Annotated in this window: 43 protein-coding genes and 5 pseudogenes; 39 read left to right on the forward strand and 9 right to left on the reverse strand. The window is 43.3% G+C overall.

Annotation, left to right across the window (positions count from 1 at the left end; genetic code table 11):
- Nucleotides 1–268 precede the first annotated feature (268 nt).
- The 6 genes and pseudogenes from B5F53_RS17595 to B5F53_RS17620 form a co-directional block, all read right to left on the reverse strand.
- A complete protein-coding gene (locus B5F53_RS17595) occupies nt 269–511 on the reverse strand; it encodes a helix-turn-helix domain-containing protein (RefSeq protein WP_087226332.1) in 243 nt (80 codons plus the stop codon).
- A complete protein-coding gene (locus B5F53_RS17600) occupies nt 504–923 on the reverse strand; it encodes an RNA polymerase sigma factor (RefSeq protein ID WP_087226335.1) in 420 nt (139 codons plus the stop codon). Before B5F53_RS17600 ends, B5F53_RS17595 begins: the two co-directional genes overlap by 8 nt.
- Before the next feature lie 130 nt (nt 924–1053).
- Nucleotides 1054–1248 carry a helix-turn-helix transcriptional regulator gene (locus tag B5F53_RS17605; RefSeq protein ID WP_087226338.1) on the reverse strand — a complete coding sequence of 65 codons (195 nt, stop codon included), beginning with the start codon at nt 1246–1248 and terminating at the stop codon, nt 1054–1056.
- Nucleotides 1235–1606 carry a DUF3796 domain-containing protein gene (locus tag B5F53_RS17610; protein ID WP_087226341.1) on the reverse strand — a complete coding sequence of 124 codons (372 nt, stop codon included), beginning with the start codon at nt 1604–1606 and terminating at the stop codon, nt 1235–1237. Before B5F53_RS17610 ends, B5F53_RS17605 begins: the two co-directional genes overlap by 14 nt.
- 243 nt (nt 1607–1849) lie before the next feature.
- Nucleotides 1850–2200: pseudogene (locus B5F53_RS17615) on the reverse strand (replication initiator protein A); the annotation flags it as partial.
- A gap of 57 nt (nt 2201–2257) precedes the next feature.
- Nucleotides 2258–3166: pseudogene (locus tag B5F53_RS17620) on the reverse strand (recombinase family protein); the annotation flags it as partial.
- Between the two features lie 212 nt (nt 3167–3378).
- Between B5F53_RS17620 and B5F53_RS17625 the strand changes: the two are divergent.
- A complete protein-coding gene (locus B5F53_RS17625; protein ID WP_087226346.1) occupies nt 3379–4383 on the forward strand; it encodes an aldo/keto reductase in 1005 nt (334 codons plus the stop codon).
- Between the two features lie 257 nt (nt 4384–4640).
- Here B5F53_RS17625 and B5F53_RS17630 read toward each other — a convergent pair whose 3' ends face one another.
- Complete coding sequence (locus B5F53_RS17630) at nt 4641–5330, reverse strand: Crp/Fnr family transcriptional regulator (RefSeq protein ID WP_087226349.1); 690 nt, start codon at nt 5328–5330, stop codon at nt 4641–4643.
- Between the two features lie 65 nt (nt 5331–5395).
- Between B5F53_RS17630 and B5F53_RS17635 the strand changes: the two genes are divergently transcribed.
- On the forward strand, nt 5396–5737 hold the full coding sequence (locus B5F53_RS17635; RefSeq protein ID WP_087226352.1) for a TIGR04076 family protein: 342 nt from the start codon (nt 5396–5398) through the stop codon (nt 5735–5737).
- Here the strand turns inward: B5F53_RS17635 and brnQ are convergent.
- Nucleotides 5732–7090 (reverse strand): branched-chain amino acid transport system II carrier protein, encoded by a 1359-nt coding sequence (gene brnQ, locus B5F53_RS17640; protein WP_087226355.1) that lies wholly within the window; start codon nt 7088–7090, stop codon nt 5732–5734. The two genes, B5F53_RS17635 and brnQ, sit on opposite strands and share 6 nt — an antisense overlap.
- Nucleotides 7091–7203: 113 nt before the next feature.
- Here brnQ and B5F53_RS17645 point away from each other — a divergent pair, with 113 nt between their 5' ends.
- The 6 genes from B5F53_RS17645 to B5F53_RS17670 all read left to right on the forward strand — a co-directional run bounded on the left by B5F53_RS17645 (nt 7204) and on the right by B5F53_RS17670 (nt 13668).
- The gene (locus B5F53_RS17645; protein WP_087226358.1) at nt 7204–7506 is read left to right on the forward strand and encodes a phage holin family protein; all 303 of its coding nucleotides are present in this window, start codon (nt 7204–7206) and stop codon (nt 7504–7506) included.
- 169 nt (nt 7507–7675) lie between these two features.
- Nucleotides 7676–8233, forward strand: a complete 558-nt coding sequence (locus tag B5F53_RS17650; RefSeq protein ID WP_087226361.1) for a manganese efflux pump MntP — start codon at nt 7676–7678, stop codon at nt 8231–8233.
- A gap of 21 nt (nt 8234–8254) precedes the next feature.
- Complete coding sequence (locus B5F53_RS17655; RefSeq protein ID WP_087226364.1) at nt 8255–10051, forward strand: ABC-F family ATP-binding cassette domain-containing protein; 1797 nt, start codon at nt 8255–8257, stop codon at nt 10049–10051.
- A 79-nt stretch (nt 10052–10130) separates the two neighbouring features.
- A complete protein-coding gene (locus tag B5F53_RS17660; RefSeq protein ID WP_087226367.1) occupies nt 10131–10976 on the forward strand; it encodes a S8 family peptidase in 846 nt (281 codons plus the stop codon).
- 83 nt (nt 10977–11059) lie between these two features.
- The gene (locus tag B5F53_RS17665; RefSeq protein WP_087226370.1) at nt 11060–12451 is read left to right on the forward strand and encodes a 2-isopropylmalate synthase; all 1392 of its coding nucleotides are present in this window, start codon (nt 11060–11062) and stop codon (nt 12449–12451) included.
- Nucleotides 12452–12465: 14 nt separating this feature from the next.
- On the forward strand, nt 12466–13668 hold the full coding sequence (locus B5F53_RS17670; protein ID WP_087226374.1) for an NADP-dependent isocitrate dehydrogenase: 1203 nt from the start codon (nt 12466–12468) through the stop codon (nt 13666–13668).
- A 17-nt stretch (nt 13669–13685) separates the two neighbouring features.
- On the opposite strand, the gene B5F53_RS17675 is transcribed toward B5F53_RS17670, so the two are convergent.
- The gene (locus B5F53_RS17675; protein ID WP_087226377.1) at nt 13686–15593 is read right to left on the reverse strand and encodes an ABC-F family ATP-binding cassette domain-containing protein; all 1908 of its coding nucleotides are present in this window, start codon (nt 15591–15593) and stop codon (nt 13686–13688) included.
- Nucleotides 15594–15739: 146 nt separating this feature from the next.
- Here B5F53_RS17675 and B5F53_RS17680 point away from each other — a divergent pair, with 146 nt between their 5' ends.
- From B5F53_RS17680 to B5F53_RS17815, 31 genes and pseudogenes are all read left to right on the forward strand, one after another.
- Entirely contained in the window at nt 15740–16384 is a 645-nt protein-coding gene (locus tag B5F53_RS17680; protein ID WP_087226380.1) for a redox-sensing transcriptional repressor Rex, read from the forward strand.
- A gap of 72 nt (nt 16385–16456) precedes the next feature.
- Nucleotides 16457–17938, forward strand: coding sequence for an NAD(P)H-hydrate dehydratase (locus B5F53_RS17685; protein WP_087226382.1), 1482 nt, complete (start codon nt 16457–16459; stop codon nt 17936–17938).
- 81 nt (nt 17939–18019) lie between these two features.
- Nucleotides 18020–18367, forward strand: a complete 348-nt coding sequence (locus B5F53_RS17690; protein ID WP_087226451.1) for a type II toxin-antitoxin system PemK/MazF family toxin — start codon at nt 18020–18022, stop codon at nt 18365–18367.
- 92 nt (nt 18368–18459) lie between these two features.
- Entirely contained in the window at nt 18460–19806 is a 1347-nt protein-coding gene (locus tag B5F53_RS17695) for a hemolysin family protein (protein WP_087226385.1), read from the forward strand.
- A complete protein-coding gene (locus B5F53_RS17700) occupies nt 19776–20504 on the forward strand; it encodes a YebC/PmpR family DNA-binding transcriptional regulator (protein WP_087226388.1) in 729 nt (242 codons plus the stop codon). The genes B5F53_RS17695 and B5F53_RS17700 overlap by 31 nt, the downstream gene beginning before the upstream one ends.
- A 52-nt stretch (nt 20505–20556) precedes the next feature.
- Nucleotides 20557–21267 (forward strand): ClpP family protease, encoded by a 711-nt coding sequence (locus tag B5F53_RS17705; RefSeq protein WP_087226392.1) that lies wholly within the window; start codon nt 20557–20559, stop codon nt 21265–21267.
- Between the two features lie 184 nt (nt 21268–21451).
- Entirely contained in the window at nt 21452–21973 is a 522-nt protein-coding gene (gene nuoE / locus B5F53_RS17710; protein ID WP_087226395.1) for an NADH-quinone oxidoreductase subunit NuoE, read from the forward strand.
- 11 nt (nt 21974–21984) lie between these two features.
- The gene (locus B5F53_RS17715; protein WP_087226398.1) at nt 21985–23739 is read left to right on the forward strand and encodes an NADH-ubiquinone oxidoreductase-F iron-sulfur binding region domain-containing protein; all 1755 of its coding nucleotides are present in this window, start codon (nt 21985–21987) and stop codon (nt 23737–23739) included.
- A gap of 12 nt (nt 23740–23751) precedes the next feature.
- Nucleotides 23752–24270, forward strand: a pseudogene (locus B5F53_RS21015) (2Fe-2S iron-sulfur cluster-binding protein); the annotation flags it as partial.
- A 60-nt stretch (nt 24271–24330) separates the two neighbouring features.
- Nucleotides 24331–25203 (forward strand): annotated as a pseudogene (locus B5F53_RS21020) (FAD-dependent oxidoreductase); the annotation flags it as partial.
- Between the two features lie 378 nt (nt 25204–25581).
- Nucleotides 25582–27243 (forward strand): annotated as a pseudogene (locus B5F53_RS21025) (molybdopterin-dependent oxidoreductase); the annotation flags it as partial.
- A gap of 205 nt (nt 27244–27448) precedes the next feature.
- Nucleotides 27449–28324: an undecaprenyl-diphosphate phosphatase gene (locus B5F53_RS17725; protein WP_087226404.1), complete on the forward strand. Its 876-nt coding sequence runs from the start codon at nt 27449–27451 to the stop codon at nt 28322–28324.
- Between the two features lie 17 nt (nt 28325–28341).
- Nucleotides 28342–30762 carry an FtsK/SpoIIIE family DNA translocase gene (locus tag B5F53_RS17730; protein ID WP_087226407.1) on the forward strand — a complete coding sequence of 807 codons (2421 nt, stop codon included), beginning with the start codon at nt 28342–28344 and terminating at the stop codon, nt 30760–30762.
- Nucleotides 30763–30786: 24 nt separating this feature from the next.
- Nucleotides 30787–31086, forward strand: a complete 300-nt coding sequence (locus B5F53_RS17735; RefSeq protein ID WP_087226410.1) for a Dabb family protein — start codon at nt 30787–30789, stop codon at nt 31084–31086.
- 18 nt (nt 31087–31104) lie between these two features.
- A complete protein-coding gene (gene rlmH / locus B5F53_RS17740) occupies nt 31105–31584 on the forward strand; it encodes a 23S rRNA (pseudouridine(1915)-N(3))-methyltransferase RlmH (protein ID WP_087226413.1) in 480 nt (159 codons plus the stop codon).
- 155 nt (nt 31585–31739) lie between these two features.
- On the forward strand, nt 31740–32408 hold the full coding sequence (locus B5F53_RS17745; protein ID WP_087226416.1) for a class I SAM-dependent methyltransferase: 669 nt from the start codon (nt 31740–31742) through the stop codon (nt 32406–32408).
- Between the two features lie 25 nt (nt 32409–32433).
- Nucleotides 32434–32802: an ACT domain-containing protein gene (locus tag B5F53_RS17750; protein ID WP_087226454.1), complete on the forward strand. Its 369-nt coding sequence runs from the start codon at nt 32434–32436 to the stop codon at nt 32800–32802.
- Nucleotides 32803–32925: 123 nt separating this feature from the next.
- The gene (locus tag B5F53_RS17755) at nt 32926–33378 is read left to right on the forward strand and encodes a DUF3990 domain-containing protein (protein WP_087226419.1); all 453 of its coding nucleotides are present in this window, start codon (nt 32926–32928) and stop codon (nt 33376–33378) included.
- The gene (locus B5F53_RS17760; protein WP_087226422.1) at nt 33375–33845 is read left to right on the forward strand and encodes a hypothetical protein; all 471 of its coding nucleotides are present in this window, start codon (nt 33375–33377) and stop codon (nt 33843–33845) included. The genes B5F53_RS17755 and B5F53_RS17760 overlap by 4 nt, the downstream gene beginning before the upstream one ends.
- Before the next feature lie 228 nt (nt 33846–34073).
- Nucleotides 34074–34406 carry a DUF3784 domain-containing protein gene (locus B5F53_RS17765; protein ID WP_087226425.1) on the forward strand — a complete coding sequence of 111 codons (333 nt, stop codon included), beginning with the start codon at nt 34074–34076 and terminating at the stop codon, nt 34404–34406.
- 33 nt (nt 34407–34439) lie between these two features.
- Complete coding sequence (locus tag B5F53_RS17770) at nt 34440–35069, forward strand: CatA-like O-acetyltransferase (protein WP_087226428.1); 630 nt, start codon at nt 34440–34442, stop codon at nt 35067–35069.
- 33 nt (nt 35070–35102) lie between these two features.
- A complete protein-coding gene (locus B5F53_RS17775; protein WP_242970364.1) occupies nt 35103–35657 on the forward strand; it encodes a GNAT family N-acetyltransferase in 555 nt (184 codons plus the stop codon).
- 71 nt (nt 35658–35728) lie between these two features.
- Nucleotides 35729–36352, forward strand: coding sequence for a CatA-like O-acetyltransferase, family 2 (locus B5F53_RS17780; protein WP_087226460.1), 624 nt, complete (start codon nt 35729–35731; stop codon nt 36350–36352).
- 73 nt (nt 36353–36425) lie between these two features.
- Nucleotides 36426–36842: a pyridoxamine 5'-phosphate oxidase family protein gene (locus tag B5F53_RS17785; protein WP_087226431.1), complete on the forward strand. Its 417-nt coding sequence runs from the start codon at nt 36426–36428 to the stop codon at nt 36840–36842.
- A gap of 77 nt (nt 36843–36919) precedes the next feature.
- The gene (locus B5F53_RS17790; protein ID WP_140398275.1) at nt 36920–37255 is read left to right on the forward strand and encodes a hypothetical protein; all 336 of its coding nucleotides are present in this window, start codon (nt 36920–36922) and stop codon (nt 37253–37255) included.
- Nucleotides 37256–37307: 52 nt separating this feature from the next.
- Complete coding sequence (locus tag B5F53_RS19715; RefSeq protein WP_140398276.1) at nt 37308–37634, forward strand: hypothetical protein; 327 nt, start codon at nt 37308–37310, stop codon at nt 37632–37634.
- A 45-nt stretch (nt 37635–37679) separates the two neighbouring features.
- The gene (locus tag B5F53_RS17795) at nt 37680–38294 is read left to right on the forward strand and encodes a DUF6064 family protein (protein WP_087226437.1); all 615 of its coding nucleotides are present in this window, start codon (nt 37680–37682) and stop codon (nt 38292–38294) included.
- A gap of 207 nt (nt 38295–38501) precedes the next feature.
- Nucleotides 38502–39080 carry a cysteine hydrolase family protein gene (locus B5F53_RS17800; protein ID WP_087226440.1) on the forward strand — a complete coding sequence of 193 codons (579 nt, stop codon included), beginning with the start codon at nt 38502–38504 and terminating at the stop codon, nt 39078–39080.
- Nucleotides 39081–39139: 59 nt separating this feature from the next.
- Entirely contained in the window at nt 39140–39280 is a 141-nt protein-coding gene (locus B5F53_RS17805; protein ID WP_087226442.1) for a DUF4160 domain-containing protein, read from the forward strand.
- A gap of 37 nt (nt 39281–39317) precedes the next feature.
- Nucleotides 39318–39590 carry a DUF2442 domain-containing protein gene (locus B5F53_RS17810; protein ID WP_087226445.1) on the forward strand — a complete coding sequence of 91 codons (273 nt, stop codon included), beginning with the start codon at nt 39318–39320 and terminating at the stop codon, nt 39588–39590.
- Between the two features lie 150 nt (nt 39591–39740).
- Nucleotides 39741–40388 carry a flavin reductase family protein gene (locus B5F53_RS17815; RefSeq protein ID WP_087226448.1) on the forward strand — a complete coding sequence of 216 codons (648 nt, stop codon included), beginning with the start codon at nt 39741–39743 and terminating at the stop codon, nt 40386–40388.
- Nucleotides 40389–40571 lie beyond the last annotated feature (183 nt).

Raw genomic sequence — 40571 nt, forward strand, 5'->3', positions numbered from 1 at the left:
TAGTAAGCGTGTCCGGCTCAATCCAAAAGTAGTAATTTGGTAGTAAATTCGGTTCCCCTATCCCGTGATTTGCCCGGATTTACGGGCTTTTTTGAGATAATCGGAGTTGTCCTCTTAATTATCAAACTCAACCATTGGTTGGGAGAGGAATATGTTCGATAAATTCTAATTTGCTGTTCTCATTATATCACACCTCGCCTGTATTTCCTATCCCTATTCAACAAGGGCAATCAGCTTTTTTCTGACTACCCCTGTCTGTCCTGCTGTCTTATCCGATTATCTTGAAATTCTCCACGACAGCATGAATTAAGCGGCGTTCCATAAAGTCTTTTTTATCGGTGTCTATCCCGTAATGCACAAGCCCCCTTTCGTCATAAACCGTCTTGATACATTTGTTGCGGATATAGCTTTCATAGGTTTTCAGTACCGTCTGAATGGCGGCGGCTTCTCCCTGTGTGGCGGCTATGATTACCTCAACGGGCAGATAGCGGTCTTTGTATTTCCTACTCATGGCGGCGCACCTCCATTTCTGCCCGTATTTGCCGGACAGCCCTCATTTTGTGGTGGCTGATATTTCTGGCGTTACAGCCGTAGAGGGCGGCAATCTCTTTGTTCTTGAAGCCTAAGAAATAGGACAGCAAGATAATTTCCCGTCTGTACGGGGTAAGCTGTTCTATGGCGTTTCCCAACGGTTCACTCTGCACCTCGATAAGCCATTCCCTCACTTGGAAATGGTAAAGCATACAAGGATAGCTGTCTGTGGTACTGACCTCGGCTAAATCCTTTTCCAGTAGGGAAGAAAAGGACACTTCATGCGCCTTGCGGCGGCGGTTGGCATGGTAGTAGGTAATGGCGGCATACTTCAAGACTTTCGTACAGTATGCGTCAAACTGGCGTTGCAAGATTTCTATGTTTTCGCTCATTCGGTTTTCCTCCTGTCTGTTTGTGTGATAGTTACGCAAAGCAGACGGGAGAGGTGGGGAACGGCACCGATATTCTTGAACACAAAATGAAGCGTTCTTGATACTGCATATCAAAAAACGCTTCTTTCGGTTACTCCACTGTAAAGATTTCTTCGATTGTCACATTAAACACTTTAGCGATATTCCACGCTAATACCAAAGAGGGATTGTACCTGCCTTTTTCAAGGTTGCCTATCGTTTCACGGCGTACACCAACTAATCTGGCTAAATCCTCCTGTTTCATATCATATTTGGCTCGATACTCCTTTATCCTATTCTTTATCATTTTCAAGCCCCCAACCTTCTTTAAATCTGTAATATCCAATGGAAAAACCATGTACGGCAACAGACACGCCCCAACCAGAAGCAAAGCCATACAAAAGGGCGGCATTGGCGGCGTGTTGATTTACAAAGAAGCAGACCAGTGCAACAACGGCGGTTGTTACCATTCCGCAATAAAAGGCTCTTGAAGCGGATTTGTTGATATATTCTTCAAGCATTTCATCTGTCTTGATAAAGAAATATTCAAAGTCAACAACAAAGGCAAAGAAAGCTAAAAAGGCTCGTTCCTCTGTAAAAACACCGATAAATCCCAACAATGACAGCAATCCCATAAGTCCATACAGATAGTGTCTTGATTTCATAGTATCGTCCTCCTTGAATGTGGTGTATTTCTATCTTTGTGTTATAAATATACCACAAACAAAAATGGAAGTCAATACCTCTGGCTTTCGATTTCCGTAGTTCCTGAATTTCGGTTATCGAAGTGTATAAAGCTGATTATATCAATACAAGTATAACAGACTTATCTATCAATCCTATCCTTTCCTTTCCTTTCCCAAACCCTTTCCCTCCCACGCCTACCAGTCATAGAGGGAAGTATCGTCCATGAAGTTCTTGACATAGATAATGTTCGGCTTGCCTAAGCCTTGCCGAACACACTCAATCAGCCCGATACCTTTCTCGCTGTCCAGTTCGGCAAACAGCTTCACAATCTTTTCAGTGCCGCATTTCAGCCGTTCCCTTGCGTCCTCCAGTGTGAAGTAGATAAACACACGCCCGTCCTTATCCGTCCAACCGTTCTTCATGGAAAGCTCCATGCGGTCTATCAGCATACCATACAGCAGTTTTGCGTCTGTGGAGAGGGCTTCAAAGCGTTCATCAGAAAACAGCAGCTTCGGTATGCGGTAAAAGGCGTACTGTTCGGCGGCTCTGCCGTAGAAGTATGGAAAACCCATTCACTCAATCCTCCTTTCCCACTTCAAACAGCGCAGACGGAACAAACAGGGGGCAGACTTCTGCGCTAAATGCCATGTTTCCTCGTCCACAATGGCGGGGTGGGTATTCTTGAAAATCATCAGTTCGTCCGGCTCTGCCTTGCGCCGCTTCTTGGTCTTGTAGCTGACGCTGACTGTCTTTCCCAGTACCGTATGCCCCATGTATTCCTGCTTTTCAAGGATATAGGAAACGGCGGTGGCAGACCAGAGATAGGGATTTGTAAAGCCTTTGCTGTGGTCGTTTTCGGGGCAATGGATTTTTGCGTAGGCTGACGGTATCAGCACCTTTTCAGCGGTCAAAATATCCGCTATGGCGGTAACGCCTTTCCCCTCGATTACCATTTGATAAATCCGGCGCACAACGGCGGCAGGCTCTTCATCAATGATTAGCTTCTGTTTATCTTCGGGGCTTCTCAAATAGCCGTAGGGAACGCTTGGGGAAACACGCTTGCCGTCCTGCATACGGGATTTGAAAACCGCTTGTATCTTGCGGCTTGCGTCCCTTGCGTACCACTCGTTCATAATGTTTAGGAACGGGGTAAAATCGCTGTCCTGTTGGTTTGCGCTGTCTATGCCGTTGTTGATAGCGATAAACCGCACGCCCTTTTCCTTGAACATGACTTCGGTGTAAAAACCGACTTTCAGATAGTCACGCCCAAAGCGGCTCATGTCCTTTACGATAACTGCGCCCACATTTCCGGCTTCTACCTCGGCAATCATGGCTTGAAAGCCCTCACGCTCAAAAGTCGTTCCGCTTACTCCGTCATCTGTGAAGTGCCGGATAGTGGAATAGCCGTTCTTGTGGGCGTAGCTTTCAAGAAGCTGTTTCTGGTTTTTGATACTGTTGCTCTCGCCTTGTAATTCATCATCTCGGCTCAAACGCTCGTATAAAGCTGTGATTTTCTTGGCTTCTGTGGCTGTCCTCATGCTCTGCACCTCACTTTCTGCGGTTTTATTTTCTCTGTCCTTAACAGATTAACCCTTTAAGGACGGTATCTTCCTTTTTGCAGTACAGGGTCGGGCCTATCTGAGAAATGCCGAAAAGGTATCTTATGATATATGAAGCAGGTATTTCCCACAGAAACAGGAAAGATTTAGAATATAGATAAGTAAAATTTATCTGTCAGGAGGCTGAGAAAATGGAATATACAAAACTGGGAAATTCAGATGTAGAGGTTTCAAAACTGTGTGTGGGCTGTATGAGCTTTGGCCGGGCAGGAACGATGCATGACTGGACGCTGAATGAGATGCAGAGTGAAGAAGTAATCAGACATGCTCTGGAACTGGGAATCAATTTTTTTGATACGGCGAACGGATATTCCGACGGAACCAGTGAAGAGTACCTGGGACGGGCAATTAAAAGAAATGTATCCAGAGATCAGGTAGTTCTTGCTTCTAAAGTATACTTTAATGAAGGACGTCTGTCTAAAAAAGCAATTTTAAGGGAACTTGACGGAAGTCTCAGACGACTTGGAACAGATTATCTGGATTTATATATCATTCATCGGTTTGATTATGATACGCCCATAGAAGAGACGATGGAGGCGCTTCATGAGGTTGTAAAGGCAGGAAAGGTGCGGATTCTCGGCGCATCTGCAATGTATGGCTATCAGTTCTATAATATGCAGGTGGCAGCGAAAGAGAATGGATGGACGCCGTTTTCTGTAATGGAGAATCATTATAACCTGCTTTACAGGGAAGATGAACGGGAATTGATTCCCATCTGTAAACAGATGAATGTTTCTCTGATGCCTTACAGCCCTCTTGCAGCAGGACACTTAACCAGACCTGAGTGGAAATCCGATTCCCAAAGAGGGAAGACAGACAGGGTCGCAGCCGGAAAATATGATCGTATGGAGCAGCAGGATATTCTGATTGTAAAACGTGTTCAGAAACTGGCAGAGAAATATCACTGTACAATGGCGCAGATTGCTGTTGCCTGGCAGTGGGCAAAAGGGGTGACGGCGCCCATTATCGGAGCGACCAAAGCCAGATATTTAGATGACGCAGCAGGAGCGCTGAATATAAAAATCACACAGGAAGATGTGGAATATCTGGAAGAACTGTACGTTCCCCATCCGATTGTAGGAGCGATTGATAAAAACCCTGAACCGGGCGTTATGCTGCTGGATGAAAAAAAGTAAGTAATGTATAACAGCATTGGAGTTACAGGGAAACAGAGAAGTTTAGGAAGAGGAAGCAGAGGTGTTTTTGATGGAAAAGGTTAAAGTCAGTTTGGAGGAAATGGAAAAGACTTTCTACGGATGAATCTTGCCTGTCCCAGACCAATGATGGGACTGGGGCGTACGGCAATGCTGACCGTCAGTTTTTTGTTTCGTGGGACTTAATTTCGTTTTGTTCTCTGGGGAACAGAAGAAAGCTCTCTATTTGACTATACTTGTTATAGGAAAGGGGTATCGATGGTTTCCAGAGAACAGTACGCCGATAATTTGTCAAAGTCCAGGATTTCAATATGACAGCGGCGCAGTTGAATGATATGTTCCTGTCGCAGCCGGGACAGACTTTTAGTTACATGATTACGTCCCACACCAAGGGTATCTGCAATATTTTCCTGGGAGATGCTTATGGAACGACCATGGGACGAACCGTTATATGCCATTAAAAAAAGAAAGTTGCACACTTTAAGAAAGGTTGGGTTGTATCGTTGGTGAGCTGCATCATAAATGAGCATATTCACATATGCGGATTGCATTTCATAAAGCTGTGCCATAAAGAGCGGGTGCTCCAGGGAAAACTGATAGAACTCACTGCGGTCAAAAGCCGTCGCCTCAATATCCGTCAAGGCTTTTAAGAGAATGGACTTTTCAATTTTAAAATCCGCCTTCTGAATACCTGGAAATATGGTATCCGCGCCATGAAAAGACAGGTTTTTCCGGTGCCCGTCCTCATGTTCTACATAGCATTGGGCAACGCCGGAACGAAAATAAAAAATCGTTGTGATTGGTTCTCCGGATCCCCAGAGCAATTCCCCGGCGGAGCAGACAATCTCTTTGTGAGGCAGAGACAGAAGTTCGGGATAAAAGGCAGTATATTCACCGGAGAAAAAATATTTAGGAAGAATCTGACCCATGGGTTGTCCCCTTTCAAGTTTATTTCATTCTATTATATCACGAAATAGAAAAAGGAGGAATTATCATGACACACAAAGTGAAGATCACCGTACTGCGCCGGGAAATTTTTTCCGATCTGCAGGAGCAATATCTTGCCAATCCAAAATCCGGAAAATGTGAATTTTTCCGGGACGGCCAGGAATTTCTTGTGGGGCCGGAGGAATATATGAGCATGCTTAATGGAAAATTCTGCGCGGAAGCATGGGACTGCGTAAGCCGGTATATCTACTCCGCCCTTCAGGGCGGATCCATCATGGCCGGTTGGACAAATGATGAAAAAATGATGATAGCCTGCTGCAACGATGGAACAAGGCCGGTTATTTTCAAACTGGAACGTATTGATATAGATGAGGAAAATGAGTCATAAATTTTTTTCTTTCCCAACTTCAAAGAAATGCCAGATAGTCCCCAGCAGGAATCCGAAGGCAGCAGGGCAGACCCATCCGAATCCCAGTTGAGAAAAAGGGAAAAATGTGGCGGCGCCGGAAGCAAAAGTCTGCAGATGCAAAAAAGCCAGAGTTTCTGAGGGCAGTGCATTGAGAAAATCAGACAGAGAAGCCAGAGCTGTAAATCCGGTTACCAGAATCCAGACCTTTCTGTCGTTTTGGAAAAAACGTCCCAGAAGGGTCAGCAAAATCAAGGTAATAGCCAGTGGATAGAGAAACATCAGTACCGGCATGGAATAGGCCACAATGGTATCCAGTCCCAGGTTGGCAATCAGAAAAGAGAGGAGACTGAATAAAACGGCCCAGGCAGAGTAAGAAGGACCGTTTGGGAAGATCTGGCGGAAAGCTTCCCCGCAGCTTGTGATTAAGCCGATGGCTGTTTTCAGACAGGCAATGGTCACCGTCACTGCCAGAATAGCCGCGCCGGCCGGACCGAAATAATATTCTGCAATCATGGCCAGAGCCTCCCCGCCGTTGGAAGAAGCAGAGAAAGTTCCAAGACTCTGTGCGCCTGCAACGGTAACCAGCAGATAGATGGCGGCCATGAAAAGAGAGCTTAAAAGCCCGGCTTTCAAGGTATTTACGGCAACATCTTCTGCTCTTTGAATATTCAGATCCCGGATGACACTGACGATAATAATTCCGAAAGCCAGTCCGGCCAGAGCATCCATAGTATTATAACCTTCCAGAAAACCGGTGAAAAAGGCGCCGGATTCATAACCGGAAGAAGGCGGAATCTCTGAAATGCGTCCCATGGGGGAGAGAAGAGTGCGGATAATCAGGATACCGAGAAAACACAAAAAAAGCGGGTTTAAAATTTTTCCGATCCAGGTCAGGATATTTCCCGGACGGAGAGAGAAGAAAAGAACAGCACCAAAAAAGAGCAGGGAAAATCCGGCCAGAGCCCAGAATTGTCCATGGGGAGGCAGTATCCGCTCCATTCCCACAGTAAAAGATACGGTGGCGCAGCGGGGAATGGCAAAGAAGGGACCAATGGTCAGATAAAGGGCGCAGGTGAAAAAGAACCCGTACCGTCTGCCCACCTGGCTGCTGAGTTCAAACAGACCGTTCTTCTGACTCACCCCGAGAGCCGCCACGCCCAGAAGGGGAAGGCCAACTCCCGTAATGAGAAATCCGGCAGATGCCTGCCACATCTGGTTTCCGGCAAGCTGTCCCATGGAAACAGGGAAAATCAGATTCCCTGCTCCGAAAAACATTCCGAAAAGCATACTTGCAACAAAGATTAATTCCTGTAATTTTAGTTTTTTCTTCATAGTTATAATCACCCTGCTTTTAGTTTTACCAGATTTTATCATATCATGAAAAGCACGCGATTGCACCTTATTTCGCCCTCTGCATAAATTAAAAGAAAAACGGAGAAACCATCATGGAATTTATGGATTATGTGAAGCCGGAGCTGTTTGTTGTGGCTGTGGTACTTTATTTTCTGGGAGTGGCGGTAAAAAAGAGCAAAATTCTGGACTGCCGCTTTATTCCTCTGCTAAACGGAATCTGCGGAATCCTTATCTGCACCCTCTATGTATTTGCAACGGAAGCAATGAAAACACCCAAAGAGATTGCAATGGCCGCATTTACCTCCCTTACCCAGGGGATTTTAGTAGCGGGGCTTAGTACTTATGTTTATCAGATGATAAAACAGATGAAAGACAATAAAAAGATTGAAAAATAATCCATTTCATGCTAGAATCATACGGAATAAGGGAGTAGTCGGCACAAGGTGTGATGATGTCAACATACTGGAAGATTCCTGGCATTGTCTTAATTGACGAGACTTATCTGCAGCTACAGATAAGTCTCGTTTTTATGTCTCCTGACAGTAAACAAGCGGAGGATGAGAAATGGGTATATTAGAGTTAGTAATTGTAGCAGTGGGATTATCAATGGATGCTTTTGCCGTATCCATATGCAAAGGACTGGCAGTCTGTCAGATCAGGAAGAAACACATGGCCATAGTGGGGCTGTATTTCGGAGGATTTCAGGCCCTGATGCCTCTTATCGGGTATCTTCTTGGAACCAGATTTCAGGCCCTGATTACGGAAGTTGATCACTGGATCGCCTTTGGGCTTTTGGGAATTATCGGCCTGAACATGATTCTGGAGTCCCGAAAAGAGTCGGAGCAGATGAATGATTCCTTTTCTTTTAAAATCATGCTCCCTCTGGCAGTGGCCACCAGTATTGATGCGTTGGCAGTGGGAATTACTTTTGCCTTTCTGAAGGTACAGATCCTTCCGGCGGTTCTCTGCATCGGAATTACTACTTTCGCATTATCGGCAGCAGGATTAAAGCTGGGGAATATTTTCGGATCCAAATACCGTTCCTGCGCGGAACTGCTTGGAGGAATTGCCTTAATCATAATCGGACTGAAAATTTTACTGGAGCATCTGGGAATATTGTAATACAGGGAAGGGGCGTAAGAGATGAATTTATTAAACGTGGAACACATCAGTAAAATCTTTGGAGAGAAAGTTTTGTTTCACCAGGCTTCTTTCGGAGTCTGTCAGGGAGATAAAATAGGAATCATCGGAATAAACGGAACAGGAAAAACCACTCTTCTGAAAATGATAGCCGGACTGGAGGAGCCGGACGAAGGGCAGATTGTTACACAAAACGGACTGAAAATTGCCTATCTGGATCAGAATCCCCTGTTTCCTGAGAAAGCGACCATTGAGTCTTACTCCAGAATGGGAGGCGAAGAACAGGGATGGAAGGTGCAGAGCAATTTAAACCGTCTGGGAATTACCCGGTATGACGTGCCGGTAGAGACACTGTCCGGAGGCCAGAAAAAGAAAGTGGCCCTGGCAAAAGTGCTGGCAGAAGACTTTGATTTGCTGCTTCTGGACGAGCCTACCAACCATTTGGACCAGGAAATGGTTTCCTGGCTGGAAGAATATCTGAAAGCCTGGAAAGGGACGATTCTGATGGTAACTCACGATCGTTATTTCCTGGATCAGGTAACCAATCAGATTCTGGAGATCAGTCAGGGGAATGTATATAGCTATGAATCTAATTACTCCGGATTTCTGGAACTGAAAGCGCAAAGAGAGGAACGGGAGCTGGCTTCTGAACGGAAAAGGCAGAGCATTCTGCGGATGGAACTGGAGTGGGCAAAAAGAGGCTGCCGGGCAAGAAGCACGAAGCAGAAAGCCAGGCTGGAACGTCTGGAACTGCTGAAGCAGGGAAAGGCTTTGGAAGAGGCAAAAAGTGTGGAACTGGATGCCCCGGAGGCCAGAATGGGAAAGAAAACCATAGAATTTCACCATATCAGCAAACGCTACGGGGAGAAACTCTTACTGGATGATTTCAATTACATCGTGCTGCGGAATCAGCGGCTGGGATTTATCGGTCCCAACGGCTGCGGAAAATCTACTTTAATGAAGATGATTGCCGGTCTGGTGCAGCCGGACGAAGGAAGAATTGAAATTGGAGAGACCATCAAAATCGGCTACTTTGCCCAGGAAGAACCTGAGATGGATGACAAACAGAGGGTAATTGACTATGTCCGGGATATTGCAGAGTATATTTCCACAAGAGACGGAAAGATCAGCGCTTCACAGATGCTGGAACGATTTTTATTCCCTCCTCAGATGCAGTATGCGCCCATCGGGAAGCTCTCAGGAGGGGAGAAGAGAAGGCTGTATCTGCTGGGAGTCCTGTCCCGGGAAATCAACACACTGATTCTGGATGAAGCCGGAAATTCGCTGGATATTCCCACCATGACCATTCTGGAAGATTATCTGAATACCTTTCCCGGAATTGTAATTACCGTATCCCATGACCGCTATTTTCTGGATAATGTGGTGGATCGCATCCTGGAATTTGACGGCAGGGGACATCTGAGACAGTATGAGGGCGGCTATACGGATTATCTGGAGGCCAAAAACAGAAGAAATCAGGAAGAAGAATCCGGGCAGCACAAGTCGGCTCAGACAGGAAAGAAGAACAGCAAAAAAGAATGGAAACAGAATCGTCCGGTGAAACTGAAATTTACTTATCAGGAGCAAAAAGAGTTTGAAATCATAGACGACGTTATTGCCGGACTGGAAGCAGAAGTGGAGGCGTTAAATAAAGAAATGCTGAAAAACGCCACAAACTCAGCAAAACTCTCAGAGCTGACTCTGCAGATAGAGGAGAAGAAAAGACAGTTGGATGAGAAAACAGAACGATGGGTCTATTTAAATGAACTTGCTGAGAAAATAGAAGGTCAAAACCAGTAAAAACAGAACATTTTCAGTGCGCAGATTTCTTTCCCCGGAATAAGTTATAACAGTAGGAACAATGGGGAGGAAAACAGACATGCAGAAGAAAATATATACAGGAAAAGGAGTCGGCGTAGCAATTTTAGACACAGGGATTTATCCCCATGTCGACTTTTCCGGGAGGATTACAGGATTTAAAGATTTTGTGGGGAAACGGAAGACTCCTTACGATGATAACGGACACGGGACGCATGTGGCGGGGATTCTGGGAGGAGACGGGACTGCTTCCGCGGGCAGATACCAGGGAGCGGCGCCGGGGTGTGAGCTGATTGGTTTGAAAGTCCTGGATCGCTACGGAAACGGAAGAAAAGAAGACGTTCTCAAAGCTTTCCGCTGGATTTTAGAAGAGAAAGACCGGTATGGAATCCGGATTGTAAATATATCGGTGGGAACGACCTGCCATTCCAGACTGGATCACAATACCCTGATTGAAGGGGTGGAAGAAGTCTGGGATCAGGGGCTGGTCGTGGTGGCGGCCGCAGGCAATCAGGGACCGGAACCCGGCAGTGTAACGGCGCCTGGAAGCAGCAGGAAAGTGATAACGGTAGGATCCAGCGATCTGTTGGGCGGCAGACAGGGGATTTCCGGCAGAGGTCCCACATTAGACTGTGTATGCAAGCCGGATCTGGTTGCGCCCGGAAACCATATTACATCCTGCGCGCCTCCTTATGCCCGCAGTTCTCAGCCATATACGGTCAAAAGCGGCACTTCCATGTCAACTCCTTTTATCTCCGGCGCCATTGCTCTGATGTTAGAGAAGGAACCGGATTTAACGAACGTAGAAATTAAAATGATGCTGAAAGAAAGCGCCCGGGACATGGGGCTTCCCCATAACCAGCAGGGGTGGGGAAGGTTTGATTTTCAGAAGTTTATGAGCCTTTGAAGAATAGGATGAGAACGGAAAAGACATTGACGAATGAAAAAAATTTATATACAATGAAGGCTAGTGATAAGGAGGAATGCAAAATGCAAGACAGACCAGTGAAAATGAATGACCACACAAACCTTCTGGAACTGGAAGAACATATGTATCCACTGGTAGATGTGGAAACACCAAATGTGTTTCACAATCTATTCCCGTACTCTGAAGTACCGAAGATAGCATTTAACGATCGAATTGTACCCCACCATATGCCGGAAGACATCTGGATAACGGATACCACCTTCCGGGACGGACAGCAGTCCCGGGCGCCCTATACCACAGAGCAGATTGTGACAATCTTTGATTACTTACATAAACTGGGCGGGCCCAATGGAAAGATTAAGGCATCTGAGTTTTTCCTGTACAGCAAAAAAGACAGGGATGCTGTAGAAAAATGTATGGAAAGAGGGTATAAATTTCCGGAAGTAACCAGTTGGATTCGTGCAAGTAAAGAGGATTTTCAGCTTGTAAAATCCATGGGAATGAAAGAGACCGGGATTTTAGTAAGCTGTTCCGATTATCATATCTTTTATAAAATGAAGATGACAAGGCGCCAGGCCATGGAGCATTATTTAAGCGTTGTAAAGGAATGCCTGGAAATCGGGGTCAGTGTGCGCTGCCATCTGGAAGATATTACCCGCGCAGATATATATGGATATGTGATTCCTTTCTGCCTGGAGTTAATGAAACTGCGCCAGCAGTATGGAATTCCCATTAAGGTCCGCTGCTGTGATACTATGGGATATGGTGTGAACTATCCGGGAGCCGTGATTCCCCGTTCCGTGCCGGGAATTATCTATGGAATTATGACTCATGCAGGTGTTCCTTCGGAATTAATTGAATGGCATGGACATAACGACTTCTATAAAGCAGTCAGCAATTCCACCACAGCCTGGCTGTATGGAGCCAGCGGTGTAAATACCTCTCTCTTTGGAATCGGAGAGCGGACAGGCAATACCCCTCTGGAAGCTATGGTATTTGAATATGCACAGTTAAGAGGAAACCTGGGAGGTATGGATACGGCTGTAATCACAGAGCTGGCAGAATATTATGAGAAGGAAATCGGATACAAAATTCCGCCCAGGACTCCTTTTGTAGGGAAAAACTTCAACATCACCCGGGCAGGAATCCATGCGGACGGACTTCTTAAAAACGAAGAAATCTATAATATTTTCGATACCGAAAAATTCCTGAACCGTCCGGTCGAAGTGGCGGTATCCAATACTTCCGGTGCGGCAGGGATTGCCCACTGGATTAATACCCATTACCGGCTGCCGAAAGAGAGCCATGTTGACAAAAAATCAGAACTGGTAGCTCTGGTAAAAGAATGGGTAGATCGGGAATACGAAGACGGAAGAGTCACAGTTCTGACCGACGAAGAGCTGGAAGCCGTGATTCAGGAGACAGCAGACAGACTGCAGATAAAACTGAAATAGAAAAGGAGATAAGAATGAGTAAAATTCAAATGACAACTCCCCTGGTGGAGATGGACGGAGATGAAATGACAAGAGTTCTGTGGAAGATGATAAAAGAGGAATTGTTACTCCCCTTTATCGATCTGAAAACAGAGTACTATGATCTGGGACTGAAGCACAGAGATGAGACGGACGATCAGGTAACCATTGACGCAGCAGAAGCGACGAAGAAATACAAAGTGGCCGTTAAGTGTGCAACCATTACTCCTAATCAGGCCCGCATGGAAGAATACAGCTTAAAGAACATGTACAAAAGCCCCAACGGTACTATCCGTGCCCTTCTGGACGGAACGGTTTTCCGTACGCCCATCGTGGTAAAAGGAATTGAGCCCTGTGTGAGAAACTGGAAAAAACCTATCACCCTGGCCCGTCACGCTTATGGAGACGTGTATAAAAATACAGAGATGTTTATTGACAAACCGGGGAAAGTAGAGCTGGTCTATACAGGAGAAGACGGAACCGAGAAACGGGAACTGGTACATCAGTTCCAGGGAAAAGGTGTTGTAGGCGGTATGCACAATCTGGAGACATCCATCGAAAGCTTTGCCAGAAGCTGCTTTAACTATGCGCTTTCACTGAAACAGGACGTCTGGTTCGGAGCCAAAGATACCATATCCAAAACCTATGATGGTTATTTCAAAAAGGTTTTTGAAGAAGTTTACGAAAACGAGTACAAAGAGAAATTCCAGGAAGCAGGAATTACCTATTTCTACAGCCTGATTGACGATATTGTAGCCCGTGTAATGAAAGCCGAAGGCGGATTTATCTGGGCCTGCAAAAACTATGACGGCGATGTAATGAGCGATATGGTTTCTTCAGCATTCGGCTCTCTGGCTATGATGACCTCTGTCCTGGTATCTCCCAAAGGATACTTTGAATACGAAGCTGCCCATGGAACGGTACAGCGTCATTATTATCGTCATCTGAAAGGAGAAGAAACATCCACCAACTCTGTGGCTACGATCTTCGCCTGGAGCGGAGCCCTTCGCAAGAGAGGCGAGCTGGACGGCAATCAGGAACTGATGAGTTTTGCCGATAAATTAGAAAAGGCAACCTTGTCTGTAATTGAAAGCGGAAAGATGACCAAGGATTTGGCGTTAATTACAACCCTGGAAAATCCGGTTGTATTAAACAGCCAGGAATTTATCGGAGAAATCCGGAAAGCCCTGGAAGCATAAAAAGAAAGGGAAGAACTTCAGGCAAGTTCTTCCCATTTTTCATATAATCCGGCCAGTTCCTCAGAGATACTGTCTTTTTCTTTGGATAATTCCACGCATCTGGCCACATTGGTGCACACTTCCGGAAGAAGCAGGGTCTCATCAATTTCCTTCTCCCGGGTTTCCAGAACTTCAATGCGTTCCTCTACTTTCTTTAAATCATTTTCCCGTTTTCGCTGCCGGGCCTGCTCTTCTTTTTGCTGCTGCCAGGAAAGCTTCACCTGAGAGACTTCCTTCTCCTGGAGTTCCTTCTCTTTCTCCGGGGCATAGGCCGCCGTCAGCTCTTCTTTTTTCTCCAGATAGTAATCGTAGTCGCCGATATAATTGACCAGAGTCTGGTTGGTCAGATCCAAAATGCGGGTAGCGGTCTGATTAATAAAGTAACGGTCGTGGGATACATAAAAAACTGTTCCCGTATAGCTGTTGAGAGCTTCTTCCAGAATCTCCTTGGACATAATATCCAGATGGTTGGTGGGCTCGTCCAGAATCAGAAAATTAGCTTCTGACAGCATAAGTTTGGCCAGGGAAACCCGTCCCCGTTCCCCGCCGGAAAGAGAGGAGATGGATTTAAATACATCGTCCCCGGTAAATAAGAAAGCGGCCAGCATATTACGGATCTGGGTCTCTGTAAGGGTAGGATAAGAGTCAGAAATTTCTTCAAAAATCGTTTTTTCCGGATGCAGAACGTGGTGTTCCTGATCATAATAACCAATCTGCACCTTCGCCCCTAAAACAAATTTTCCCTCATCAGCATCCAGCAATCCGTTTAAAATCTTTAAAAGGGTAGTCTTGCCGGTTCCGTTATTTCCAATCAGAGCAACCCGCTCTCCCCGCTTAATTTCAAAAGAAATCCGGGAAAACAGTGGCTGTCCGGGGAAGGATTTGGACAGATCTTCCACAGTAAGTACGTCGTTCCCGCTGAGATACCGGGGTTCCAGAGAGATTCGCATGGCGGAAGGCTGTTCCGCGGGCTTCTCCAGGATTTCCATTTTGTTCAGCAGTTTTTCCCTGCTTTCCGCACGTTTAATGGACTTTTCCCGGTTAAAAGAACGAAGTTTGGCAATGACCTGTTCCTGATGGTGGATTTCCCGCTGCTGGTTGAGATAAGCCTTGTACTGGGCGTCCCGTACCTGTGCCTTTTTCAGGCTGTAAGAAGAGTAATTGCCGGAAAAGGACAGCAGTTGTCCCTGCTCGATTTCCACCACTTTTGTGACTACTTTATCAAGGAAATAGCGGTCATGGGAAACAATCAGAACAGCTCCCGGATAATTAATCAGATAGGTTTCCAGCCAGGCAATGGAATTCATGTCCAGATGGTTGGTAGGCTCGTCCAGAAGGAGAATATCCGGATTGGTCAAAAGAAGTTTACCCAGGGCAACCCGGGTTTTCTGTCCGCCGGATAAAGTGGCTACTTTCTGATCAAAATCCTCTTCTAAAAAGCCAAGTCCTTTAAGAACCCCTGTGATTTCACTGCGGTAAGCATAGCCGTTTTTTAATTCAAATTCGTGATTCAGCCGGGAATAGGTGTTCATCAGAGTATCCAGCCGGGAACCGGAGGAAGTTTTCATTTCCAGTTCAAGAGAGCGGATTTTCTCCTCCATATCAATTAAAGACTGTTTGGTAGTCAGTAACTCCTCATAAATAGTAAGCTGTCCGTTTACATTTTGCTGTTGGGCCAGATATCCCATACAGGATCCTTTAGCCAGAACTACCTGACCGGAATCCAGGGGGATTTCATCCTGAATCATGCGCAGCAAAGTGGTTTTGCCTGCGCCGTTATTTCCAATCAGAGCAACTTTCTCCCGATCTTCTATATGAAAAGAAGCATTCTGTAAAATAACGTGTTCTCCGAATGCTTTACAAATGTTATGACATGCCAGTATCATTTTATAACCTCCTGTTCAGTAACATTATATCGAAAAAAAGAAAAATGACAACTGAAAAATGTGAAAAAGGCGGGAGATTCCCTATCTTTAAATTGACAAAAAATTATCAGTTGGATATAATAATTTCATAGTTAGGAGGGATTCAGGTGGAGGTAAAAGAGATTTCAAAAGCGGTAATTAAGCGGCTTCCCAGATACTACAGATATTTGGGTGAATTGATGGAAGAGGGCGTCGAGCGTATCTCCTCCAATGATCTCAGTAAGAAGATGCGGGTAACAGCATCGCAGATCCGGCAGGATTTAAATAATTTTGGAGGATTCGGCCAGCAGGGCTATGGATATAATGTCAGTTACTTATATACGGAAATCGGAAAGATCTTAGGACTGGACACGGTTCACCCGATGATTATTCTGGGAGCAGGTAATCTGGGTCAGGCTCTTGCCAACTATGTGGATTTTGAGAAACGGGGATTTCGGCTTGTGGGAATTTTTGATGTGAATCCCATCTTAGAGGGAATTGCCGTTCGTGGAATTGAGATTCAGATGATCAGTGATTTGCCATTCTTCCTGAAAGAGAACCATGTGGAAATAGCTGTCCTTACACTTCCTAAAAATAAAGCCGGAGAAATGGCGGAGCTTCTGGTAACCAACGGCATTAAGGCAATCTGGAATTTCGCACATATTGATTTGGAAACTCCGGAAAATGTAATTGTGGAGAACGTACATCTTTCAGAGAGTCTGATGACACTTTCCTACAATTTAAGCAAGTATCGCCAGGAACATAAAGACTGACACAAAAACCAGGAATCGATCCCCTTTTGTTAGACCATCTAATAAAAGGGGTCTCTTTATTGGAGGAAATCTATGAAAAGAATTGTGACCGGCAGAAGAATGAAAGAAATGGATCAGACAACCATAAGGGGAATGGGGATTCCCTCCTGCGTTCTGATGGAGCGGGCCGCTCTGGCAGTAGCGGAAGAAGTGAAAAAAACACATCCTATTAAGGTGCTTGTCCTTTGTGGAAACGGAAATAACGGAGGAGACGGGGTGGCAATTGCACGAATTCTCCATCTCTGGGGAATTCCTTCGGAATTCTGCATGGTGAAAAATCCGGGGAATTATACAGAAGAGACAAAGAGACAGATAGAGATCGCCCGGAACTATCAGGTAAGACAGGTGAATAACCCGCGGCTGGATGAATATACTACTATAGTAGATGCTGTTTTTGGAATCGGTTTATCCCGTCCGGTGGAAGGTATCTACAAGGAAGTGATACGGAAAGTAAACGAGACAAAGGCCTGCAAAATTGCAGTGGACATCCCTTCCGGCATCTGTGCAGATACAGGCGAGGTACTTGGAATCGCAGTGAAAGCCGATGTCACCGTTACCTTCGGGTGTATGAAAAGAGGTCATTGTTTCTATCCGGGGGCGTCTTATGCAGGAAAGATTCTGGTAAAAGACATTGGAATTTATCCCGGAAAAGAGGATAGAACCGATGTCTGGATGCTGGAGGAAAAAGACAAAAACTGGCTGCCCCCTAGAAAAGAAGACGGAAATAAGGGAACCTTTGGAAAAGTTCTGGTCGTGGCAGGAAGCAAGAACATGGCAGGAGCCGCCTATTTAAGCGCCAGGGCCTGTCTTTATGCGGGATGCGGTATGGTGAAAATCCTTACAGAAGAAGAAAACCGCATAATCCTTCAGGGGCTTTTGCCGGAAGCTATGCTGGCTACCGGGGAAGAGGAACAGAGCTGGCAGGAAGCATTAGACTGGTGCGATGCGGTGGTGATAGGCCCTGGCCTTGGAAAGAGCATAAAAAGCAGGCAGAAGACACAGTGGTTTCTGAAAAACTGCAGAAAACCAATGGTGGCAGATGCAGATGCTCTGAATCTGTTAAGTGAAAACCGGGAGTGGGAAAAATGGTTGTCTCCCCGGTGCATTTTGACACCCCACATGGGAGAAATGGAAAGACTTTGCAAAAAGTCCCTTCAGGAAATAAAAAAAGACCGGATAGGGGAAGCGTGCCGTCTGGCAGAAAAACTGGGAATTGTCTGTGTGCTGAAGGACGCCAGAACAGTCATTGCAGATGAGAGGGGAAACTGCTGGTTAAACGGCAATGGAAACGCAGGAATGGCAACCGCAGGATCCGGAGACGTTCTGAGCGGAATCATAGGGGCGCTTCTTGGAAACGGGATGGAACAAATGAAAGCGGCAGTGCTTGGAAACTACCTCCATGGAAGATCGGGAGATCTGGCCCGCGGCCAAAAAGGGGAAAGAAGTATGACTGCGCAGGATCTTATAGAATTTTTGCCGGAAACATTTGCAGAAATGGAAAAAAACCTCTGTTAGAAGGAAGAAAACAACTGCATGGTATACACAGGAGGAATATGGGAATACTATAGAAAACCTAGGAATCGGAGTGTGAATCGTGTGGTTATAAAAAGAGGGGATATTTATTATGCAGATTTGCGCCCAGTGGTGGGCAGCGAACAGGGCGGGGTTCGTCCGGTATTAATCATACAAAACGATGTGGGAAATAAGCACAGTCCCACGGTGATTTGTGCGGCAATAACCTCGAAAATGAATAAAGCAAAACTGCCGACACATATAGAAATTGATGCGTCGGAGTATGATATTGTGAAGGATTCTGTGATATTGCTGGAGCAGCTTCGGACCATTGACAAACGGCGTCTGAAGGATAAAGTCTGCCATTTGGATCAGGCGATGCTGAAAAAAGTAAATCATGCGCTGGAAATCAGTCTGGAATTGACTACATAATCCCATGGAACAGGCTGATTCTTGACGAATGCGAAAGAAGATGATATATTTTTCAAAGAATGAAATGGAAAAGGAGTGTTAAAGTAAGTTACATGGAAGATGGCACTGGTATCCCCTTATGGGGGTGCATCATATTTATTTTACTCATTATTATTAATGGGGCTTTTTATGGATTTTCCGCGGCATTGCAGAATTTAAGCCCTGCCGAACTGGATAAACAAGTCCGGGAAGGAAACAAAAAGGCAGCCGGCATAGAAAAAATAAAAGGAAATACAAGAATGCTGGCAAACAGCATTCCCATTCTTACTTCGCTGACGGGAATCTGCCTGGGAACTTTTCTTGTTCCTCAGATGGCACACAGCCTGAGAAACTATATGTTTAAAGAAGCCGCAACGATTCTGCTTATCTTAGCTGCAGTGATCCTGCTTGCGGCATTTGGCACGCTTGTTTTCAGACGGATAGGAACCTTTTATCCGGAGAAGATTGCCTATCGTTTTGTGAATCTGGTACGTTTCTTTGTGTGGGTTTTCATGCCCCTGACATGGATTGTCACCCTGCTGACCAATCTGACCGTCCGACTGTTCGGAGTGGATCCCCACAAGGTGCGGGAAGATTTGACAGAAGAAGAAATCATGTCTGTGGTGGGAGAAGCTCATGAACAGGGAGTCATTGAACAAAACGAAGCAGAGATGATACAGAATATTATATCTTTTAATGAAACAGAGGCCCAGGACGTGATGACTCATCGAAAAGAGATCATTGGATTCGATGTGAAAAGGACGCTGGGAGAGGCTATGGAAGTCATGCTTGAGGAAGGGAATTCCCGATACCCTGTCTATGAGGAAGATTTGGATAATATTATCGGTCTGATTCACTACAAAGATGTGATGGGAATCGTGGCCAGGAACGAGAAGGCGAAGGAAAAACCCATCTCCGAAATCGCCGGGCTGATTCGCCAGATTTCTTTTATTCCGGAGACCAGGGGAATCGGAAATATTTTTAAATCCATGCAGGCAAAAAAGATACATATTGCAGTTGTTGTAGACGAGTATGGCCAGACCTCCGGACTGGTAACCATGGAAGACATTCTGGAAGAAATCGTGGGCGACATTCTGGACGAATACGATGAGGATGAAACTTTCATCCGTCCGCTGGTGGATAACAGCATTTTGATGGAGGGGCTTACTCCTCTGGAAGACGTGGAAGAAGAGCTTCAAATCAGCTTCGGGGATTCGGAGTTTGAGACTCTGAACGGGTATCTGACTTCGATACTGGGGCATATACCAACTCAGGACGATGAGGAAGTACTTGCAAACGGGTATCGTTTTCAGATTTTATCGATTGATAAAAACACCATAGGCAAAGTAAGAGTGGAAAAATTAAAAGAAACCAAAGGAGAAGAAAAAATATGTCAGGACATTCAAAATTCGCAAATATAAAACACAAAAAAGAAAAAAACGACGCAAAAAAAGGTAAGATTTTTACAGTTATTGGAAGAGAAATTGTAATTGCTGTTAAGGAAGGCGGCCCGGATCCCAATAACAACAGCAAATTAAGAGATGTAATTGCCAAGGCAAAGGCGAACAATATGCCCAATGATACCATTGAACGTGGAATCAAAAAAGCAGCCGGAGCTGACAGTGCAGACAATTACGAAAAAGTAACCTACGAAGGATACGGCCCCAACGGCGTAGCCATCATTGTAGATGCCTTAACAGATAATAAAAACCGTACTGCAGGAAATGTACGGAGCGCATTTACGAAAGGAAACGGAAGCATCGGAACCCAGGGATGTGTTTCTTTCATGTTTGATAAGAAAGGCCAGATCCTGATTGACAAAGAAGAATGTGAAATGGATGCGGATGATTTAATGATGCTGGCGTTGGATGCCGGGGCTGAAGATTTCAGCGAAGAAGAAGACAGTTATGAAATTCTGACCGATCCGGATGAATTCGGGAATGTGCGGGAAGCTCTGGAAAAGGAGAATGTTCCCCTGACCCAGGCAGAAGTTGCCATGATTCCCCAGACTTACGTGCAGCTTACAGACGAAAAAGCTGTTAAAGATTTGCAGAAGACTCTGGATTTACTGGATGAGGACGATGATGTCACAGACGTTTGGCATAACTGGGAAGAATAAAATCTGCGATTTTGCACATAATACCTTCAAGAACGATCTTGGAGGTATTTTTATGTCCGGAAAGAAAAAAGAAGAGCTGGAAAAGGAAAACGAACAGAATCAGCAAATTGAAGAGATGGGACAAATCACCCTGGATGCCAATCAGGAACAGCACCGGGTGGAACTCTTAACCATTATCGGGGAGGTGGAAGGACATGAGTCGGCTCCTTCCCACAGTAAAACAACGAAATACGAACACGTTCTGCCTAAGCTTGCCCTGATTGAAGATGATAAGCGGGTAGACGGCCTTCTGATTCTGCTAAACACGGTGGGCGGCGACGTAGAAGCCGGGCTTGCCATTGCAGAAATGATTGCTTCTTTGAGTATCCCCACAGTATCTCTTGTTCTGGGAGGCGGCCATTCCATCGGAGTGCCGATGGCAGTTTCCGCCGATTATTCTTTTGTGGTGCCAAGCGCCACCATGGTTATACATCCCGTGCGATCCAACGGAATGTTTATCGGGGTAGCACAGACTTACCGGAATATGGAGAAAATTCAGGACAGAATCACTGCCTTTGTTTCCGGGCATTCCCGAATCACCCAGAAGCGGCTGGAAGAGCTGATGCTGGATACTTCTCAGCTTGTAAAAGACGTGGGTACCATGCTGGAGGGAAAAGAGGCGGTGGAAGAAGGGCTGATTAATGAGGTAGGAGGAATTAAGGAAGCAATGGAAAAACTCCACCGGCTCATAGAGGAAAAAGAGAAGAAAGCTACAACAAAATAAGAGAAGAAAAGAATACCTTTTTGTATTTTATCAAATACAAAGGAGGTATTTTTTTGTTTTTTCGTGGAAAATTAATAATAATTTTGCAGATACCAGGATTTTTCCTTTGACTGTTGGATCGTTTATGCTATAATTTTAATGGACTACTATGTTTATGAAAAATTAGAAAATAGGAGGGAAAATCATGAACAGCACGAAGTGTGGATGTCAAACAGGGGAAAACGCGGAAGCGAATTTCACCGAATTGGCGCCTGTACTGGAAAAGTACGCAAAGGTGCCGGGAAGTTTGATTACAATTTTGCAGCAGACCCAGGATATTTATGGTTACCTTTCTCTTGATGCAATTAATTATATTGCGGAGAAGACAGGAATCATGCCTGCGAAAATCTATGGCGTGGCAACTTTTTATGCACAGTTCCGTCTGCAGCCAATCGGAAAGTATTTAATTATGCTCTGCAAGGGAACTGCCTGTCATGTAAACGGCTCCGATATGATTGAAGAAGCCGTTTGTGAACATCTTGGAATCCAGGATGGGGAGACAACGGAAGACGGCTTATTTACATTGAATAATGTGGCCTGTCTTGGCTGCTGTTCTCTGGCGCCTGTCATGATGGTAAAAACAGCAGACGGCGAGGAGACTTTCGGAAACCTGACAAAGGCATCCGTAAAGAAAATCCTGGATGACTATAAGGCAAAGAATGCGTAGGAGGTAAAAACATGAAAGTTGTTGTAGGACAAGGTAGTTGCGGTATTGCAACTGGCGCTAAGAAAACCTCTAACGAATTCGAGAGGATCCTAGCGGAGAAAAAGTTAGACAATGTTATCATTGATAAAACAGGATGTATCGGAACCTGTTATCTGGAACCAATTGTAGATGTGTACAATGACCAGAATGAGCTGGAAGCCAGATATGTGCAGTGTCAGCCGGAAAAGGTAGAGAAAATCGTGGAAGAACACTTAATCGGAGGCAATGTGGTAACGGAATACACCATTACCGAGGAAGACAAGAAATTTCTTTCTCAGCAGACCCGTGTTGTTCTCAGAAACTGCGGTCTGATTAATCCGGAGAAAATTGACGAGTACATAGCAAGAGGCGGATACGAAGCAGCGAAAAAAGTGGTAACTTCTATGACTCCTGATGAAGTAATTGAAGTTGTAAAAGTATCCGGACTTCGGGGCCGCGGCGGTGCCGGATTCCCTACCTGGTTTAAATGGAATGCAATTAAATCCAATCCGGGAAAACAAAAATATATGGTATGTAATGCAGACGAAGGCGATCCGGGTGCATTCATGGACCGTTCCGTGCTGGAAGGCGATCCCCACTCCTTACTGGAAGGTATGATTATCGGCGGATTTGCAGCAGGAGCTACAGAAGGAATTATCTACTGCAGAGCAGAGTATCCTCTGGCGATCTCCCGTCTGGAAATTGCAATGGCGCAGGCAAGGGAAAAAGGATTCCTGGGCAAGAACCTGTTCGGAACCGATTTCTCCTTCGATATCCGGATTAAAGCCGGCGCCGGCGCCTTTGTCTGCGGGGAAGAAACTGCACTGATTGCATCCCTGGAAGGCGAGCGGGGTATGCCTCGTCTGAAACCTCCGTTCCCGGCTGCAAAAGGCTACTGGAAACTGCCTACCAACATCAATAACGTGGAAACTTATGCCAACGTTCCCTGGATCTTTGCCAACGGCGGAGAAGCATTCGCCGCTATGGGAACCGAAAAGAGTAAAGGTACGAAAGTATTTGCTCTGGCAGGAAAGATCAAAAAAGGCGGACTTGTGGAAGTGCCCATGGGCATGACCCTGCGGGAAGTTATCTACGGCATCGGCGGCGGAATTAAAAATGATAAAGAGTTTAAGGCTGTTCAGATGGGCGGTCCGTCCGGCGGATGTATCCCGGCTGATCTGATTGATACGCCTGTTACATACGAAGATATTAATAAAACAGGGGCTATCGTAGGTTCCGGCGGTATGATCGTTATGGATGAAAGAACCTGTATGGTAGACATGGCCCGTTTCTTCCTTGACTTTACCAAAAAAGAATCCTGCGGTAAATGTAACTACTGCCGTATCGGAACCAAGAGAATGCTGGAAATTCTGGAACGCATTACAAAGGGTGAAGGAAAAGAAGGAGACATTGAACTTCTGCAGGAACTGGCAGGCAAGATTCGTGACGGAGCAATGTGCGGTCTCGGACAGACAGCTCCGAACCCGGTACTGACAACTATCCGGTACTTCAGAAATGAATATGAAGATCATATTTCGAACCATACCTGTACTGCAAAATCCTGTAAAGCTCTGATTTCCTATAAGATTACAGATGCATGTAAAGGCTGCGGTGCCTGTGCAAGACATTGTCCGGTCAGCGCAATTACCGGAGAAAAGAAGAAAGTTCATGAGATTAATCCGGAACTTTGTATTAAGTGCGGTAAGTGTGAAGAGTCTTGTAAGTTTGGCGCAGTAGAAAGAGTTTAGGAGGGAAAGACTGTGAATAAATTTAGATTAAACATCGACGGGAAAGAATGTCTCGGAATTCCCGGACAGACCATTCTCGAAGTTGCAAAGGAAAACGACATTGTTATCCCCACCCTTTGCTATGATGAAAGAACAGAAATTTATGGTGCCTGCGGTCTTTGCGTTGTAGAAGTAGAGGGAAATCCCAAGCTCTGCAAAGCATGTGCCACACAAATCGCACCAAATATGGTTGTACGCACAAAGACAGACCGTGTCATTGAATCCAGAAAAACCAACCTGGAGCTTCTGCTTTCCAACCACAGAGGCGACTGTCGTCCTCCATGTGTACTTGCCTGTCCGGCTCAGACGGACTGTCAGGGATATGTGGGCTTAATTGCTAACGGACGTTATGAAGAGGCCATTGAATTAATTAAAGATAAAATTCCGCTTCCGGCTTCCATCGGACGTGTCTGCCCTCATCCATGTGAAACTGCCTGCCGCCGTGGTATGGTAGACGAACCGGTTTCCATTGCATGGCTGAAACGTTTTGCAGCAGATACAGATATGTTCGGCGAGGATCCGTTCATGCCGGAAATCGCTCCGGAAACAGGAAAGAACGTTGCCATCATCGGTGGTGGTCCTTACGGATTATCCATGGCTTACTTCCTGAGACAGAAAGGCCATGAAGTTACCATTTATGAAGCCATGCCGAAACTGGGCGGTATGCTTCGCTATGGTATTCCGGAATACCGTCTTCCAAAAGAAGTTCTGGATGAAGAAATTGCCCTGATTGAAAGAATGGGCGTAACCATGGTTCCGAATACAAAAATCGGAAAAGACATTTCCTTTGAAACCATTAAGAGAGACTTCGATGCTGTCTGCATCGGTATCGGAGCATGGGTTTCCACAGGCGTGCGCTGTAAGGGGGAAGATTCCAAAGGCGTTATCGGCGGAATTGATTTCCTGAGAAAAGTCGTACGCAACGAATCCATTGATCTGGGCGAAAACGTTGCCATCGTCGGCGGCGGTAATACCGCAATGGACGCCTGCCGTACAGCCGTACGTCTGGGCGCAAAGAAAGTATATAACATTTACCGCAGAACAAAAGATGAAATGCCTGCGGATATGGTAGAGATTGAAGAAGCAGAAGAGGAAGGCGTAATCTTCCTGAATCTGACCAATCCTCTGGAAATTGTGGCAGATGAAAACGGAAAAGCAAAACAGATGGTTCTGCAGGTTATGAAACTGGGTGAGCCGGATGCGTCCGGACGCCGCGCGCCAATTCCGGTAGAGGGTGAAACCAAGACCATCGATGTGGATACGGTAATTCTGGCAATCGGACAGAGAGTAAATCCAGAAGGATTTGACGGACTGGAACTGACCAGAAAGAACGGAATCGTTTACGATCCGGAAACCTTTATGACTCAGATTCCGGGAGTATTTGCCGGAGGTGACTGCGGAAATGATAAGATTTCCATCGCAGTAGAATCCATTGCAGATGCCAAGAAGGGAAGCCAGGTAGTAGACTCTTACTTAAATGGGGAAACCATCGGCTACAAACCTCAGTATACGGTTAAGAGAACGGATTTAACCCCTGCTTCTTTCGAAGACAGAGAGAGAATGTGCCGTCCGAAGATGGAACAGCTTTCTGCAGAAGAAAGAAAGAATAACTTTACAGAAGTAGTATTCGGATACGACGAAGAACAGGCACAGGCAGATGCAGCCCGCTGTCTGGAATGCGGATGCCACGATTACTTCGAATGTAAACTGATTCATTATGCAAACCAGTACAATGTAGAACCGGATCGCTTCGCCGGAGATGTAAATCTGGTGGATTATGACGATGAACATCCATTCATTCTCAGAGATCCCAACAAATGTATCCTCTGTGATACCTGCGTACGTGTCTGCGATGAAGTTATGGGTGTAGGCGCTCTGGGCCTTGTAAAACGTGGATTTGACACGGTTGTAAAACCGGCTCTGGAAATGCCTCTGGCAGAAACAGGATGTATTTCCTGCGGACAGTGTGTAAGCTGCTGCCCGACCGGAGCTCTTCAGGAACGTCTTTCCATTGAGAAACCAGTTCCGTTGGAAACCAGTTCCGCCGATACTATCTGTTCTCATTGTTCCGTTGGCTGCAGCATGCATCTGGAGACCTACGGAGATATGCTGATTAAAGCAGTGCCGGATAAAGAGGGCGCCGTTAATAAAGGACTTCTCTGCGGCAGAGGAAAATGGGGCTTCGACTGTTCTATGGTAGAAGGAAAGCTGTTGGATCCGGTTGCCAAGAATGTGGACGGACAGTTTGAAGAAGTAGATTATCACGATGCTTTCGTTTTAACGGCTAAGAAGACAGAAGCCGTTGCAGCAAAATACGGCAAAGAAGCAGTAGCTGTCGCCATTTCCGACCGCTATACCAATGAAGAAGCCTATGTGATGAAGAAACTGGCTGATTCCATCGGAGCAAAAGTTCTCTGCTTCAACAACAGAGAAAGCGGACTGGAAAAAGTTCTGGGAGTAAATGCTTCCCCGAATACTATTGACGAGCTGCTTTCCACAGAAGTGATTCTGGTTGTGGGATTTGACAATTCTCAGGTTATGAGAGTGAAATTAAGCCAGGCTGCTAAAAACGGCGCAAAAGTTGTTCTGGTTAACCCGCAGGGATATGAGCAGGAACACTTTGGATTCGCTTATAAAACCATCTACACCGGCAATGATCTGGGATTCTTAAAAGCAGTCGGAAAAGCCCTTGTTGATATGGGCAAAGGAAACGGCACAGAAGGATACGAAGAATTTGCAAAGAGTGTAGAAGGCGCACAGGTCTGCGATGAGGCAAAAGCTGTTGCAGAACTTTATGCCGGTGCAAAGAAGGCAATGATTGTATTCCAGCAGAATCTGGTAACAACCGAAGCGGCTGTTTTACTGGCAGATTTGGCAGTTATTTCCGGACATATCGGAAGCCCGAGAGACGGTATCCTGCAGCTGAAAGCAAAGAACAACAGCCAGGGTCTGATCGATCTGGGAATTACAGCCGGAGCAGAAGCTATGGAAGGCGTGAAGGCTCTTCTGGTATTTGGAGAAGATCCGGATACTTCCCTGCTTTCCGACGTGGAATTTATGATGGTATGCGATACTCATATGACTAAGACCGCAGAGATGGCAGACGTGGTGATTCCGGGAACCGGATTCGCTTCTGCTGACGGAACTTATACCAATACAGAGCGCAGACTGCAGGCAGTGGTACAGGTAATTGATGAAGACGTGGTATTCAATAACTGGGAAGTTGCAGCAGAGCTTGCTCATGTATATGAAGTAGAGATGCCATATGACGAAGCAGCCGATATTTCCGAAGACTTAAACTGTGTATCGGATGTATACAGAAATTCTTATATCGGAGAAATTTACGGCGGAGTTCTGAACTGTGAAAACAGAAAACTGGTGGCAGTTGCAGACGGAACCTTCGTAGCTCCTCTGAAGAATACAGACAACCTTACAAATATGATTGATGAGAGACTTCCTCATTAATTAGAAAAAAATTCCTCCGGATAAAGGTTATTTCCCTGTCCGGAGGGATTTTTATATTATAGGAAGTTGAAAAGGACTTGTCCTCTTTGTTCCGTTTTCTTCCATTCTTGCGCGTTTTTGAAAGATATGGTATACTTCTCTTAATTCCTGTGCCGGTGTGCACAGAGAAATCGCAAATGGAATACGTAAGAAGAGGAATAAGCATATGTCAGTGTTAAATGCAATATTAATGGGATTGTTACAGGGACTGACGGAATTTCTTCCCGTCAGCAGTTCCGGCCATCTGGTGATTTTTAAGCTTGTATTCGGAGTGAATACCGATACAGGGATATTATTTGATGTGATGCTTCATATAGGCACGCTGGGAGCTGTGTTTGTAGCTTTCTGGAAAGATATCCGCCAACTGGCAATTGAGACAGTCCGGATTATCTATGATGTAATCCAGAACATTAAAATTTTTATCAATAACCGCAAAACAGGGGACGATGATCCATATCGGAAAATCGTACATAATAATTACAGGAAGTTTGTAATGCTGATTCTGGTCTCTACAATTCCCACAGGAATTCTGGGCTTTGTTGCCCAGGGACTGGTAGAAAAGGCGGGCTCATCTCTGCTCTTTCCCGGAATCGGTCTGTTAATTACAGGGATTCTGCTTTTGGTAGTGGATTTCATTAATTCCGGAAATAGGATTCCCAAAGATGTTACTTATGCCAATGCCATGTGGATTGGTATCTGTCAGGGGATTTCCACATTCCCTGGAATATCCCGTTCCGGCATGACAATCTGCGCCTGCCTTTTGGCCGGGTTAAACCGTAAGTTTGCAGTGAAATATTCTTTCCTTATGTCTGTTCCGGCAATTTTAGGCGCCGCAGTTCTGGAGCTGAAAAATTTCGGAAGTGAAACCATGAGTCTGGGGCTGGGATTTACTTATCTGTTGGGAATGATCGTGGCAGGCGTCGTGGGATATTTCTGTGTGAAGACAATGCTCGTTTTAGTACGAAAGAAGCAATTCCGTTATTTCGCATATTATTGTTTTCTTATCGGAATCATTGCGCTTATCAGTAATTTTGTAATGTAGTTTTGAGGAGGAGAAACATGGCAGCATCTGCAAAAAACAGAACAGGCAAAAGAAAAGCTACAGGAAGATCAAAAAAAGGCACAAAAAGACAAGAAGCTGCAACCAGCGGATTCAGAGGAGAGATTCTATTACTGTTCATACTGGCAGTTGCTGTCATATTGCTGGCAAGTAATTTTGGAGTTGGTGGCGTTGTGGGAGACGCCATCAGTTCTTTTTGTTTTGGCGCTTTTGGCCTGATGTCCTATCTGTTTCCCCTGCTTCTGGTAATAGGAAGCGCCTTTTTTATCGCAAACAGAAAAAGCCGTCTTGCACAGAAAAAGATTCTGGCGGGAGTTCTTCTGTTTCTGAATTTCTGCGGACTGATACAGCTTCTGACAGAAGGTTACATGGAGACGACGCCTCTGATGGAATATTTTCATAACTCCGCTTACTATCATACCGGAGGCGGTTTGGTAGGAGGGGCTTTATGTATCTCCACAACAGCCGCTTTCGGAACCATAGGCGCTTATGCGATTCTTATTCTGGTAGGAGTCGTGTGTCTGATTATTATCACTCAGCGCTCCTTCTTCGGCTTTGTGAATGGAATCATTTTCGGCATCGGAAAGAAAGCAGGTGCGCTGTTTGAGAGAAGGGAAACAGAATCTGAACCCAAACGGCCGGCCCGTGTTCAGAAGCAGAAAGAAAAGCAGCCGAAAGCAGTACGGCCACGAAAAGAGAGAAGGAAATCAGAAAGTACAGCGGAACCTGTGGATTTCCAGATTCAGAGAAGCGAAGAACCACTGGAAAAAGAAAGCGAAACTTCAGAAGACAGTGTTTTGATTTTAAATCCTGAGGAAGCTCTGGTTCCGGAGGAAAAAGAGGAAGAAGATACAGAAGTTCCGGCTCGGACGAAACAGTCCAAATCCTCTGAAGAGGAAATTGCTTCAGGCATCCAGAACATTCAGAGAGAAATTGATAAACGGACAGAAAAGAAGGAAAAGCCCTATCAGACTCCGCCTTTTTCTTTGCTAAAGAGAGGAAAGAAAGGGAAAACCGGAGACTCGGACGGCCATCTGCGGAAGACAGCTCAGAAACTTCAGGAAACCCTTCATAATTTCGGTGTGAATGTGACCATTACAAATGTAAGCTGCGGCCCAACGGTAACCAGATATGAACTTCAGCCGGAGCAGGGGGTGAAGGTCAGCCGGATCGTAAATTTATCCGATGACATAAAACTGAATCTGGCTGCGTCAGATATTCGGATCGAAGCGCCTATACCGGGAAAGGCGGCGGTTGGCATCGAAGTGCCGAATGAAGAAAACAGTCCCGTTATGCTGCGGGATTTGCTTCAGTCAGAGGCTTTTAGAAAGTGCCCTTCAAAACTGGCTTTTGCGGCGGGAAAAGATATTGCCGGACAGCCGGTGGTGGCGGACATAGCCAAGATGCCTCATCTGCTGATTGCAGGGGCCACCGGTTCCGGTAAATCCGTCTGCATTAACACGCTGATTATGAGTATTTTATATAAAGCCTCTCCGGAAGAGGTGAAACTGATTATGATCGACCCGAAAGTAGTGGAGTTAAGTGTCTATAACGGAATTCCCCATCTGTTTATCCCGGTGGTTACCGATCCCAAGAAAGCGGCAGGGGCCTTAAACTGGGCAGTATCGGAGATGACATCCCGCTATAATATTTTCGCAGAATACAATGTAAGAAACCTGGAAGATTACAATAAAAAAGCGGAGGCGCTGGAAGATTCCCAGTCGGAAGAAAAACCGGAGAAGCTTCCGCAGATTGTAATTATTGTAGACGAGCTGGCAGACTTAATGATGGTGGCGCCGGGAGAGGTAGAAGATGCAATCTGCCGTCTGGCACAGCTTGCGAGAGCTGCGGGAATTCATCTGATTATTGCTACCCAGCGTCCGTCTGTAAATGTAATTACCGGCCTGATTAAGGCGAATATGCCGTCCAGAATCGCATTCTCTGTTTCTTCCGGAGTAGATTCCAGAACGATACTGGATATGAACGGGGCAGAGAAACTTCTGGGAAAGGGAGATATGCTGTTCTATCCCCAGGGGTATCAAAAGCCTGCCAGACTGCAGGGAGCCTTTGTATCCGACGAAGAAGTCAGCGCTGTGGTGGAATTTTTATCAAAGAAGCATCCGAAGGTAGAATACAATGAGAAAATCGAAGAACAGATCACTTCCAGCGTGTCTCCGGCAGCAGGGGCGGATTCCTCTGAACAGGAACGGGATTTGTATTTTGAAGAAGCCGGAAGACTGATAATCGAGAAAGAAAAGGCATCCATCGGAATGCTCCAGAGAGCTTTTAAAATTGGTTTTAACCGGGCGGCCAGAATTATGGATCAGCTGGCAGAAGTCCAGGTGGTGGGACCGGAAGAGGGAACCAAGCCCAGAAAAGTACTTATGACCTTGGAAGAATTTGAAGAGGTGATAAAATAAAAAGAATACAGGAGGTATAGGAAAATGGTAAGTCATATTGTAATGTGGTCTTTCCGGGAGGAGATGACGGCAGAGGAGAAAACCGAAGCAGCAAAGAAAATGAAAGAGGGACTGGAAGGATTAATGGGTAAAATTCCGGGAATGCTTTCCTGCCAGGTTTATATTGATGTGCTTCCGTCCAGCACTCACGATCTGGTTCTGACCAGTACGTTTGAGTCTGAAGAGGCGCTGAAAGGGTACCAGACCCATCCGGAACACATGAAGGTAAAAACCTATGTACACACAGTGGTTTCCAAACGTTCCTGCATGGATTTTCCAATGTAAGGGAAGTTTACAGAGCCCATGAAGATTACAATTTTAACCGTGGGGAAAATAAAGGAAAAATATCTGAAAGATGCCATTGCAGAATACAGCAAACGGTTAAGCCGGTACTGCAGACTGGAAATAGTGGAAACAGCAGATGAGAAAACTCCGGATCAGGCCAGTGAAGCTTTGGAAAAGCAGATCCGTAAAAAAGAAGGGGAAAGACTCCAAAAATATTTACGGGAAGACGCTTATAAAATTGCTCTGGCGATAGACGGAAAAATGTTGTCTTCGGAAGAGTTTGCAGAAAAAATAGAACGTCTTGGAATACAGAGTACAAGCCATATTATTTTCATTATCGGTGGATCTATCGGGTTAGATGAAGAGATTCTGAAGAAGGCAGATTATCTTCTGAGTTTTTCTAAAATGACCTTTCCCCATCAGTTAATGCGGGTAATCCTTCTGGAACAGATTTACAGAGGATACCGCATTTTATCCGGAGAGCCGTATCACAAGTAAGAGGGATTTATGGCGCCGGGTATGATACGATAAGAATTGATTCAGGAAGAGAGCGGACAGATGCAGTCTGCTTTCTTTTTGTATGCACGGGGAAATACAATGACAGAGAAAGAAACGGGTGGTATAATAAAAAATAATTAGGAGGAGAAGTATTTATGGACGATAATGTATCTGCTTTTAATTCACATGAATACAATGCCAAGATCCGGAAAACGATTCCCTATTATGATGAATTTTATAAACAAATTATTTCTGTTGTTAAAGCTAAAACGGAAAAACCATTGTGTTGGCTTGATGTGGGGTGTGGAACAGGACGGATGGCAGATGAGGTATTTAATAATATAGCCGTTAAACGTTTCGTATTTTGTGATAATTCTCAGAAAATGATTGAACTGGTCAAAAAGCAACATACGGAGCCGTACTCAGAGTTTATGAATATTTCAGTTCTTGATATAAAAGAAAAAGATTGCTTTGATATTGTCACAGCAATCCAGGTGCTGCATTATCTATCTTACGAAGAACGGATAACGGCAATCCAAAATTGCCTTAACGCACTCTGTGAGAATGGGATTTTTATATATTTTGAAAATTTCCGTCCTAAAAATGAGGTTCTCTTGCCGCTGTATTTTCAGAGATGGAAAGCCTATCAGCTTTCACAAGGAAAACCTCAAGAAGAAGTAGACAGACATCTTCAACGTTATGGAAAAGATTATTTTCCTATTACTATTGATGAACATATAAAAATTCTTGCAGATTGTGGATTTCGATATAGGGAAATAATCTGGTTATCAAATATGCAGGTAGGTATAATGGGGATAAAATAAATTGGAAGTTGCAGAGGACAATATCATGGAAATAAAAAAAATCAATCAAGATTTTTCAGTATGCAAAGTGAAGGATTATTCACTTGTAAACTTAAATGCGGAATACAGCTTCATCGGAAAAACAGATGAAGAAAAATCCTTGGTATGCGTTACAAGCGATGTTCCGCCAAATGTTATTCAACGAGATGATGGATGGAAAGGCTTTCGTATTCAAGGAATTTTAGATTTTTCTTTGATTGGGATACTATCTAAAATCACAGAGATTCTGGCAAAAAACAGTATTTCGATTTTTGCAATTTCAACTTATAATACGGACTATGTTTTGATAAAAAAGGAAAAGTATCAAAAGGCACTGGATATTCTTAAACACGCGGGTTATGAAATTGTAGAGTGATAAATCCAGTTTGATAAACTGAAAAATTGAGATACTTTTGTGTTATGATACATGTAATATGTAGTAGATGGAATATCTGTCAGAGGATTTTTCAAATTTTATTTGTAGAAAAGGGTGCATTATATGATTTTATATCATGGGAGTAATGTTGTGGTGACAGAACCTCAAATATTAGAGAATGGATTTTATAAGGATTTTGGTTACGGGTTTTACTGCACAATTTACGAAAAGCAAGCGAAGCGCTGGGCCATAACAAAACGAAAGCATCATATTGTTAATAAGTATGAATATAAACCAGATCCTGGCTTGAAGACAAAGGTTTTTAAGGAAATGACAGAAGAATGGCTTCAGTTCGTAGTTGACTGCCGCAGAGGAATAAGACATGAATATGATATTGTAGAAGGTCCCATGGCGGATGATACAATATGGGATTATGTAGAAGATTATATGGCAGGGCGAATATCGAAAGCTGCGTTTTGGGAATTAGTTAAGTTTAAATATCCAACGCATCAGATTGTTTTCTGCACAGAGAGGGCATTGCAGACAATCAAGTTTGAAAGGAGTTATTCATTATGACAAACAAGTTTTTTCCGGATGAACAAATAACCGAAAATGATCTGTATTTTCTGTGCTATATGATAGAACGGGTGGCAAGAAAGCTGCACCAGAGAAACAGGTATGTTGTGAATCGGATTTCGAAAGATGAATGGGAGCGATTGATCAGTCTTGCCAATGTACTGCATTGTGAGAATCCGAAAAAGATTGAGGCAGAATGGATTGAGGAATATAAACTGGAAAAAGGTACCTTTGATATCACAAAAGTGGATAAAGAACTTGTAGATGAGATCCCTTCTGAGACACAGATGGGAAAAGTGTATATGAGACTGATTATGTCAACACTTCAGCCGTCAGAAGATTATATAGACGGCATAATACGGGTGTATAACGATGAAATATGTGAAGTGATCGACAATTATAACAGCAGTGCATATTATGAGCCTTCTTATGTGATTACAAGAGCTTATAATAACGGAGGATTTTAGAAAGGAATTAAAACCGCGCTTGGATATGTTGTGAAGAGCCGTATCATAAATAAATGCGGTTTTTTGCGTTGGGCGTGATTTGATGAGAGGTGATTTGGGAAGTGAGCGGACGGATGGTAGTCTGCTCTCTTTTTGTGTAGGAACGAGAAAGACAATGACAGAGAAATAAACGAATGGTATAATAAAAGCAATTAAGATGACAAATTTGAAGTTGTGGAGGTGTATTTAATGAAAGTGGCAGATTTATCAACGGGACCAGATTGGATTGTATGGATTTTTTTTATAATATTGGCTATACTTTCCATTGTTTTAATTTCTGGACATGGGAGCTGGCTTATTGCTGGATATAATACGGCTTCAAAAGAAGAAAAGGCAAAATATAATGAAAAAAAACTATGCCGAACAATGGGAATAGGAATGTCCATTATAGCAATTCTTCTTTTAATTATGGAACTGTTGGAAAATATTTTACCAGCGTTTTTTATATATGTTTCACTGGGTATTATTTTGGTTGATGTCGTGGTAATTATCATTTTAGGAAACACAATATGCAAAAAGTGACAAATCTTAGTTTATGTGGTTGGGGGCGGACATATGGCAAATCTATATAAGGTGATAGATGAAAATACATGGGAAAGGGCTATGCATTGTATGATTTTCAGAAACAGTGTAGAACCCGCTTTTTGCGTTACTTTTGAAGTGGATATTACAGGCTTAAAGAATTATGTGAAGGAAAATAATCTTTCATTTACATTAGCTATGGTTTATGCAGTATGCAAATGTGCAAACCAAATAGAGGAATTCCGATATCGATTTGCAGATGGTAAGATTGTTTTGTTCGATAAGGTTGATACAGCATTTACTTATCTGAATAAAAAAACAAAATTATTCAAAGTTGTAAATGTACCTATGATAGACAACATGAAAGAATACTGTATCAAGGCAAAGAAGATTGCTGATGAACAAGAAACTTATTTTACCGGATCACTTGGAAATGATGTTTTTCAATGTTCACCAATGCCGTGGGTAACGTATACACATATTTCACATACAAACTCTGGCAAACAAGATAATGCTACACCGTTGTTTGACTGGGGGAAATATTATGAAAAAGATGGCAGATGGATCATGCCTGTTTCTGTGCAGGCACATCATTCATTCGTTGATGGAATCCATATTGGTGAGTTTGTTGATGCTTTGGAAAAATATCTTGCAAGATTTTAAAAGATAAATCTTAATTTTGGGTGGTGAGATTATATGATACCTGCAATGACAACAGACAGACTTATACTTAGAGAATATAATGATGCAGATATAGATGATTATTTCAGATTGAAAAGTGATAAAGAAACTATGTATTATTTGCAAGATATACAGTTATTTTCAAAAGAGGAAGCAGATGCGGACTTTGCAAAAATATTAGTTGATATGATAAGTGAAGATAGAAAGTTTTATTTCTTTCACATCGAATTGAAAGAGACACATGAACAAGTTGGCAGTATCGGTTATACGGTGGTTGATAATACCCCTATTGGCAAGATTGTTCACGCAGGCTACTTTATTTATCCTAAATTTTGGAGCAAAGGATATGTAACAGAAGCATTCAAAAGAGTGTTAGAGTATGCCTTTACTGAAAATGATGTTTATAGGGTAACAGCTGGATGTTTGGCTGAAAATATTGGTTCCGAAAAAGTAATGGTAAAATGTGGACTTATAAAAGAAGTGGAGCATCTTGATTGGGAATGGCATGATGGCAGAATGAAAACCAGATTAGAATACAGATTGTTAAAGAACGAATGGCAAGGTCAATGATGGTGCAATTCTCAAACGAATGGGATAATAAAGAAAATCAGGATGATAATTTAGAATTGATGGAGGTAAACATGGCAAAAGAGATTGACCCACGAAAGTCGAAACGAGCTGCAGCATTTGAGCTTTGGATGAAAGCACCAAATCCAATGGTAACTTTCTTTAAGACAATGGATGTCACAAATCTTGTCAAGGTAAGTAACAAGAAGCATCTGAAGTTTAATATGTTGATGGACTATTGTATTGGCAAAGCGGCAAAGGATGTAGATGAATTTTATTTGCTTCCAGTTGGAGATAAATTGATTCAGTATGAGACTATCGCTGTGAATACTATTGTAAAAAACAAAAAAGGAGAAGTAAGTTCCTGCGACATTCTGTTTACGAGCAAATTGGAAAAATTCAACAGTGATTATCTGAAATATACGAAGCAAGTTGCGGAAAATTGTACGGATAGAGATCTTTCAGAAAACTGTATGGTAATTGGCACATCTGCAATTATAGATACTGAAATTGATGGTGCAGTGGGTATGAATAGCGGTATTTTTAATAACCCATTTATAATTTGGGGAAGATACAAAAAGAAATTCTTTCGCTCTTATCTATCAATTTCATTTCAATTCCATCATACACAGATGGATGGCGCACACGCTGGAAGATTTTTGGCTCTTATGCAGTCAGAAATAAACAATTTGAAATAATATCAATTTTCCAAAATCCTAGTTTATGTGGTTGTTAAATTGGTATTGATAAAGATAAAGAGGAGATGACCTTGTGAAAAAATTGAGTGAAGACGCTGAAAAAATAATGACGGAACGCTTTGGAAAAGATACCATTATTGCATTAGCAACAGTAGAAAATGAAGTTCCTTTTGTGCGCTATGTCAATGCCTATTATGAGAATGGTGCATTTTATATTATTACATATGCACTATCAAATAAAATGAAGCACATGGAAAGCAACTCTACTGTTGCAATAGCTGGTGAATGGTTTACAGCACATGGAAAGAGCATCAATTTAGGATATTTCAGGAAAGAAGAAAATTACTGGATTGCAGAGAAATTGAAAAAAGTATTTTCTGAGTGGATTGACAACGGACATAATAATTTTGATGATGAAAATACTATAATTTTATGCGTGGAATTAACAGACGGGCTGATACTTTCACATGGGACAAGGTATGAGTTTTAGCCTTTAACTCCTAGTTTACAGAATCGGAGAAATTGAAATTTATAAGAATGAGAAAGATGGTTTGTAGGGTGAGGAGAATGAGAAAGTTTGGTGCGATTTTAATAATATTGATGTGCCTGTTACTGACAGGATGCACAGAAATTTTCAAACTTTTGCATGATGCCGTAGATTCGGATAATCCGTTAAGCGGGAAGGACACGAATGAGCGCATCGTCATGTGTCTGGAAGAAACATATCCCGAGCATGAGTTTTCGGTTGTCGAATCTTTTGATAAGACCGCAGACAAAGGGGTGTTCTGTGATGAAAATGGAATTGAGTTTTCTGTTCATACTCTTTTATACGATAATATTTATCATTTTGGCTGTGAGGATGATTATTTAGCAGTGCTTTTAAAAAGAGCGGAGCTACTTTGATGAATTAGCTGCGATCACTGAGAAATACGGATATATCGCGGATATAGATTATGTGAATGAATCTGTGTGGATTGAGCCGACAGTAAGCAATACAGTTGATCTTGATTTTATACAATATGCGAGTATGGTCCATGAGATTTTAAATGCCGTTGAAACCCCACGAGTGATATTCCCTGGGGAAACAGGATTCTCTACAGGGGAGGTTAATTATTATACACAGCCGTGTTTCGGTAGTGTGATGTGTGCAATTTCATATAATAATGTTTCCACAGCAGTTGTTTTTCGTTTTGAAGATAAAGATGTATCTGTGGAGCAGTTACAGAAACGCTTTGAAGATAAAATGGATTGTCTGAAAGAAGATCAGGGAATGTCTGAATGATACAAAAGATGAGAAATCGCTAAGTTAGAGGTTGTGAGATAAATTATGGATGCACAGGCATTTTGGAATGTAATAGGAAATTATAATCAGCAGACTAAGAATGTTCAAATTATTTTATTTATGATTTTGATTTTGGGTATTGCATTATCATATACTCAAAAAGTGAAATGGTCAGCTAAGTTTGTATTGGGAATCGTAAATCTGTTTATAGGAATTGCATTTTTTTCGTATTATGGAACTGAACCTATTCAAAAATTTTTTGCTTTACCACTGTTTTTGGTGTGTGGTATTTTGTTTTTATATGAATGTTATCACAGCAGGGATGATAGACTTGAAAAGCCTAATTTATGGCAAGTTTCGCTATTGGCTCTCTACTTATTATATCCATTGATTTCTGTTATGTTGGGGAATAATTATCCACAAATGGTAACACATATCATGCCTTGCCCTGTTGTTAGTTTGGGTATAGTTATATATTCAGGGTATAAGAGAAAAAATAAAGCACTTCTTACGCTATTAACGGTATGGGGCTTGACGGGGATAAAATCAGTTATTTTTAATGCGTATGAAGATATAATCCTTTTAGTTTGTGGTTTATATGGTATTATTCTTTTAATAAATGAAATTAGACAATGTCATCCGAGCCTATATTCACGCTGAAGGATTTGAAGTTCAAAAATTTATGATGAAACAAAAACCTATCATGACGGAAAATGATTGATGTTTGAGCCAACAGATACAACTTTATTTATATATTTTTGGGGTGATGAGATGAGCGAGGCACTTGGAATCAATATGGATAGATATTGATTATCTCCATTATTCTATAATATCAAAATGAATGCATAATGGAGGATTTAATTTAAAATGAAAATAAGCAAAAATAGCGCATTACTTGTAATAGATATACAACAAGAAGATTTTAAGGAAATGATACCAGAAAATGCGGATGCACCAGAATGGAAATGTATTCGTAATGCTAAACGAGTTTTAGCTGTTTTTCGTGCAAACAATCTGCCTGTCATTCAAATCAAGGAAGTTCATAGAGCTGATATGGTGGATTTTGGACGAGAATTAGACGGAGCAGAATCCATTCATTGTATGGAGGATTCACCATATACAGATTATGCAAAATTGACATATCCCATTAAGGGAGAATACCTGATTTCTAAGAGAAGATACAGTGCATTCTTTGCAACGGACTTAGAAATTTTGCTAAAAGGACTGCGTGTGAATACTTTGTATCTTATTGGAGGGCTGACAGATGTCTGTATTCATTACACAGCGGTAGATGCCCATCAACACGACTATTATATTAAGGTTGTAACTGATGCGGTTGCTGGTTCAAGCAAAGAAGCACATGAATATGCGCTGAAAGCAATCAAGTATTTGCAGAAAGATTCGTTGATAACTGTTAATGACGTTGAAAGTGCAGAGATAGAATGAAGAATTCCAGTTTCGTACTATATAAGTGTAGATGTTCAAACTAATGGAAAAAGACTTTAATTGATATAAATGATGCGTGCGTCTTACAAGGGGCATTACCATCAAGACAACTGAAACTTGTGTTGGCATGGTACGTGATTCATCAGGATGAATTGATGCAGAACTGGGAACTTGCAAAGGACGGAAAACCATTAAATTGAATCAATCCTTTGATTTTAATGTGAAAGAGGCGTTGTCATGTTAGAATATTTTCCAACTGTGGTACAGGTGATACCGCATGAAGATTGTAGTGTGGATGTATATTTTGATGATGAAAAGATTGTTTGCTGCCATGCAGAAAAGGATTTGTCAGCAGACGTGTTTGAAAGAATTAAAGAATATTGTATCTTCTTGGATAGATGCATGGATTTAAATGGAACACTGGCATGGGATATTGCCGTAGAAACTGTACTTAGATGTGTTATGGAGAGCCGTATCACAAGTAAGAAGGATTTATGGCGGCGGGCATGATACGATAAGAATTGGTTCGGGAAGAGAGCGGACAGATGCAGTCTGCTTTCTTTTTGTGTGCACAGGAAAATGCAATGACAGAGAAAGAAACGAGTGGTATAATAAAAAGCAATTAGGACAGTAAATTGGAAGTTTACGGGAGGTGTGATAATGAAAATAGAGATAGGAAAAGATTTCCCACAGTATTTTATACCCTCATATCCAGAAGAATTTGAACTATTCTCCCATTTTGAAACGACAGCAGGAATACCGACAGTTTTATTTGCAATTACCACATGGAAAGAAAACGGAAAGCCTAATGTATGCTTCCACGCATGGAGTTGTTTTCATGGCGATAAGACAGCTTTCTTTGCTGTTATGGGAAATCTTTATCGTCACACTCATACTTATGCAAATATCCAAAGGGAAAAGTGCTTTTGTATCAATTTTCTTCCAATAAGTTACTATGATAAATTGGTAGATACTATTAACCATAACGACTACGAAGCTGATGAGTTTTCAGTAGGGAAATTTGCGCTTATAAATGCCAAGACCATCCATGCCCCAATGATACAGGAGGCTTTTATAAATATGGAGTGTACTTTGAAAGAAACGCAGGATTTAAGCGGAGCAGGTATTACTTCAATGATTATCGGGCAAGTACAACACATTTCCGTTGAGGAAGAATACGCACAGGGCTATAAAAAACGATATGGAAAAGACGGATTTATGATGTTAGTCCCTGCCCCACAAGACTTAAAAACAGGAGAACCTAATCAATCAGCGATTGCTACGATAAATATTGAAAAGTATGACTGACAAATCCTAGTTTATCTATTCAACCCTCTAAAAGTCCTTTGTTTTCAAGGCTTTTCGCCTATTCAATGTTCCAACCTCATGTATTTTCCCTTGTTTTTGCCCTTATGAGCCGAAACAAGGGAAATATTTTATTCTCCGCAGACCACTTTATCCAACAGTCTTGCGGAAGTACGCTTTGCTTCC

The organism is Blautia sp. An249, from assembly GCF_002159835.1.
GTDB classification, from domain to species: domain Bacteria; phylum Bacillota; class Clostridia; order Lachnospirales; family Lachnospiraceae; genus Blautia_A; species Blautia_A avistercoris.

Excerpts from the sequence above, each read along its gene's own strand:
- B5F53_RS17595 (WP_087226332.1), bottom strand. The coding sequence starts at position 511 with ATGAGTAGGAAATACAAAGACCGCTATCTGCCCGTTGAGGTAATCATA.
- B5F53_RS17600 (WP_087226335.1), bottom strand. The coding sequence starts at position 923 with ATGAGCGAAAACATAGAAATCTTGCAACGCCAGTTTGACGCATACTGT.
- B5F53_RS17605 (WP_087226338.1), bottom strand. The coding sequence starts at position 1,248 with ATGATAAAGAATAGGATAAAGGAGTATCGAGCCAAATATGATATGAAA.
- B5F53_RS17610 (WP_087226341.1), bottom strand. The coding sequence starts at position 1,606 with ATGAAATCAAGACACTATCTGTATGGACTTATGGGATTGCTGTCATTG.
- B5F53_RS17625 (WP_087226346.1), top strand. The coding sequence starts at position 3,379 with ATGGAATATACAAAACTGGGAAATTCAGATGTAGAGGTTTCAAAACTG.
- B5F53_RS17630 (WP_087226349.1), bottom strand. The coding sequence starts at position 5,330 with ATGGGTCAGATTCTTCCTAAATATTTTTTCTCCGGTGAATATACTGCC.
- B5F53_RS17635 (WP_087226352.1), top strand. The coding sequence starts at position 5,396 with ATGACACACAAAGTGAAGATCACCGTACTGCGCCGGGAAATTTTTTCC.
- brnQ (WP_087226355.1), bottom strand. The coding sequence starts at position 7,090 with ATGAAGAAAAAACTAAAATTACAGGAATTAATCTTTGTTGCAAGTATG.
- B5F53_RS17645 (WP_087226358.1), top strand. The coding sequence starts at position 7,204 with ATGGAATTTATGGATTATGTGAAGCCGGAGCTGTTTGTTGTGGCTGTG.
- B5F53_RS17650 (WP_087226361.1), top strand. The coding sequence starts at position 7,676 with ATGGGTATATTAGAGTTAGTAATTGTAGCAGTGGGATTATCAATGGAT.
- B5F53_RS17655 (WP_087226364.1), top strand. The coding sequence starts at position 8,255 with ATGAATTTATTAAACGTGGAACACATCAGTAAAATCTTTGGAGAGAAA.
- B5F53_RS17660 (WP_087226367.1), top strand. The coding sequence starts at position 10,131 with ATGCAGAAGAAAATATATACAGGAAAAGGAGTCGGCGTAGCAATTTTA.
- B5F53_RS17665 (WP_087226370.1), top strand. The coding sequence starts at position 11,060 with ATGCAAGACAGACCAGTGAAAATGAATGACCACACAAACCTTCTGGAA.
- B5F53_RS17670 (WP_087226374.1), top strand. The coding sequence starts at position 12,466 with ATGAGTAAAATTCAAATGACAACTCCCCTGGTGGAGATGGACGGAGAT.
- B5F53_RS17675 (WP_087226377.1), bottom strand. The coding sequence starts at position 15,593 with ATGATACTGGCATGTCATAACATTTGTAAAGCATTCGGAGAACACGTT.
- B5F53_RS17685 (WP_087226382.1), top strand. The coding sequence starts at position 16,457 with ATGAAAAGAATTGTGACCGGCAGAAGAATGAAAGAAATGGATCAGACA.
- B5F53_RS17695 (WP_087226385.1), top strand. The coding sequence starts at position 18,460 with ATGGAAGATGGCACTGGTATCCCCTTATGGGGGTGCATCATATTTATT.
- B5F53_RS17700 (WP_087226388.1), top strand. The coding sequence starts at position 19,776 with ATGTCAGGACATTCAAAATTCGCAAATATAAAACACAAAAAAGAAAAA.
- B5F53_RS17705 (WP_087226392.1), top strand. The coding sequence starts at position 20,557 with ATGTCCGGAAAGAAAAAAGAAGAGCTGGAAAAGGAAAACGAACAGAAT.
- nuoE (WP_087226395.1), top strand. The coding sequence starts at position 21,452 with ATGAACAGCACGAAGTGTGGATGTCAAACAGGGGAAAACGCGGAAGCG.
- B5F53_RS17715 (WP_087226398.1), top strand. The coding sequence starts at position 21,985 with ATGAAAGTTGTTGTAGGACAAGGTAGTTGCGGTATTGCAACTGGCGCT.
- B5F53_RS17725 (WP_087226404.1), top strand. The coding sequence starts at position 27,449 with ATGTCAGTGTTAAATGCAATATTAATGGGATTGTTACAGGGACTGACG.
- B5F53_RS17730 (WP_087226407.1), top strand. The coding sequence starts at position 28,342 with ATGGCAGCATCTGCAAAAAACAGAACAGGCAAAAGAAAAGCTACAGGA.
- B5F53_RS17735 (WP_087226410.1), top strand. The coding sequence starts at position 30,787 with ATGGTAAGTCATATTGTAATGTGGTCTTTCCGGGAGGAGATGACGGCA.
- rlmH (WP_087226413.1), top strand. The coding sequence starts at position 31,105 with ATGAAGATTACAATTTTAACCGTGGGGAAAATAAAGGAAAAATATCTG.
- B5F53_RS17745 (WP_087226416.1), top strand. The coding sequence starts at position 31,740 with ATGGACGATAATGTATCTGCTTTTAATTCACATGAATACAATGCCAAG.
- B5F53_RS17750 (WP_087226454.1), top strand. The coding sequence starts at position 32,434 with ATGGAAATAAAAAAAATCAATCAAGATTTTTCAGTATGCAAAGTGAAG.
- B5F53_RS17755 (WP_087226419.1), top strand. The coding sequence starts at position 32,926 with ATGATTTTATATCATGGGAGTAATGTTGTGGTGACAGAACCTCAAATA.
- B5F53_RS17760 (WP_087226422.1), top strand. The coding sequence starts at position 33,375 with ATGACAAACAAGTTTTTTCCGGATGAACAAATAACCGAAAATGATCTG.
- B5F53_RS17765 (WP_087226425.1), top strand. The coding sequence starts at position 34,074 with ATGAAAGTGGCAGATTTATCAACGGGACCAGATTGGATTGTATGGATT.
- B5F53_RS17770 (WP_087226428.1), top strand. The coding sequence starts at position 34,440 with ATGGCAAATCTATATAAGGTGATAGATGAAAATACATGGGAAAGGGCT.
- B5F53_RS17775 (WP_242970364.1), top strand. The coding sequence starts at position 35,103 with ATGATACCTGCAATGACAACAGACAGACTTATACTTAGAGAATATAAT.
- B5F53_RS17780 (WP_087226460.1), top strand. The coding sequence starts at position 35,729 with ATGGCAAAAGAGATTGACCCACGAAAGTCGAAACGAGCTGCAGCATTT.
- B5F53_RS17790 (WP_140398275.1), top strand. The coding sequence starts at position 36,920 with ATGAGAAAGTTTGGTGCGATTTTAATAATATTGATGTGCCTGTTACTG.
- B5F53_RS17795 (WP_087226437.1), top strand. The coding sequence starts at position 37,680 with ATGGATGCACAGGCATTTTGGAATGTAATAGGAAATTATAATCAGCAG.
- B5F53_RS17800 (WP_087226440.1), top strand. The coding sequence starts at position 38,502 with ATGAAAATAAGCAAAAATAGCGCATTACTTGTAATAGATATACAACAA.
- B5F53_RS17810 (WP_087226445.1), top strand. The coding sequence starts at position 39,318 with ATGTTAGAATATTTTCCAACTGTGGTACAGGTGATACCGCATGAAGAT.
- B5F53_RS17815 (WP_087226448.1), top strand. The coding sequence starts at position 39,741 with ATGAAAATAGAGATAGGAAAAGATTTCCCACAGTATTTTATACCCTCA.